At 36.6% G+C, this 57671-nt stretch carries 51 protein-coding genes and 1 pseudogene (1 of these 52 running past the window's edge); 39 read left to right on the top strand and 13 right to left on the bottom strand.

Going from position 1 to position 57671, the window contains the following annotated elements; translation table 11 throughout:
* Positions 1-126: 126 nt before the first annotated feature.
* Positions 127-1125 (top strand): Abi family protein, encoded by a 999-nt coding sequence (locus tag AC59HZ_RS27210; RefSeq protein WP_496548900.1) that lies wholly within the window; start codon positions 127-129, stop codon positions 1123-1125.
* A 406-nt stretch (positions 1126-1531) separates the two neighbouring features.
* Here the strand turns inward: AC59HZ_RS27210 and AC59HZ_RS27215 are convergent, their stop codons facing one another.
* Positions 1532-2305, bottom strand: coding sequence for a hypothetical protein (locus AC59HZ_RS27215; RefSeq protein ID WP_496548901.1), 774 nt, complete (start codon positions 2303-2305; stop codon positions 1532-1534).
* 254 nt (positions 2306-2559) lie between these two features.
* Here AC59HZ_RS27215 and AC59HZ_RS27220 point away from each other — a divergent pair, with 254 nt between their 5' ends.
* The 3 genes from AC59HZ_RS27220 to AC59HZ_RS27230 are packed head-to-tail and all read left to right on the top strand — an operon-like array spanning position 2560 to position 6514.
* Complete coding sequence (locus AC59HZ_RS27220) at positions 2560-3018, top strand: hypothetical protein (RefSeq protein ID WP_496548902.1); 459 nt, start codon at positions 2560-2562, stop codon at positions 3016-3018.
* A gap of 15 nt (positions 3019-3033) precedes the next feature.
* On the top strand, positions 3034-3945 hold the full coding sequence (locus AC59HZ_RS27225; RefSeq protein WP_496548903.1) for an exonuclease domain-containing protein: 912 nt from the start codon (positions 3034-3036) through the stop codon (positions 3943-3945).
* 19 nt (positions 3946-3964) lie between these two features.
* Positions 3965-6514, top strand: coding sequence for an ornithine cyclodeaminase (locus tag AC59HZ_RS27230; RefSeq protein ID WP_496548904.1), 2550 nt, complete (start codon positions 3965-3967; stop codon positions 6512-6514).
* Between the two features lie 385 nt (positions 6515-6899).
* Here the strand turns inward: AC59HZ_RS27230 and AC59HZ_RS27235 are convergent, their stop codons facing one another.
* Positions 6900-7235 (bottom strand): YolD-like family protein, encoded by a 336-nt coding sequence (locus AC59HZ_RS27235; protein ID WP_496548905.1) that lies wholly within the window; start codon positions 7233-7235, stop codon positions 6900-6902.
* A 267-nt stretch (positions 7236-7502) separates the two neighbouring features.
* Between AC59HZ_RS27235 and AC59HZ_RS27240 the strand changes: the two genes are divergently transcribed.
* From AC59HZ_RS27240 to AC59HZ_RS27255, 4 genes are all read left to right on the top strand, one after another.
* On the top strand, positions 7503-8156 hold the full coding sequence (locus AC59HZ_RS27240; protein WP_496548906.1) for a DNA-methyltransferase: 654 nt from the start codon (positions 7503-7505) through the stop codon (positions 8154-8156).
* A gap of 1206 nt (positions 8157-9362) precedes the next feature.
* Positions 9363-10667, top strand: coding sequence for a hypothetical protein (locus tag AC59HZ_RS27245; protein WP_496548907.1), 1305 nt, complete (start codon positions 9363-9365; stop codon positions 10665-10667).
* Positions 10651-12729: an McrB family protein gene (locus AC59HZ_RS27250; protein WP_496548908.1), complete on the top strand. Its 2079-nt coding sequence runs from the start codon at positions 10651-10653 to the stop codon at positions 12727-12729. The genes AC59HZ_RS27245 and AC59HZ_RS27250 overlap by 17 nt, the downstream gene beginning before the upstream one ends.
* The gene (locus AC59HZ_RS27255; RefSeq protein WP_496548909.1) at positions 12713-14590 is read left to right on the top strand and encodes a hypothetical protein; all 1878 of its coding nucleotides are present in this window, start codon (positions 12713-12715) and stop codon (positions 14588-14590) included. Before AC59HZ_RS27250 ends, AC59HZ_RS27255 begins: the two co-directional genes overlap by 17 nt.
* A gap of 287 nt (positions 14591-14877) precedes the next feature.
* Here AC59HZ_RS27255 and AC59HZ_RS27260 read toward each other — a convergent pair whose 3' ends face one another.
* Positions 14878-15177 carry a helix-turn-helix domain-containing protein gene (locus tag AC59HZ_RS27260; RefSeq protein ID WP_496548910.1) on the bottom strand — a complete coding sequence of 100 codons (300 nt, stop codon included), beginning with the start codon at positions 15175-15177 and terminating at the stop codon, positions 14878-14880.
* A gap of 176 nt (positions 15178-15353) precedes the next feature.
* On the opposite strand from AC59HZ_RS27260, the gene AC59HZ_RS27265 reads away from it, so the two are divergent.
* The 14 genes and pseudogenes from AC59HZ_RS27265 to AC59HZ_RS27330 all read left to right on the top strand — a co-directional run bounded on the left by AC59HZ_RS27265 (position 15354) and on the right by AC59HZ_RS27330 (position 31896).
* Positions 15354-17021 carry a DUF262 domain-containing protein gene (locus AC59HZ_RS27265; protein ID WP_496548911.1) on the top strand — a complete coding sequence of 556 codons (1668 nt, stop codon included), beginning with the start codon at positions 15354-15356 and terminating at the stop codon, positions 17019-17021.
* An 830-nt stretch (positions 17022-17851) separates the two neighbouring features.
* Positions 17852-18613 (top strand): annotated as a pseudogene (locus tag AC59HZ_RS27270) (cation:proton antiporter); the annotation flags it as partial.
* A gap of 251 nt (positions 18614-18864) precedes the next feature.
* Positions 18865-18993, top strand: coding sequence for a hypothetical protein (locus tag AC59HZ_RS27275; protein WP_496548912.1), 129 nt, complete (start codon positions 18865-18867; stop codon positions 18991-18993).
* A gap of 233 nt (positions 18994-19226) precedes the next feature.
* Positions 19227-20225, top strand: a complete 999-nt coding sequence (locus AC59HZ_RS27280) for an ABC transporter substrate-binding protein (RefSeq protein ID WP_496548913.1) — start codon at positions 19227-19229, stop codon at positions 20223-20225.
* An 81-nt stretch (positions 20226-20306) separates the two neighbouring features.
* The gene (locus tag AC59HZ_RS27285; RefSeq protein ID WP_496548914.1) at positions 20307-21338 is read left to right on the top strand and encodes an ABC transporter permease; all 1032 of its coding nucleotides are present in this window, start codon (positions 20307-20309) and stop codon (positions 21336-21338) included.
* The gene (locus AC59HZ_RS27290) at positions 21313-22107 is read left to right on the top strand and encodes an ABC transporter ATP-binding protein (RefSeq protein ID WP_496548915.1); all 795 of its coding nucleotides are present in this window, start codon (positions 21313-21315) and stop codon (positions 22105-22107) included. Before AC59HZ_RS27285 ends, AC59HZ_RS27290 begins: the two co-directional genes overlap by 26 nt.
* Before the next feature lie 235 nt (positions 22108-22342).
* Positions 22343-23473: a 4-hydroxyphenylpyruvate dioxygenase gene (gene hppD, locus AC59HZ_RS27295; protein WP_496548916.1), complete on the top strand. Its 1131-nt coding sequence runs from the start codon at positions 22343-22345 to the stop codon at positions 23471-23473.
* Positions 23474-23556: 83 nt separating this feature from the next.
* Positions 23557-24165, top strand: a complete 609-nt coding sequence (locus tag AC59HZ_RS27300) for a flavin reductase family protein (protein ID WP_496549000.1) — start codon at positions 23557-23559, stop codon at positions 24163-24165.
* A gap of 14 nt (positions 24166-24179) precedes the next feature.
* Positions 24180-25106: a fumarylacetoacetate hydrolase family protein gene (locus AC59HZ_RS27305; protein ID WP_496548917.1), complete on the top strand. Its 927-nt coding sequence runs from the start codon at positions 24180-24182 to the stop codon at positions 25104-25106.
* A 4-nt stretch (positions 25107-25110) separates the two neighbouring features.
* Positions 25111-26268: a homogentisate 1,2-dioxygenase gene (locus tag AC59HZ_RS27310; protein ID WP_496549001.1), complete on the top strand. Its 1158-nt coding sequence runs from the start codon at positions 25111-25113 to the stop codon at positions 26266-26268.
* Between the two features lie 136 nt (positions 26269-26404).
* Positions 26405-27019 carry an NUDIX hydrolase gene (locus AC59HZ_RS27315; protein ID WP_496548918.1) on the top strand — a complete coding sequence of 205 codons (615 nt, stop codon included), beginning with the start codon at positions 26405-26407 and terminating at the stop codon, positions 27017-27019.
* A gap of 130 nt (positions 27020-27149) precedes the next feature.
* Positions 27150-28511, top strand: a complete 1362-nt coding sequence (locus AC59HZ_RS27320; protein WP_496549002.1) for an aspartate kinase — start codon at positions 27150-27152, stop codon at positions 28509-28511.
* Between the two features lie 141 nt (positions 28512-28652).
* Positions 28653-29627, top strand: a complete 975-nt coding sequence (locus AC59HZ_RS27325) for a quinone oxidoreductase family protein (RefSeq protein ID WP_496548919.1) — start codon at positions 28653-28655, stop codon at positions 29625-29627.
* A 25-nt stretch (positions 29628-29652) separates the two neighbouring features.
* Positions 29653-31896 carry a molybdopterin oxidoreductase family protein gene (locus AC59HZ_RS27330; RefSeq protein ID WP_496548920.1) on the top strand — a complete coding sequence of 748 codons (2244 nt, stop codon included), beginning with the start codon at positions 29653-29655 and terminating at the stop codon, positions 31894-31896.
* Between the two features lie 43 nt (positions 31897-31939).
* Here AC59HZ_RS27330 and AC59HZ_RS27335 read toward each other — a convergent pair whose 3' ends face one another.
* Both AC59HZ_RS27335 and AC59HZ_RS27340 read right to left on the bottom strand, forming a co-directional pair.
* Positions 31940-32515, bottom strand: a complete 576-nt coding sequence (locus AC59HZ_RS27335; protein ID WP_496548921.1) for a DUF2238 domain-containing protein — start codon at positions 32513-32515, stop codon at positions 31940-31942.
* Between the two features lie 17 nt (positions 32516-32532).
* On the bottom strand, positions 32533-33096 hold the full coding sequence (locus tag AC59HZ_RS27340; protein ID WP_496548922.1) for a DUF2238 domain-containing protein: 564 nt from the start codon (positions 33094-33096) through the stop codon (positions 32533-32535).
* Positions 33097-33246: 150 nt separating this feature from the next.
* On the opposite strand from AC59HZ_RS27340, the gene AC59HZ_RS27345 reads away from it, so the two are divergent.
* Complete coding sequence (locus AC59HZ_RS27345; protein ID WP_496548923.1) at positions 33247-33864, top strand: GntR family transcriptional regulator; 618 nt, start codon at positions 33247-33249, stop codon at positions 33862-33864.
* Positions 33865-33903: 39 nt separating this feature from the next.
* Here the strand turns inward: AC59HZ_RS27345 and AC59HZ_RS27350 are convergent, their stop codons facing one another.
* Positions 33904-35460, bottom strand: coding sequence for an ABC transporter permease/substrate-binding protein (locus tag AC59HZ_RS27350; RefSeq protein WP_496548924.1), 1557 nt, complete (start codon positions 35458-35460; stop codon positions 33904-33906).
* Complete coding sequence (locus AC59HZ_RS27355; protein WP_496548925.1) at positions 35460-36584, bottom strand: ABC transporter ATP-binding protein; 1125 nt, start codon at positions 36582-36584, stop codon at positions 35460-35462. The genes AC59HZ_RS27350 and AC59HZ_RS27355 overlap by 1 nt, the downstream gene beginning before the upstream one ends.
* Positions 36585-36795: 211 nt before the next feature.
* Here AC59HZ_RS27355 and AC59HZ_RS27360 point away from each other — a divergent pair, with 211 nt between their 5' ends.
* Both AC59HZ_RS27360 and AC59HZ_RS27365 read left to right on the top strand, forming a co-directional pair.
* Positions 36796-37311 carry a M50 family metallopeptidase gene (locus AC59HZ_RS27360; RefSeq protein ID WP_496548926.1) on the top strand — a complete coding sequence of 172 codons (516 nt, stop codon included), beginning with the start codon at positions 36796-36798 and terminating at the stop codon, positions 37309-37311.
* Positions 37312-37497: 186 nt separating this feature from the next.
* Positions 37498-37983, top strand: coding sequence for a nitroreductase family protein (locus tag AC59HZ_RS27365; RefSeq protein WP_496548927.1), 486 nt, complete (start codon positions 37498-37500; stop codon positions 37981-37983).
* 56 nt (positions 37984-38039) lie between these two features.
* Here the strand turns inward: AC59HZ_RS27365 and AC59HZ_RS27370 are convergent, their stop codons facing one another.
* Positions 38040-38972, bottom strand: coding sequence for an NAD(P)H-dependent flavin oxidoreductase (locus tag AC59HZ_RS27370; RefSeq protein WP_496548928.1), 933 nt, complete (start codon positions 38970-38972; stop codon positions 38040-38042).
* 218 nt (positions 38973-39190) lie between these two features.
* Here AC59HZ_RS27370 and AC59HZ_RS27375 point away from each other — a divergent pair, with 218 nt between their 5' ends.
* Positions 39191-40441, top strand: a complete 1251-nt coding sequence (locus AC59HZ_RS27375) for a DHH family phosphoesterase (protein ID WP_496548929.1) — start codon at positions 39191-39193, stop codon at positions 40439-40441.
* A gap of 33 nt (positions 40442-40474) precedes the next feature.
* Here AC59HZ_RS27375 and AC59HZ_RS27380 read toward each other — a convergent pair whose 3' ends face one another.
* Positions 40475-41488, bottom strand: a complete 1014-nt coding sequence (locus AC59HZ_RS27380) for an LLM class flavin-dependent oxidoreductase (RefSeq protein WP_496548930.1) — start codon at positions 41486-41488, stop codon at positions 40475-40477.
* Between the two features lie 297 nt (positions 41489-41785).
* On the opposite strand from AC59HZ_RS27380, the gene AC59HZ_RS27385 reads away from it, so the two are divergent.
* Positions 41786-42772 carry an acyltransferase family protein gene (locus AC59HZ_RS27385; protein ID WP_496548931.1) on the top strand — a complete coding sequence of 329 codons (987 nt, stop codon included), beginning with the start codon at positions 41786-41788 and terminating at the stop codon, positions 42770-42772.
* Positions 42773-42814: 42 nt separating this feature from the next.
* Here AC59HZ_RS27385 and AC59HZ_RS27390 read toward each other — a convergent pair whose 3' ends face one another.
* Positions 42815-43336, bottom strand: coding sequence for a MerR family transcriptional regulator (locus tag AC59HZ_RS27390; RefSeq protein WP_496548932.1), 522 nt, complete (start codon positions 43334-43336; stop codon positions 42815-42817).
* Positions 43337-43398: 62 nt separating this feature from the next.
* Entirely contained in the window at positions 43399-44277 is an 879-nt protein-coding gene (locus tag AC59HZ_RS27395) for a MerR family transcriptional regulator (protein ID WP_496548933.1), read from the bottom strand.
* A 246-nt stretch (positions 44278-44523) separates the two neighbouring features.
* On the opposite strand from AC59HZ_RS27395, the gene AC59HZ_RS27400 reads away from it, so the two are divergent.
* The 9 genes from AC59HZ_RS27400 to AC59HZ_RS27440 all read left to right on the top strand — a co-directional run bounded on the left by AC59HZ_RS27400 (position 44524) and on the right by AC59HZ_RS27440 (position 51449).
* Positions 44524-45039: a CBO0543 family protein gene (locus AC59HZ_RS27400; RefSeq protein WP_496548934.1), complete on the top strand. Its 516-nt coding sequence runs from the start codon at positions 44524-44526 to the stop codon at positions 45037-45039.
* A gap of 180 nt (positions 45040-45219) precedes the next feature.
* Positions 45220-45879 carry a 7-cyano-7-deazaguanine synthase QueC gene (gene queC / locus AC59HZ_RS27405; protein WP_496548935.1) on the top strand — a complete coding sequence of 220 codons (660 nt, stop codon included), beginning with the start codon at positions 45220-45222 and terminating at the stop codon, positions 45877-45879.
* Between the two features lie 5 nt (positions 45880-45884).
* On the top strand, positions 45885-46367 hold the full coding sequence (gene queD, locus AC59HZ_RS27410; protein WP_496548936.1) for a 6-carboxytetrahydropterin synthase QueD: 483 nt from the start codon (positions 45885-45887) through the stop codon (positions 46365-46367).
* Positions 46360-47088, top strand: coding sequence for a 7-carboxy-7-deazaguanine synthase QueE (queE, locus tag AC59HZ_RS27415; RefSeq protein ID WP_496548937.1), 729 nt, complete (start codon positions 46360-46362; stop codon positions 47086-47088). The genes queD and queE overlap by 8 nt, the downstream gene beginning before the upstream one ends.
* 60 nt (positions 47089-47148) lie before the next feature.
* On the top strand, positions 47149-47874 hold the full coding sequence (locus AC59HZ_RS27420) for a polysaccharide deacetylase family protein (protein ID WP_496548938.1): 726 nt from the start codon (positions 47149-47151) through the stop codon (positions 47872-47874).
* Positions 47875-47960: 86 nt separating this feature from the next.
* The gene (locus AC59HZ_RS27425; protein ID WP_496548939.1) at positions 47961-48785 is read left to right on the top strand and encodes a DUF2935 domain-containing protein; all 825 of its coding nucleotides are present in this window, start codon (positions 47961-47963) and stop codon (positions 48783-48785) included.
* A 151-nt stretch (positions 48786-48936) separates the two neighbouring features.
* Positions 48937-49284 carry a hypothetical protein gene (locus AC59HZ_RS27430; protein ID WP_430069784.1) on the top strand — a complete coding sequence of 116 codons (348 nt, stop codon included), beginning with the start codon at positions 48937-48939 and terminating at the stop codon, positions 49282-49284.
* 115 nt (positions 49285-49399) lie between these two features.
* The gene (locus tag AC59HZ_RS27435; RefSeq protein WP_496548940.1) at positions 49400-50902 is read left to right on the top strand and encodes an aminotransferase class V-fold PLP-dependent enzyme; all 1503 of its coding nucleotides are present in this window, start codon (positions 49400-49402) and stop codon (positions 50900-50902) included.
* Between the two features lie 58 nt (positions 50903-50960).
* Positions 50961-51449: a L,D-transpeptidase family protein gene (locus AC59HZ_RS27440; RefSeq protein WP_496548941.1), complete on the top strand. Its 489-nt coding sequence runs from the start codon at positions 50961-50963 to the stop codon at positions 51447-51449.
* 53 nt (positions 51450-51502) lie between these two features.
* Here AC59HZ_RS27440 and AC59HZ_RS27445 read toward each other — a convergent pair whose 3' ends face one another.
* The gene (locus AC59HZ_RS27445; protein WP_496548942.1) at positions 51503-53905 is read right to left on the bottom strand and encodes an immune inhibitor A domain-containing protein; all 2403 of its coding nucleotides are present in this window, start codon (positions 53903-53905) and stop codon (positions 51503-51505) included.
* A gap of 234 nt (positions 53906-54139) precedes the next feature.
* Between AC59HZ_RS27445 and AC59HZ_RS27450 the strand changes: the two genes are divergently transcribed.
* Entirely contained in the window at positions 54140-55081 is a 942-nt protein-coding gene (locus tag AC59HZ_RS27450; protein ID WP_496548943.1) for an ATP-grasp domain-containing protein, read from the top strand.
* 52 nt (positions 55082-55133) lie between these two features.
* Here AC59HZ_RS27450 and AC59HZ_RS27455 read toward each other — a convergent pair whose 3' ends face one another.
* Positions 55134-55664, bottom strand: coding sequence for a YceI family protein (locus tag AC59HZ_RS27455; RefSeq protein ID WP_496548944.1), 531 nt, complete (start codon positions 55662-55664; stop codon positions 55134-55136).
* A 173-nt stretch (positions 55665-55837) separates the two neighbouring features.
* Between AC59HZ_RS27455 and AC59HZ_RS27460 the strand changes: the two genes are divergently transcribed.
* The gene (locus AC59HZ_RS27460; RefSeq protein WP_496548945.1) at positions 55838-56698 is read left to right on the top strand and encodes a hypothetical protein; all 861 of its coding nucleotides are present in this window, start codon (positions 55838-55840) and stop codon (positions 56696-56698) included.
* Between the two features lie 191 nt (positions 56699-56889).
* A protein-coding gene (gene helD / locus AC59HZ_RS27465) for an RNA polymerase recycling motor HelD (protein WP_496548946.1) crosses the window boundary here: on the top strand, positions 56890-57671 show its beginning. 1543 nt of this gene lie beyond the right edge of the window; only the first 782 of its 2325 coding nucleotides appear in the window; the start codon lies at positions 56890-56892; its stop codon lies beyond the right edge, outside the window.

Genomic DNA, 57671 nt, shown 5'->3' on the forward strand with positions numbered 1-57671 from the left:
TATGGTAAAATGGTAACATTAGCATTTAAACAAAAGAGTAATAGAATTTATGAAAGATAAAAATTTGAATCTAAAAACCAATGTATTAATCCCTATATAAAGTACTAGTCAAGAAGGTGAACATCTATGAGTTTAAGTTCTACTGCTTTCGATGAACTAAAAGATTTAAAATACACATTAGTGAAGCAGCAACCAATATTAGTTTTTTTATCAATAGAAGATCGTTTAAAAAAATTAGAAGATCGAAATATTAAATTTAATTTAGTTTCCAAAGAAGATGCTAATGATTTTATAACCAAGAATACATATCTCTATAAAATTTCCCATTACAAAGATAATTTTTATACTAATAATAAAAGGGAGTTTATTGATTTAGACTTTGGGTATTTAAAAGATTTGTCAACAATTGACATGCATATTAGATATACATTTCTAAAATTATGTCTAGATATAGAACATGGAATTAAAACTACAATATTAGCTTATTTTAATAAAAAGAATCCCACTAATGGGTATTCAATTGTTGACAGATACATACAGTCCAAACATGACAAAAAAAATAATACTTCTTCATTAAAAGATATAAAGTTACAAATTTTAGAGTATGCTAAATTAGCTACACATCACCTAAATCAAGTATATATAGTTATACAAGAGGATATAAGAAAAGAGTTAAACATTTGGGAACTAATCGAATGTGTTGCGGTAAATGAACTTATCGAATTTTATATATTTTTTAAAAAGGCCGAAATAGATAAAATAACAAATAAACCTTATGAAAGTATTCTCTATGCTTTTAGACATGTTCGTAATATCTGTGCTCATAATAGTCCTTTTTTAATTAAGTTAGATAAACATACAAGAGGTCAAAACACTATTCTTAAAGAGTTATTAAAAAATGAAAAACCGAAAATAGATATAACCAATCAAAAAATTCTTGACATTGCTTCAGTGTTTTATCTACATAAAGAATTTGTTACAAGCCATGGAATAAGAGAAAACAGGAAAGACGAATTAAAACAGCTTTTAGAAAGAGTAAATAAAAATTCAGAATTTTATCGTCAAAGTTATGCAAAAAATATATTAATTCAGTTTAATAATCTAGTTGACATTTTTTTTGATTAGTACTAAACTACAAGTAGGAAAATTGGTTATCCAGTTGCAGTTATTGGATTATAAAAATTCGATAGTTGTTTAAAGTAGAAGAGATAGTTGTTCATATGTAGAAGAAATACATAAAAAAGAGAGTCTTATTCTGATCAAATAAGACTCTCTTTTTTTATAAATTTGAAAACGTTTTCGTAACGGGTGCTGTTATTAACGTTCTTTTTCTTTTAGAGCCTTTTACAAAGTTTTGTTGCTATTTGCCCCGTATGCAAACTCTGTTTTAATTCAATTATTTGGCGAATATGATAACGCACATATATAGAAAAAGAACCTGCACATACCTATGCAGGACTCATTCCCATTTTTCTTCATTTGTTTACTTGTTTCAGAAAGTGCGAAAAGGGATACATTTCCCTAGAATGGTTTAGGGATGTTTGAAAAGAAGGCTTGGTTTTCCAACCCATACTTTATTCATCGATTTGACGAATCCTGATTTTATAAAAAAGGCAGAATCAAGAATAGGGTATTCATTAGAAGGTACGCCCCAATAAATCAGTTTAATACCGTCCTCTTCAATCCATCCGCCGAGACCTTCCCATTCTTTTCGTTCTTTCTCCTTGAACACATTAGGGGTATCCACTAACCAGAAATCCACTTTGAAGGCATCTTTTAAATATCCGTTTATTTCTTGCAAAATCATTTGAGGGATCCCATCTTGAATATAGGGTTCCATTAAGCAAAAGTTATTAATTTCGGCTACTCTACCATCCACCAGTACACTGGTTTCGCCTGACTCTTCTTGAACAAAACAATAATCTCTCTCTTGAGAAGGTCTAACAGCTGTACCTTGTACCTGTTCTTCGAAACTATTAAGGGCAACAAATGAAGGTTGTGAAAACCTATCATATATCCTCACTTTGGAACGCCAGTTATCCCAATCATCATCTTTTATAATGAAATCGATATGGCCGATTTGTTCCACCATCGGCTTATTCGTGTCGAAATGTTTTTCTTCTCTGATAATATCAAATTGCAAAGACATGGTAATCGAATAGTCGGTATCTTCCGAGAATGGGTCATCTTCTACGATTTCTGTTTTCATCTCGGAAACGATGAAACGGTAATCGACTCTTGGCTTGTCAGGGTCAAACGGAGGAATAAGAATATCAAAATCATTATTAAAAAACTCTTCAGACATGTACAACATCCTTTCGAATAATAGGGTTTAAATTATTGTTAATATCTTATAATCCCATTCTATCATAAAAAATACCTATCAAATGGAAAAAAGTAGCATGTTCCAATGCCTATTTGTCTCCACCCCGATATTTGCAAACATTAAGAAGCCGTTTATTCACGGTCATTTCTTAGGGATATTTTCATATTTTTATATAAAATGTATAATTAATGATAGGTAGGAAAAAAATCCTAATTTTAGAGGAGAAAACAATAATGACTGAAGGAAAATTATTTTTTCTAAACACTGCTGATCCCAATCGTCCAATTGAAGAGAAATATGTTGCAGATGTAAATGGTTTTACAAAATCATTTGTCAATAAGGAAGATGCAATGATTTACCTTTATGATAATGGAGTTAAAAACTTTAAGTATCTTACAAAGGCAGAATCGGAATATAAAGATTATAAGAAACTTCCAACATACGAGTTTTGGCATCTTGATAATCGTGTTGGGTATGTGCTTTATGACTATGAGCAATACGTTGATGAAAACGATAAAGTACAAAAGAGAAAAGCATATGTATGGAGATTTGTTGGTTATGGAAGAAGTTGTTTTGCTCCAACCCGTGAAGAGCTGGGAGATAAGGTATTGACCTTAATCAAACACTATAAAGTTGATCCTAACGAATGTGGCCATAACACCTATCCATTTTATACAAGATATTATCGATAAAGGAGACCATGGGATATGAAAAATTTTATTGTGTTTGATTTTGAAACTGCAAATAGAAATCGGCATAGTATTTGCTCCGTAGGTATGATCTTTGTTGAGGATGGAAGAATAGTAGATTCGGTGTATCAATTGATTAATCCTGAAGAAGAGTTTGATGTATGGAATATTGCAATCCATCATATCACTCCGAATGACGTAAAAACATCTCCGACTTTTGATCAATTTTATGATTCTATAAAAGATAAAATTGATGGCAAGTTACTCGTGGCACATTATTTACCCTTTGATGGATATGCTTTAAGGGATAATTTAAATCGGTATAAAATCGAGCCGAAACCTAATCAGTTGCTTTGTACTTACCAATTATCAAAAAGGCTGATTTTAGGTCAATCAAGTTATACCCTTGATTCATTATGTCAATACTTCGGGATTGAATTAAAAAACCATCACCATGCCTTGGATGATGCCAGGGCATGTGCTGAATTAATGATTAGACTTGCAGAGGAATATGAATTAATTGATCTTGAAACAATTTATAAAAAAACGAACATCAAAGCTGGGGAAATCACGTCGGAAAGGTATCGTTCTTCACTTGTAACCTCCTGGGATTCGAAAACCTTAAAATTATCCGATATAGAAGTCTCAACGGATGCCGTAGAAAATGCTTTTTACGGCAAAAATATAGTATTTACAGGAAAGTTAAATACCTTCTCTAGAAAAGAGGCTGCACAACTGGTAGCAGATAAAGGTGGTAAACCTCAAAGCGGAATAAATAAGGATACTAATTTTATTGTGGTTGGGGATTTCCAGGATGTAATGATAATAGGAAACAAGTCTTCAAAATTAGAAAAGGCCGAAAAAATGATTCATGAAGGTAAAGAACTTGAAATAATAAGTGAAGAAGATTTTCTGAAAATGCTTTCATGAAATTTAAGGAGGGTCAAGAATGAGCTTTTTAAAATCCTTAAAGAATATTTTAACAACTACAAACGGAACTCAACTACCTGAAGAAAACGGTACCCAAGTAATCAAGCAGCATAAATACTACAAAAAAGTGAATAAACATCTATTTAACTTTGTTCAGACTATCACGTTAAAAATTGAATTTGAAGAAAGTTGGGACAAATTTTTTTCCATCGAGAAGGAAAATCCAAAATTAATTGGTTTTGAGAAAAGGTCTAAAAAGAAGTTCCGTCTTCTTCATAAATCAGAAGAACAATTCAATATATATGCAGCCTACACGATTGAAATCGTAAATAAAGAACAAATAAAACGGGTAATTTTCAAGGATACTCCCATTGAAAAAATGTCTATAGTTGATGCCAATGAAAAAAATGTTATTTTGCGTGAAAAGGAAAACATTGCTTATATCAATCTAGAAAGTGGTAAAGCTTATGTTTACCGTTTTGAATGGCAGCCTTTTTCGAGTGCAGTAGGGGACAATTACTGGCTGGTCGGTACTAGGGAGACTTATGAGGGTCCTGGTGAGTTATACATGTTCGGTACTAACGGTGAACTGAAATGGGCAATAAGCTTCACTGAACCTGCTATGAATACAATGTTTGGCCCCGTTCATTTCACAGCGTACCATTTAAAAGTATCGGATGATTATAGTGACATTTTTGTTTCTAGTATGGATAAGCTTTATAGGCTTGGACCAGATGGAGAACTTAAGGCGAGGATTGCTATTTCCGAATTAAAGGAAGAAGAATTAAGAAGAAAACATGAGGAGACTCAAAGAGCATTATCGGTTCCGCCCCAAAATAGGGATGAAGCAATAAGCCGAATTGCCCAACAAATCGGCGAACAGTTTATTGCTGGTTTTAGCCGATTAACGTTCCATTCGCCTTTCACAGGTTTTGCCCACGACCCATCAACTGATATGCTATTTATTTTGGAAGATGAGGGAAGGGTAACAGGCTGGGATTTAAATGGAAGGCTTATTTGGACCAACACCTTTAAAGAAAAGGGAAGGTACATATCATGGATTGATGAAAAGCTTGTGCTTTCTTTTGTTACAGGCGAGACTCTTTGGTTAGACCGTAATGGATTTTTCGTCTATGGAGCAAAATTGCCAAAAGAGGCGTGGACAATTTCTCCGATTCCAAATCAAAACAAATACTTAATCGTTTGCCAAGATAATCGTTTATATGAACTTAACAAAGATGACGGCAAAATAATCCCTGGGACTGCAGGGCATCCTGGAATGGAGTTATTTAATCGTTCAGGTCATAATATTTTCTTTGACGGGGAAGGAAATAAATCGGGGTATTTTTGGCTTGCTCCTCTTGGGCATGAGTGGGGTATCTTAGAACGGACTGAAATTGATGAATCAACCAATATTAAAAGCACAACAACCAGTGTTGCACCAGAAATAAAAGAAACTAAACCATTTAAATTAGTATGGGAAATTAAAAGTCTGACTGAAGATGGTTTTTTTGGAAAAAGAATCGTCGATTTTAAAAACCGATGTATATATGTTAATGAACGACCAAAAGTAGATGCGAGAAAAATATATGACACGGTAAAGGACGAAGAAGAAAGACGTAAATATTTTGATGCACAAGATTTAGTGTGCTTTGACTTTAAACAAAATAAGTTGTGGTCAAAACGATTTTACAACTATTTGTTTTCAGTGTTCTTAAGCCCAGATAAAGAGCACATATTTATTGGGGTTCCATTAAAGGTGAATATTTCTTATGAACCTGGTTTTATTGTTGTCCTTAACAAAAATGGTGTGGAGGAAGGGAAAATTAAAGCACCTGCTCACGGATTCCATATTGATTTTGTTTCAAACGATGAAGGCATTATTCACTTTACCGTTGATCGTGGTGAAGAGCCAAAAATATATCAATTAATTAAAGATAAAACAGGAAAATGGAAACTAGGGGAGCGAATAAATAAAGACGATTTGCAGAATGAGTTTGGAGCAGGAATATCACAACTAAGCTTAAATAATTTTTCGCTCACGAGAACGGATAAAAAGAAATATAAAGGGTGTTTTGGGGGAAGAGAGCATGAATTAAAAGTAAGTGCTGCCATCTACGAAGCTTATGAAGTTGCCCAAAATAACCTATTAGTAAGAATCGGCAATAAAACAATCACTTATATTGATCAAAATTTTAACAAGATTTGGGAGGTCAAAACAGAAAATGCTGTAACAAGCGTTGTTTTAGGTATTAATACTTTTTTGATCGTTTCTAAAGAGGAAATAGACTCCTATAATTTAACTGATGGCCAGCAAAATTGGAAGATGGCAGCTCCTCCAAAATCAAATGTTAATGATGTGATTTGGTCTCAAAGAATGATCACTTTTATATGGCAATGCGGAAATCAACAAGAATTTTATGTTGCTACAGTTAATGAACACGGGAATATCCGTAACAGTCAACTCTTTAAAGATTTAACTTTCTACAATGATACAGTATTCAATAAAGAACAAAATACATTTATTATTCAAAAGTCCAAGTCAATTGAAAGTTATAAAATTTACTAAGATTGGCTAATTAAACTAATTAAATTAGAGGAGAAAGGGCATTTGGTTTAAAAATCAAATGCCCTTTTGGGCGTATAAAGAAATGGGTTGACATAAAACGCATGAAGAATTCAGGAAACAATTCGAAGCAATATCCAAAGGGGGATATAAACTCTTGTCCGATTACGTAAATGCCAAGACTAAAATCAATGTGATCCACAAGGTTTGTGGGAATCAATTTGAAGTGTCACCACAGCACTTCATAAATGGAACTCGATGCCCAAATTTACAGTCCATTAAATAACCGGATTCTACCATAATATAAGCTTTCTTATTACATTAACTTGCTTCTTCAGTAAAAAAACGTCAAGCCAAATAAGGCTTACACAATGTTTATGTCCTCTTATTATATTACCTTGACTCCGACAACACTATCGAATGCCACCCGCTCGAATTCTCCAGACTTCACCTCAATCCGTAGCTCATGTGAAATAGGATCTATGTAATGAACTAATCCATTAATGTCATGCGTAAATCCGTCATCCCAAACTTTCAACATTACCGGATGGTTATATTCCATCGAGTAAATTATACGCAGGTCGAATTCCTCTGCCTCATGCTCGTCAATAATAGGCTTCTTTATCCGTTCAGTATCGATCCAAAAATCACGCTGCATCTTTGCTTGTTCGGGCTGAAGATAAGCCGCAGCCCATTTGATTTTACCTCGGTCACGTATTGCCATAATTATCACCTCGGTATTATTATACACAAACAAATGTTCTGTATGTAAATAAAAAGAGAAAGAAGAAATAGCTGATAGGAAGTTGGTGGCAGACTGGTGGCAAAAGCAATCATACTGCCTCCAATTCATCTGTAATGTAACGATTATTGAGTAAAATAATTAATTCATTAAAAAGTCTAATTATCCCCTTTTTTTTTTTAGACAAAAAGAATTTAATTCAAACACCTTAGCCAACAAAGGGAATTAAATCGATTGGGGATAAATAAAATGACTTTTTGTAAATCAAAACAAGAATTAAAGTTAATAAATGGTGATGCTCTTAATGAAATAAAAAAGATTGCTAGTAATTCAGTGCATTTAATCTGCACAGATCCGCCTTACTTTATATCAAGAAAGACAAATTTTAAAAAAGGTGGCGGTGACCAAAAGAAATATGGTTCTATTTCAATGGAGTTTGGTGATTGGGATTTAAAAGAGAATAGTATAAATTGGTTCTCCTTATTAAAAGAATTTAAGAGAGTCCTAGTTCCGGGTGGAACAATGGTGATTTTTTATGATATTTTCAAATTGAGTGATATCGCAGGTACCGCGGAAAAATTGGATCTAAAGCAACCTAGAACAGGATTCTGGGAAAAAACTAACCCAGTCCCAATTAATGCGAAAGTAAATTACTTATCAAACCCAAGGGAGTGTTTTATTTCCTTTACTAAAGGGACAAAAAGAACATTTAATTCATATTACGATAGGGCTTTTTATGAAGCACCTATAGTTAGTGGTAAAATAAGATTCCACCCTTGTCAAAAGCCAGTCTCTGTACTTGAAAAAATTATTGCAACTCATACCAATGAAGGTGATACAGTATTGGATTGTTTTATGGGTTCTGGCTCAACAGGACATGCTTGCAATAAATTTAAATCGTAACTTTATAGGGGTTGAATTGGATGATACCTACTTTAAGAAGGCTTCTAAAGTATTACATAATGCTAACGCTAGCTGATATGGGGAAAAATCGTTCTTACTGCTAAGATAAGACTTTTTATGAAAAAAATAGTAGTTGAGAAGTAAAAACGGAACGGACCCATATCAAAAGAAGGCTGCTGTTCTCGAAAAAATCTTTGAAACTCCCAATAATGAAGAACAAACAATATTAGATTGATTAATGGGTTCTGGATTAACCAGGACTGGCTGCTATAAATAATTAGAACATGAATATCATACAACGGAAGAACTGAAAAGATACGTTCCTGCAAGATTAGAGGTAAGACCTGATCAGATAAAAAATGAAGAATAGTTTACTTAGGATTCCCGTAATATGGGAATTCTTTTTGTATTTGGCAATTAAAAACTGTTGTTTATAGCAGTCTGTTTTTGAAAACAAAAAAGCTAAAAATATGCAAGAAATGAATAAAAACTTGATATATTTTCGACTTTGCATCCAAATGAAATTCGATTAATCCCCGTGTTTGTACTAATCTTTACAAAAGTGTGTATCATTTAATATCTCTCTTTTAAATAGTGGTCCACTTTCTGCTTAAAAATTATTATATAAAATTTCAATTCTCCTCTTTCATTAATCTGCTCCGTTAGACAATAAGAAAAGCTGTCAAATTAACAGCCCTTTTAATAAAGTCAATCACCTATAAATAAATTTTACCTGTGCAAACCCGTTTGGAATTACGAACTAGGTGAACTAGCTCATACAGACGATTATATATAAGGATTTTGGCTTAGAAGCCAAATGCAGTTTTATTTTTTTTTATTTTGAAATCGCTGCAACCATTTCTAAAGTAATAAAATAAAATTTTAGATTCATATATTTAGAGTTTCAAAAATCCTATTTTTTCATAATTTTGGTATAATATACATATTCTTTAAAAAATCAAAATTAAAAGGTGGATTTTATATATGGAAAATAGTTCCTAAATAAAAGTTCTTTAAATCAGAATCCCTTTTTTTGCACTAGTTTAATTTTAATACCCTTTGAAATGGAGTGATAGATATGTCAATTACTTTATTAAGCTTCGAAACTTAGATTGAGGGAAAAAAATATTCAGTAAGTTCAAAGATACAAATCATAATAGTTTAGAAAAAATTTTATTATCACTTTATAAAGGAAGTGACTTAAGTGTGTTTGACATTGATTGGTTCCTATCCATATTAGATAAATCAGACATGGCTTATATATGTCAAAAATTCAGACTAACTGTAATCGGTTTTCAACGGAATATGAATAACGCACCCATTAAATCATTAGGAAATACCCTTAAAACAGCCCTTAATAATGGTTTTCAAAAGAAAAAAGGGAATAAAAACGACCATTTACCTTTTGAAGTCATGCTAACGGACATAGCAAAAGATCTGACCGGTAAATACCCGTATATATTAGGACTGTCATTTCACGAATTTGCTGTTCGTGCCGAACTGGAAACGGACTTGAATGCTTATGAAATTATTTCAATCACCTATCATCAATTCCCAAAAGATTATCAAGAACATTATAAATCTATCGTCGCCAACACCAAGGAAAACCGATATATCTTTTATGGATTGTCAGAGGAATTAAGCAAAACCCCCATTGAAAAGATTTATACAATCGTTGGTGCTGACAAACTTCAAGAAAGAAATATCAAATTATTAAAAAAGTTTGAAAACGAATGTTTGCAGTCCAAAGAAGGAGTATTTGGTGAAATTAGAGATTTGATGGATGATGAAGAATCTGCATTTCGAGTTTTAGCTAAAGCGGAAAAAGATTTGCATGTATATATTTTGGTCGCCTTTTTATTAAAAGAAGAGAGGTATAACGATGAAACCTACAAAGACCTTTTTCAAGCCACAGTTCTTGACGTTCAAGCCTATGAATTAGAGCGATTAAATCTAACAGCTAAAGAAAAAGAAGTGGAGATGAAGAACTTTGAAAACAAATTAAAAAAACTAGTAGACGAAAAAAATACATTAGAAAATGAAAATTCGAGTATTGTGACTCATTTGAATACGCTAATAGAAAATGAGAAAGTCCTTAAGGGCAATGTAAAAGAGCTTACAAACAAAATTTCAACATTAGAAAACGTTCTACATAAGAACGAACCACTTCAAATGGTTTATTATCGCATCATTACGGAAAATAACTTTATTGTTGTCACGAAAGATGTTGACCATTTTGTAGGGACCCCTTTTGAAAGCGTAACCATTTTACCATCGGAATTTAGAAAAGAAATTAAGACAAATGCCTTTCATCCATACAAGGAACAAACAGTTTTTGTAACTAGATCCTCTTTCTCCAATGGAACGGAATGGTATCAATTCAAACAGTTTTTAGAAAAACATCATTTGCGTTATGAAGAACTGGGTCAATATGAAATTACCTGTTATATCCAAGAAATTATCCAACACTTAAGTAGGAAGGAAGTTTTGATTTATGCAGACGAAATTTGAACAAAAAGAACTTTCACATACAGATAAGAGGAATATAGAAGAATGTTTTATTCTAGGAAAACTGGCGGATGATGATATTAATTTACCAGGATTGGGCAACGAATCAGGAAAAGCAGTAAGCTATTCGGCGTATGGGGCTCCGGGTAGTATTGTTTTTTATGTACAAGCTTACTCTGACGAACCCCCCCTCTTGAAACAGCTATTAGAAAAACGACCAGAGGATGTGTATATCACATTCGATAACCGCAACAAACTGTATTTAGGACGTGAAAACTATGAGACTTCTGAGAATAAAGTGGAATTTATTAGACAACATTTTGAAAATAAACTGATCCTCTTCAAACCTAAGTTGAGTTATGAAGCCCCAAAGAAAAGATATCACTACAATTTTGATATTGTGTTGGTAGATAATGAGGAAGAACAATCTTCTCATTATGTGGCAATCCCTCATTATAAAAAGGGGATTTCCCATAAACGTTTTGAAAAGTTGTTGATAGACCAAAAACCAATCGAACTTGAGCAGTATAATCATAGTTTTGATATCCCCGAATTCATTGTGTGTGATAATTTTATTTATCACATTCCGGATTCAGAAGTTTTTGAAAAATATAAGGCAAGGACGACCACTTATATTTGCCGGAAACCTGAAGAAATCAAACGAATTGCTTTGCCGCACAATTGGCATTTTTCGATGGCTAAGGCAGCTTATAAAGACCTATGTTTTATTTCGACAAAAAATAGAGGGGAATTAATTGATGAAATCGATCAATCTGGAGATATCATTACAGAGTCTTATAAACAATCGGAAAGAGCGGAAACACAAGAAAAAACGAATGAACCTATCCTTTTAAAAGTTGTAGAAAACGAGGAGGAGCAACATAAAGAGGATATCAATTTTTCATTTCCACAGAATCCCCATCAGGATTTTTCTCCGGAGTACAAATTTTTAGATAGATTAGAAGTATTAGCGGAAGAAAGAGATTTAATTTACGATCAAAATGACTTAAAAAACCTGCATATTTCTTTAAAAACAAGCAAATTCACTATATTGGGCGGTATGAGTGGGACTGGTAAATCTGAACTCGCACGTCTATATGCGGATGCCCTTGGGCTAAAACACGGGGACAACCTATTATTTATACCCGTAAGCCCATCTTTTACGGAACCATCTGATGTATTAGGTTTTTTGAATCAACAGACAGGTATATACATGGAAAGCGACACTGGATTAGTCAGCTTCCTCTTAAAAGCCAATAATGAAAAAGACAAAATGTTCATGGTTATCTTTGACGAAATGAATCTGGGCCAAGTGGAGCATTATTTCAGTGATTTTATTTCCATTTTAGAAGCTCCAATTGGTCAAAGAAAATTAAAGTTGTTTAGCGATAGAGCTATGTGTCGTCAAGAAGAATACCGCGATGGAATCGAAATCGGTGAAAATGTTTTATTTGTTGGGACTGCTAATTTTGATGAAACCGGTAAGGAATTTTCGAACCGCCTTTTAGACCGTTCCAATGTTTTGATTTTAGAGAAAAAAGGGTTTTTAGAAGCGAAGATTTACGAAGAAGTACAAAAAGAGCTGGAAGAAGATGAAAGAATTTCAGCAGACCTGCCATCCACCATTAGTTCTCAACTTTATAAATCATGGATTAAACAATCGACAGGTTTATTATCCTTGGAAGATGTGGAATTAAAGATTTTGGATGAACTACACGAACAAATTAGCAATTATGATTCACAAACAGGGGTATCATTCCGAATTGTAAAAGCCATTTCACAATACCTTGCCAATGTCCCATATGATGAGGATGGCAACGAACTTCTTTCTCGTGATGTTGCTTTTGATTACCAAATCAAGCAGAGGATTTTACCAAAAATTCGAGGATACCGTGACCAAATAGAAAGTCTTGTTTTCAAACTGGACAATGAAGGTAAACCGAATGAAAAAGACGGAAAAATCGGTATTATCTTGACAAAATACGAAGGACCGGAATTTGAAAAATCTTTAGTCTATCTAGAGCAAAAAGCGAAAGAGTTGATTCGAAATGGCTATACGTTGTAATGGTAAGGATTTGCCCATCACGATTGCAATTAATCATGATAATGGGAATGATAAGTTGTTTACACAGATTTCCCCCTATGATGCTTATATGAATCAAGATTCCTATATTCAGCTTTATGAGGGATTAAACACGGGTATCAAATTTTTTGCTGATTCTCCTGAACATTTTGATCAAGACGCCAGAATCGAAATTCAAACTTCCCTTTATGATTCTTCGGATACACAAAAATCTTTTGTGTATCCACTTTCTTTAGAACCGAATTTGAACTGGATGCATAAACAATCTAACGATAATACATTTCCATGGAGAATGGGAACGTATTTCATTCATGTTTATTACAAAGGTCAAACCTATACAACCGGCTTTTTAGTAAAACCTTTGTATCTTTCAACAGAACAAGTAAAATCGGTTCACCATTATTTAGAATCGAAAATTGAAGGGATTATCTATGACCTGATTTACAGCAATGAAAGTTTAACGGACCAAGAAGAAAAAATACTCTCCAATTGGTATTATGATTACGCAAGATATATCATCGACCAAAAGGAATCAATCTATTATTTTTTACTGTCATTAGAAAACCAGCCCCTATCCAATATAATAGGCAGTAATGAAGTAAGCTTAACTCAAGGAAGGCTAGATAGACGGTCCATTAAATGGAGCAATACAAATAAAGGTTTGGCAAAAAACAGTGGTAGTGGAGAAGTAACCTTTTATTACAATCGGATTAAGAAAGTAGATTACAACCACAGTGCGAATCGCTGGATAAAAAATGTACTATCGAATTGGACTTCAGACATACACCACGTCATCGAAGCCATTTCGAACAGTCATGCTGCTGTGCAAAAGAACCTTCATTCTTTAAGCCAGAAAATTATCTCCTTGCATGAAAGAAAAGAATATTTGAACACCAAAAGAGAGGTTTCGAAAACAACGAAAATTGATATTTGGTCTCAAATCTCGATTGTAGAAAAAGAAATCCAAAAACATGTAGAAGTTTCAACACAACAGCAGAACTGGATTACTCAGATGCGTTCAATTTTTAGCCGAATGATATATTTGTTGAACAATTCATTTTTAAAGGAAATTGAACGGGGTAAAATCAAACCTATTTTAAAAAATAACAATTATTATCAACTTAATTCTATTTATGAAAAGTCCAAATTGATTCAACAGGATGAAGGAAAAAATAAGCGATATGTAAAAATTCTAAAACCATTCTGGCAGATCTATGAATATTATTGTTTATTTACCGTTATTGATAGTCTTAATAAAATTGGATTTCGGATTAAAAAAGGGTTTGAGCCTAATTTTGTTGAGCTTTATCATCAAAGCCTTATTCCACCGGAAACTTTCTTCGAATTAGAGAACGAAAAAGCCATCATTCATTGTTGGTATGATAAATACCACGGGGATAAGTTTGCAGCTGAACAAAAGGGAGAATTATTTTTCGCTGGACAAGAGAAGAAAAGACCGGATATCAAACTGGATTTATACGAAAAGCAAGAAAATGGTGAATTGCTTTTTAGAAGCAGTTTAATTTTCGATGCTAAATTTAGGAAATTAGCAAACATGCATAATAACGACTATGCCACAACGACATATCAACAATTAACAAGTTACTACAGCTTTTTTTACTTGGGTAAAAACAAAAAGTCTAAATGGCATCCGGTGGTGCATCAAGTCATTTGTTTATACGGAAGTGAAAAAGAAGCAGAAGTTAGAAAAATAGTTGAACCTATCACGTATATAAAACTTTTTCCAGAAATAAAAGGGATTGGAGAAATTGAAACAAAAGGGGAAAAAGAAGTGTTAGAGGATCTTCATTATTGGTTAGAAGATTTAATTCTTTCTCCATGATCCTCGAAAAAAAGGGCCCCAGTCTCGGTTGAGATCGGGGCTTTCCTTTTGACCCTAGCATTCCATATTTTCGGTATCGGTAATACAGATTGGAAAAACAAAAAACCATTAAGTTTTTTAACTATCATTACACAAAAATAAAATAGTTTTTCTACTGCTTAAATTGTTGAATTATAGGACTGATAAATTTTTTTGTTTTTTCTGATATAGAAATCATTCCATATGATTTTATTGCTGCTTCAATTTTATCTAACATATAATTAAGCTTATTTTTAATATATGTAATATTAATTTTTTACTAAAAACGATTCAATCATTTCGGTAATTTTTTGTCTTTGATTTGGTGATAACTGTTTAGCTGTATCAATTAAGTTAATCATATCTGGCGGAAAATCCTTAAATAATAGACTGACTGGTATCTCTAGTGCATCACAAATCTTAATTAAGGTTTCGATTGATGGAGATTGTACATTATTTTCTATTTTACTAATAGTAGCTTGGCTTACTCCACAAATCCCTTCTAGTTCACTGCTGGAAATGCCTTTAGTTTGCCTTATAGATTTTATTTTTTCTCCAATATTAATCATTTACCAAAACCCCTCAATATAATTTAGTATATTTTGAATAATCATAGCAAAAATGTATTTAAAATAGGTCAAATATTCGTATTCGAATATTTTTTATTAAAAAACGTTTAAAAATATTCGTATTCGAATATAATTGGAATATTGCAATCTGTTCCATCCTAAAGAGGTGAAAAATTATGTCTATCGATACTAAGAGATTAAGTCTAGGAAAATTGCTGGGAAGTGTTAATGAGGTCTACCGGATTCCCCTTTATCAACGAACTTATAATTGGGGAAAAGACCAATGGAATGACCTTTGGGAGGATCTAATTAGGCTTGAGGGTGAAGAAACTCATTTTTTAGGTTCTGTTATAACAATTAGTTCAGAGCGTAAAAAAGGGTTTAGTTATTTTGAAATTGTTGACGGGCAGCAACGAATTACTACTATATTAATTGTACTCACTGCTATTCGTGATTTAGCAGAGGAATTAGACAAGGATAGAGCTGCCTACATTAACAACCATTTTTTAAAGAGCTCAACTATTGATGAGCAAGAAGCAAAACTAATTTTGGGGAGGAAAGACAATAAGGTATTCAAAAGATTAGTGGAGAAAAAAGTAACAAAGGAAGATGCAAAAACTGAAAAAATCATACAAGCATATTATTTCTTTCAAGAAAAGCTTCAAGACAGCAGTATCCAATGGCAGACCGTATATACAAAATTATTGGAGTCATTTGATCTCGCATTAATGGTAACAGATTCATACTATGATGCATTTAGATTGTTTGAAACATTAAACAATAGAGGGCTATCACTTTCTTCTGTGGACTTAATAAAAAACTATTTATTAAGTAAAATTGCAACGAATGAGTCAATGCTTGAGGAATGCATAGAAATATGGGATCAAATTATTGAGAATATCGAGGAGATTGAATCAGTCCGACACGATAAAGTAAGATTCTTTAGACACTATTTATTTTCAATTGAGTATGGGATAGTGCCGGTACCTAAATTGTATTCAAGATATCAAATGCTCATTGACAATACTACTAATATTTTATGCATTGTTGAGGATATCTGGCTAAAGTCAGAGCTATATGTCAAGTTGTATAACGGAATAGTTGGAATGAAAGAAGTGGATGACCGTTTAAATACGCTAGTACGTATTGAAGCAACCACTAGCTATCCTTTGCTTCTTAAGTGCTTATCAATGGATCTCCGTAAAGAACAACTAGTAAAGATTTTAGAAGCAATAGAGGTTTTTACACTTCGAAGGAGTATATGCAATATATCCACAAGAGACATCGACAGAATTTATAATCACTTGGCTTTGGAAGCATTTGAAAAAGAAAACCCTGTAAATTATATAATTGAATACTTAAAAAAGAGAACGCCAAGTGATACAGAATTCTATTTGAATTTTCAAAGGAGAGACTTTACAAGGTCACCACAGACTAAGTATATATTAGAAATGATTGAAAATGCTTTGACCAATAATACAAAGGAAAAAATAATTAGTTCTAGAACTGATGTTCATATAGAACATATTATGCCTAGGGAGTTGGTAAGAAAAAGCTCTAAAGCTAATGACCCTTCGTGGTATAAAGAGTTAGGTTCAAGAGCTTCTGAACATTTACTTTTTGTAAATAGAATCGGTAATCTGACTCTCCTTGGAAGTGAATTGAATATTGGTGCTTCAAATAATCCATTTGTGGAAAAGAAACAGAGATACGGGCAGTCAAATATTAATTTGACAAAAGAAATTAATAAGAAGAAAAAATGGAATTTCGACGAGATTGAAAATAGAAGTAGATACCTGGCTGGTATTGCTAAACAAATTTGGAGTTTTAATAACATTGAATAAAGGTTTGTGAATATTTTGACCACTGAATCAAAGTGGTCTTTTTGTATACAAAAAAGTTCTTAAATTATTGCTTTCTTCAATCTTAGGCTAAAATCGTAGAAAACCAGATACAGGCCATTTTTTGTTGTATTATTGCCTTTGTATAATTTATCAATAAATTCTAATGAGGTGGACAAGTGGGTGATTTACATTTAGGGTAACAACATGCCCTGTAGTTAAACAAGTAAGGGTGAATTGCTGCATTTACCCTTATTAATTACATAAAAAATAGTGACTTTTATAGTAACGGATTTACTTTAGAGGTGCAAACAAGTAATTCGCATCGAAAGACGCACTGGAATTCACATCGTAGTGCGTTTTTTATTGACTTATCAACCATTTTTAAATGAATTTATTGTGCAAGAAACATAGTCCACTTTATATAACCTTGGTTGATTGTCAACAATAAAAAACTTATTGCTTTAAGATCTTCATTTAATCTAATTGGAGGATAATTGTAGTTTAGATCAACCGCTACCCGCTGCGGGACTTTGCTCTCCAAAAACCTAATAAAAATTATTTCTTTACATAACAATATATGAATTTCAAATAATATTTAAAATCTATAAGAGACTTAATTCATGAGTATTTTGTTTTGTTTCGATGGTCTATCTGTATTATGTGATTATAAGGTAGCGTAATTGGCAGGATATATTTATTAAGTAGGATAGTGTATTCAATAAAGACCTACAAAGAGTTTATTCTGGGTCTTTTTTATAGGTCTATATGTTTTTCAATTTTTTTTGTTTTCTATGAAAGGAAAGTTGTAAGAGATACTCCTTTATTTACAAGGAAGATTAAAGCGAAGAGTAGCGATTAGTTCGAGTAAATTGAAGAGTGATGAGATAAACGATGTTCTTGTAATCCTTGCTTTAGCCTTTTTAATGAGTATGACTGGTGGTGAGGTAAATCTAAGCATGATCATTTTGAAAAAGGTACTCTTTTTCGGAGGTGCTATTTTAGTAGCTTGGAAGGTTGTACCTTGGGTTTTAAAAAAGTTTGCGCCACTTAAGGTTACGGAATCGCTTATTTCGGCAGGGTTAATTATCTGCTTTATTTATGCCTATGTGGCTGAATTAACGGGAATAGCGGCGATTATAGGAGCTTACATTGCTGGAGCTGCTATTAGCTTAACGAATTATAAAATGGAAATATTTGAAAAAGTTGAAACTATTGGTTATTCGATCTTTGTTCCTGTTTTCTTTACTTCTATTGGTGTGAAAGCAAGCTTCGAAGGGATTTCAGAAAATTGGGGTCTGATTTTTGGGCTTAGTACACTTGCAATCTTAACAAAATTAATTGGAGCGGCACTTGGAGCTAGAATGGCCCGCTTTTCTTGGAAAAGCTCGCTGGGAATCGGCGCAGCGATGGTTTCCCGTGGGGAGGTTGCCCTAATTATTGCTTCGATAGGATTAGAAACAAAGCTAATCAATGATGAGTTATTTGCTGTTTTAGTCATCGTCGTCCTCATCACAACGATTGTTACTCCGCCTTTGATGAAACTCTTTTTTAAACCGGGCAGCATTAAAAAGTCCATGAACAGTCCTGCATAATGAAGAAGACATCCTGTCTAATTATAGACTGGATGTCTTTTCTTTTAAGCAGCTTTATTTTTTGGAGTTGAATCTATTTGTTTTCCAACATTTTTTAAACCAATCATAAATCTTGTTGTAAAAATAATGGCTGATATCATACCTTTACTATGATTCTTTTTTTAGCTTTTTTAAATGCACCCCCAAAATCGGAAATAGAAACACGAATAGTTTGGTAACTTGAAAAAACTAATTTACTTAGGAGGTTAGATATGGGAAACGTATTAATTGATATCGACAAACTACTAGAAGCCACTGTTGATCTAACATCTGGGAAAAATAGTCATAAAGGAAAACCGGTTGAGATTGATAAATTACTTGACAGCACTCGTGATTGGTAAGAATCATATTTTTGCCCCTTAACTCATAACTTAAAAATATACTATCAGAATGCCTTCTAATTAATTAGGAGGCATTTTCTTTTGAATCACTTCTATTAATTGACACGCTTTAAAGCGCAAAAATATTTTAGTATTTTCTATTGCTTTTGGCCAAAAAAAATACTAGAATAATTTTTAATATAATAAATTTTTAGAAAATTATTTTTTAAAACAATGTTAGGGGGATTTTGAAAATGAAGAAGAAAGTAAGTGCGCTTTCCTTTGCGTTGGCAGGAATGCTGATGCTTGCAGGATGCGGTAGCAAAGAATCATCAGGTGATGCAGAGAAGGGCGGGAAAGATAAGGAATTCAAAGTTGGCATTAGCCAATTTGCTCCACACCCGTCATTAGATGCAGCTACAGAAGGTTTTAAAAAGGCGTTAGCGGACAAAGGTATTAAAGTAAAGTATGATGAACAAAATGCTCAGGCAGACATGAATAATGTCCAAACAATCGCTAAAAACTTTGTTGGTGACAAAGTCGATTTGATTTTTGCTAATGCTACTCCTAGTGCAACGAGCGCGTTAAATGCAACGAAGGAAATTCCTATTATTTTTACGTCTGTAACAGATCCAGTTGGAGCAGGCCTTGTTGAAGCTTTTGACAAGCCAGGAAAAAACATTACCGGAACTACTGATAATCATCCGGATGCAACGAAAAAAACCATCAGCTTTATTACTGATGAAGTGAAAGCAAAAAATATTGGTGTAATTTATAACTCAGGAGAACAAAATTCAGTAGTTCAGGTTAAGGATGTTAAAAAGATCGCTGAGGAAAAGGGTGCTAAACTTGTAGAAGTATCGGTTGCAACTACAGCAGAGGTTAAGCAGGCTGCTGAATCATTAGTGGGCCGTGTAGATGCCATCTACATTCCAACTGATAATACCGTAGTTACTGCCCTTGATACTGTCATTGCTGTCGCAAATAACAAAAAAATTCCGCTTTTCGTTGGAGAACTTGATTCAATGAAAAAAGGGGCTGTCGCAGCGAGTGGCTTTAGCTATTTTGACCTCGGCTATCAATCTGGTTTAATGGCTGCTGATATTTTATCTGGTAAAAAGAAAGCATCAGACATTCCAGTTGAACTGCCAAACAGCTTAAAGCTTGTGATTAATAAAAAAGCTGCTGAAGCACAAGGCTTGCAAGTAAAGGAAGAATGGAGCAAGCTTGGCGAGTTTTATGACGGAAAATAGCAAACTATAAATATATAAGGAGTCAGCCTGAAAGGGTTGACTTCTTGATTGATACATAGAAAAAAAGAAAGGATGATTTCAATGTTTACAGCCATATTTGGATCTTTTGAAGCAGGTATCATCTATGCGATTATGGCACTGGGCGTCTATCTTTCCTTTCGTATTCTGGATTTTCCAGACTTAACGGTAGATGGTAGTTTTGTGACAGGTGCCGCCATTTCGGCGGTTATGATTGCGGGGGGAACGAATCCGTTTTTGGCAACGATTGTTGCATTATTTGCAGGATTTGCTGCAGGCTGCTTAACGGGACTGCTTCACACCTTTGGAAAAATCAATAATTTACTATCCGGTATTCTCATGATGATTGCATTATATTCGATTAACTTACGAATCATGGGACGCTCAAATATTCCATTATTGAATACGGATACAGCTTTTACAAAAATCAGTGATATATTTGAAAACTCAGGAATTGATTCATTTTTTAACAGTATTCTTTCGGCAATTGGGCTAGGCGACAGCCTCCCGGAGACTTGGGGAATTTTAATCTTTATGGTTATCGTCACCTTTGTGATCAAAATCCTTACCGATTTGTTTTTACAAACCGAAATTGGTCTTGCAATCAGAGCAACAGGCGATAACAAGCGGATGATTCGCAGTCTTTCAGCTAATACCAATCTTCTTGTAGTTCTTGGACTGGGACTTTCCAATGCGCTTGTGGCATTTTCAGGAGCTTTAATTGCTCAACAAGGCGGATTTGCTGATGTTGGAATGGGAATTGGAATGATTGTCATTGGCTTAGCGTCTGTTATTATCGGTGAAGCCCTGTTTGGTACTAAGACAATTGCACGAGCAACTCTTGCGGTCATTGGCGGTTCCATTATTTATCGTATTGTTGTTACCTTAGCCCTCCGTGTTGAGTTCCTGGACCCTGGAGATATGAAATTAATAACGGCAGTAATTGTCATCATTGCCCTTACGGCACCGAAGATTATTGAAGGATCCAAAGAGAAAAAACGGAAGGCAAGAAGAAAATCTGAAAGAATGAACATCATCCAGACTTCTGTGAGAACGGAGGGGGACAACCATGCTGCAATTAAATCAGATTCATAAAATATTTAATGAGGGAACACCCGATGAAAAAATTGCGATTGACCATATAAACCTTACGCTGAAACCAGGGGATTTCGTAACGGTTATCGGCAGTAACGGTGCAGGAAAATCGACCTTAATGAATATCATTTCCGGTGTTTTATACCCTGATATCGGTGACGTTTGTATTGGTGGTGAAAATGTAACCAATATGTCCGAGTTTAACCGTTCTAAAATGATTGGCCGCGTTTTTCAGGATCCGATGGCTGGAACAGCTCCAAGTATGACGATCGAAGAAAATCTTGCGATGGCCTATTCACGAAATAAAACGAGAACGCTGCGAAAAGGCGTTACGAAAAAAAGGCGTGATTATTTTAGGGAAGTACTGGAATCATTGCATCTCGGTTTGGAAAACCGTCTCAGTGCAAAGGTTGGACTGCTGTCAGGCGGAGAACGTCAGGCGCTTTCCTTATTAATGGCCACTTTTACTGAGCCCTCGATCCTGTTGCTGGATGAGCACACAGCTGCACTTGATCCATCAAGAGCAGAGTTGATAACGAATCTGACAAAGGAAATTGTCGATAAGTATAAACTTACCACGTTGATGGTCACACATAATATGCAGCAGGCGATTGATTTAGGAAATCGGTTAATTATGATGGATAAAGGCCAAATCATTTTGGAAGTGGATGAGGAAAAGAAACAGCAGTTAACGATTGAAAGATTGTTAGAGGAATTCAAACGAATTCGCGGTGTTCAAATGGCAAGTGACCGGGCGGTACTTTCTTAGTAAAAAATATTTTTTTCATGTCATATTAGGTATATTTTTGTAAAAAACATTATCAATACACTTATGTAAGAAACATCCTAGGACTAGGTATGTTTCTTTTTTCATTTAGGAAAAAAATTACTATGTTTAAAGAATATTTCTTTACTGCAAAAAAGCGTTATTGCTTTACACCCTGCTCTTGAGGGGACAAGAATTTTTCCATTAAAATATATTCTGAATATTACTATTTTTAAAAATGGGGGTTCTTGAATTGAAAGAAAAACGAGTAAAAGCTGATGAGCTTGTAAATGACTTTTTTCCAGTACGAGATGTAGATTATATAGAGATTTATACAGGAAATGCCAAACAGGCATGCCACTATTTTTGCACAGCGTTCGGGTTTCAGCCAGTTGCGTATTCAGGTCTTGAAACGGGCAATCGTGAAACCGTTTCCTATGTGTTAAAACAGCGGAACATTCGCTTGGTGCTTACAGGCTCCTATAAGGAGGATAGCAGAGTAGCGCAGTTTGTTAAAAAGCATGGCGATGGCGTAAAAGATGTTGCCCTTTTAGTGGATGACGTCGATAAAGCATTTGATGAGGCAGTAAATCGCGGGGCAATTGCCCATGTGGCGCCGTTTGAAATGAAGGATGAAAAGGGTGTTGTTAAAAAAGCCGTTCTAGGTACATATGGTGATACCATCCATACGTTAATAGAACGGAAAAATTATCAGGGTGCATTCCTGCCGGGATTTGAATCCTATTCTTCCGATGTACCAATTGAAGATGCCGGCTTAATCGGAATAGATCATGTGGTAGGAAATGTTGAAAGCATGGAAGAATGGGTCGATTATTATTCGAAGGTAATGGGCTTTATCGAAATGAAGCATTTCACCGACAAGGACATCACGACTGAATATTCTGCTCTCATGTCAAAAGTTATGCATAACGGAGGGCGTATTAAATTCCCAATCAATGAACCGGCAGAGGGGAAGCGTAAATCGCAAATTCAGGAATACCTCGAATTTTATAATGGTCCCGGAGTGCAGCATCTTGCGATTTTAACGGAAGATATTGTCTCTACTGTTGCCACTTTAAAGAAAAATGGTGTTGAGTTCCTTAAAACTCCAAGTACGTATTATGAATCATTAGCAGAGCGGATCGGCCAAATCGATGAAGAAATTGAAAAACTGCGCGAGTTGAATATTTTAGTGGACCGTGACGATGAAGGCTATTTGCTTCAAATTTTTTCAAAGCCGGTTGTAGACCGCCCGACATTATTTATTGAAATCATCCAGCGTAAAGGTGCCCGTGGATTTGGGGAAGGAAACTTTAAAGCCTTATTTGAATCAATTGAACGGGAACAGGAAAGACGTGGTAATTTATAAATTAATAGCTAAATAGAGACAAAAGGGGGAACTTTTTCCCCTTTTTTTACAACCTTTTGTTATATGAAAGAGTGGTGAATCGAATGGAAATTACGCCGGAAATACTGGAATGGCGAGAGGCCTATAAATTATTAATCGGCTCCATTTTACCAAGGCCGATCGCTTTTGTGTCAACGATGGATGTTGACGGAAACGCTAATGCGGCGCCCTTCAGTTTTTTTACAGCCATCTGTGCAGATCCGATGCTCGTCTGTTTTTCGCCGATGAGAAGAGGGAAGGACGGCGCGAAAAAGGATACTCTCGTTAATATTGAAAATACCGGTCAATTTGTTATTAATATCGTCAGTGAGAGTATGGCTGAGCAAATGAATGATTGTGCGATAGAATTTTCCCCTGACATTGATGAAATTGTGGAAACGGGCTTAACAAAAGAACCGGGCCATAAGGTGAAGGTGCCGCGAATTGCGGAATCACTTGTCCATTTAGAATGTGAACTCCATCAGGTCCTTCATTTTGGCGACAAGCCGGGCAGCGGCAGTCTCGTCATTGGTAAAGTGGTCCATGTTCATGTTCAGGATGAATTAATGGATAAAGGGAGAATAGACATGGATCTATTAAAGCCTATTGGAAGAATGGCAGGCAATATCTTTACCGATCCTTTGGCCAAAACGTTTGAAATGATAAGAAAATAGAAAAAGGTGAGTCAATGAAATTTGTAACCTTCGAAAAGCCAAATGGGAGTATCCGGGCAGGCTGGCTCTTAAATGAAACATATGCTGTTGATATGCACGAAGCAACCAATGGCAGGCTGCCGTGTAATCTAATAGAATTTCTCGACAAAAGTGAAGAAAATTTAAAGATTGCGGCAGCATTGTCGTTAACTAATGACCATAAAGGAGTTTACCTAGTAAGTGACCTTTACTTAAAAGCGCCACTTCCTAATCCAAGAAGCTTGCGTGATTTTTACGCCTTTGAGCAGCATGTGAAAACAGCAAGGGAAAATCGTGGTTTGAAAATGATTCCTGAATGGTATGAAATTCCTGTATTTTATTTTTCTAACCACCTGGCGATAAAGGGGCCGGGCGAAGAAATCATTAAACCTAAAGATTGTGACTGGTTAGACTATGAACTTGAGGTCGCATGCATTATAGGTAAAACAGGCAGGAACATTTCTGCTGCTGAAGCTGATGATTATATTTTTGGCTATTGTGTTTTGAACGATTGGAGTGCGAGGGACCTGCAGCGGAAAGAAATGAAGGTTGGTTTAGGTCCAGCAAAAGGCAAGGATTTCTCCACCTCGATTGGCCCATGGATTATCACAAAAGATGAATTGGAACGTTTTAGGACAGGGAAGGGCTTTGATCTTGCCATGAATGCACGGGTAAATAGTGTCCAACTGTCTAAAGGGAATTTGAAGGAGCTTTATTTTTCCTTTGGAGAAATGATTGAACGGGCATCTGCTGGCGTAACCCTTTATCCTGGCGAGGTTATCGGTTCAGGTACAGTCGGAACAGGGTGTATTCTTGAACTTGGCGAAAAAGTGCATCCATGGCTTAAGCCGGGAGATAAAGTAGAGTTAGAAATTGAGAATTTAGGGATATTAGAGAATACAATAATTGAAGAATCGAGGTGAAATGATGTATTATCGTCAACTGGGGAAGATTCCACATAAAAGGCATACGATGTTTAAAAAAGAGGATGGGAGCCTATACAGGGAACAGGTAATGGGAACCCGTGGTTTTTCTGGAACCCAATCGATTCTTTATCATCAATACATGCCGACAGAAGTTGTAAAATCCGATTTAATTGGAAATTATTTGCCTATCTATGAAGAGCAGCAATCATTAAAACACCGCCACTTTTTTTCGACGAAAGTCACAAAAAATGGAGATGCTCTTAAGGCACGAGAATATATTCTTGGAAATCAGGATCTGTTAATCGGAACGGCATCTATTAACGAGCCCATGCAAAGCTATTATCGAAATGGTGATGGAGATGAAATGCTTTTTATTCACCATGGCTCAGGAAAGCTAGAGACGATGTTTGGGACAATCACATACCGGCCTGGAGATTATCTCGTCATACCGATTGGAACGATTTATCGAATAATACCAAATGCAGATGAAGAGACGAAAATGCTTTTTGTCGAAGCGTTTAGTCAAATCACAACGCCAAGAAGGTACCGAAATGAATATGGCCAGCTTTTAGAGCACAGTCCATTTTGCGAACGGGATATCCGCGGCCCGGAAGCCTTGGTGACATTTGATCAAAAAGGAGAGTATGAGGTTTTAACAAAATCAAGAGGAGCGATTCATTCTCATATTCTAGGTCATCATCCGCTTGATGTGGTTGGCTGGGATGGATATTTGTATCCTTGGGCTTTTAATATCGAAGATTTTGAACCGATTACTGGGAGAGTCCACCAGCCGCCGCCAGTACACCAAACCTTTGAAGGTAATAATTTTGTGGTTTGTTCCTTCGTTCCCCGCCTTTATGATTATCATCCGGAATCCATTCCGGCTCCATACTATCACAGTAATGTTAATAGTGATGAGGTCCTTTACTATGTTGAGGGTAATTTCATGAGCCGAAAAGGAATTCAACAGGGTTCCATCACCCTACATCCAAGCGGAATCCCGCATGGACCGCATCCGGGTAAAACAGAAGCAAGTATCGGAAAGAAAGAAACGCTGGAGCTTGCTGTTATGATCGATACTTTCCATCCTTTAAAGGTTGTAAAGGAAGCAATTGATTTAGAGGATACTGCTTATATGTATTCCTGGTTTCAAAAATAGGAATAGTAATGGAGAAACAATCCTGCCTTTTGCGCTTGGATTGTTTTTTTTTACATAGGCTAATTTTAACCGATAAAACTGTTAAAAATGTTATTGTAAATACATACACATTAATATCGAGATGAGGGGTGAAAACGTGGAACGCGAAACTATTTTGACGAAATTAAAAAATCATGTTCCTATTATACTTGGCAGTGAGAAATTTTCAAGGTACGCTGTCATGCTGCCACTCATTCAAAAAGAGGATGGAATCCATGTATTGTTCGAGGTCCGTTCACAGCAGTTACGGAGGCAGCCTGGGGAAATTTGTTTTCCTGGGGGCAGAATTGATTCCGGTGACTGTGATGAAAAAGCAGCTGCCATTCGTGAAACGAAAGAGGAATTGGGTATTGCTGGAGAAAATATCTGTGAAGTGTTCCCTTTAGATTTTATGGTATCTCCGTTTGGGATGATGGTATTTCCTTTTGCGGGCTTTATTACAAATCCAGGCAGCATTCAAGCGAATCCCTCTGAGGTCGGGGAACTATTCACAGTTCCTTTACCATTTTTTATCGAAAAAGCGCCTGAAATTTACCGAATTGAATTTAAAGCAGAGCCGGAAGAAAATTTTCCATTTGATTTAATCGTCGGCGGAGAAAATTATAATTGGCGGACAAGGGGGATGGAGGAATACTTTTATATTTATGAAGATAAAGTGATTTGGGGTCTGACAGCTAGAATTCTTGCTCATTTTATTGAATTGATTCGCTAATCTTTTTTTAGCCAAGCTTATGTACTCCCTATGTGAACAAATGTCCATATGAAAAGGAAAAAACACTTGATTATTTTCAGAATTGGAATAAAATTAAGATTATATTTTTACACAATAGGGAGTTGTCATGATGAAAGTAGTAAAGTTTGGCGGATCATCTTTAGCATCCGGGAAGCAGATTGAAAAAGTATTCCAAATAGTCATAACTGACGCTGAGCGGAAAGTGGTCGTTGTATCAGCTCCCGGGAAAAGGTTTTCTGAGGACCATAAGGTAACGGATTTATTAATTGAATGTGCAGAACTAAGCTTACTCAATAAGGATCCAAAAGAAAAGTTTGAAGCCGTTATCGAAAGATATTCATCTATTGCCGACGAATTAGCTCTCGGGGATGAGATCATTCGTGAAATTCAAAACGATTTGATAGAAAGGCTGAATGGGGATAAAAGTAAGCCTGACCGGTTTATGGATAGGCTTAAAGCCAGTGGTGAAGATAATAATGCCAAATTGGTGGCTGCCTACTTCCGTAAGCGGGGAGCTGATGCCTCATATATAGACCCGAAGGAAGCAGGACTTTTAGTGAGCGATGAGCCTGGAAATGCTCAAGTTTTAACAGAGTCATACAATCGCTTATTTTCACTACATGAACGTCCAGGCATTTTGATTTTTCCAGGCTTTTTTGGCTATAGCAGGGAAGGGGAAGTTTTCACATTTTCACGAAGCGGCTCAGATATTACAGGATCGATCCTTGCTAATGCGCTAAAAGCGGATTTGTATGAAAATTTCACTGATGTAGATGCGGTTTATTCTGTTAATCCCAATATTGTTACAAAACCAAAAGAAATTAAAGAACTAACCTATCGGGAAATGCGAGAGCTTTCGTATGCAGGCTTTACCGTTCTGCATGATGAAGCCCTTGTCCCAGCATTCCGTGCGGGAATTCCGGTTCATATTAAGAATACAAACAATCCTGCTGCCTCTGGTACCAGAATTGTATCTGATCGTAAAAATACAAATGGGCCGGTAATTGGTATTGCCAGTGATCAGGGATTTTGCAGCATTTATGTAAGTAAATACTTAATGAATAGGGAAGTTGGATTTGGTCGTAAGCTTTTAGGTATATTAGAAGATTTCGGGTTATCTTATGAGCATACACCTTCAGGAATTGATGACGTATCAGTCATTTTGAGAGAAAGCCAGATAGATTCTAATATGGAAAAAGAAATAAAAGACCGCATTATGACAGAACTTCATGCTGATGAAGTGAAAATTGAGCATAGTCTCGCTCTTATAATGGTCGTTGGCGAAGGTATGAGACAAAATGTGGGTACAATGGCTAGGGCCTCAAAAGCTTTAGCAAAGGCACGTGTTAATATTGAAATGATTAATCAAGGATCTTCTGAAGTCAGCATGATGTTTGGTGTAAAACAAATAGATGAAAAAAGAGCCGTTCAAGCGATATATGAAGAATTTTTTGCTGCGGTGACGGTATAATAGTAAAAGTAGTTCTTAATTCCTTTTTAATTAAGAACTACTTTTTTTGTATAGAGGAATAAAATAAATAGTTTAAAATTTAATTGTGTGCTATCATTATACTAACCGGTTAGTATCTCTCGGATAAAGGAGACCTTTAACATGAAAGCGATTCAATTTAAAGAATATGGAAAACCTGACGTTTTAAAGTTTGTCGAAGTACCGTTACCAGAATTAAGGCCCAGAAATGTTTTAGTAAAGGTAAAAGCAGCGGGTGTGAACTTTGCGGATACAGCCCGCAGATATGGCCAATATTTAGCGAAAACTCCTCTACCTTATGTTCCAGGAGCGGAAGTAGCAGGTGTCATCACAGAGGTTGCAGCGGATGTCACGGACTTTAAGATTGGTGATCGGGTAGTCGCATTAACAGATGATGGGGGATATGCAGAGTACATCGCACTACATGAATCCCAGTTAGTAAAGATACCAGAATCAGTAGATTTTAATCAGGGTGCTTCTATTTTAGGTCAAGGAATTTCGGCTTATTTCATCTTAAAATCTTCTGGCCAAATCCAAAAAGGTGACACCGTACTAGTGCATGCTGCAGCTGGTGGTGTTGGTACATTTGCTGTGCAATTAGCAAAGATTATGGGCGCAGGAAAGGTCATTGCCACAGCCAGCAGCAAGGAAAAGCTTGATCTTGCTTTTTCTCTTGGGGCTGATGCTGGAATTAATTACACCGAAGAAAATTGGCATAAGCAAGTTTTAGAAGCTACCGATGGTAAAGGGGTCGATGTTGCCCTTGAGATGGTTGGCGGAGACATTTTTAAAAATACGTTGAAATGCATGGCGGTCAATAGCAGACTTGTCATTTATGGCCGTGCAGGCGGCCAGGAAACGAAATTCGATCCGGCTATTCTCATGCAACGAAATGTTAGTGTTATCGGTTTCTGGCTTGTTCATTTTCTAAAAGATGCAAAAGCATATAAAGATAGTGTAAGAGATTTACTAAATTATATTGGCGATGGAAAATTAAAATTAATTATAGGAAAAACCTTTGCTTTGGAAGATGCGAAAATGGCACACGAGCTGTTAGAAGGCCGTCAAACAATCGGGAAACTAATTTTAAATCCTTAATAAGGCCTCGAGGGAGGAATTACGGTTGATTTTGAATGAACTTGAAACAAAAATAAATTTTCGTACATGCCCATTGTGCGAAGCGACTTGCGGCCTCGAAATTCATACGAGGGGACATGAGGTTGTCCATATTAAGGGGGATAAACAGGATCCGTTTAGCAAGGGTTATTTATGCCCAAAGGGATTCAGTATCAAGGAACTTCACGGTGACCCTGACCGAATCCGAAAACCCATGATTCGCCGTGGTTCTGATTGGCAGGAAGTTACTTGGGAAGAAGCCTTTTTAGAAGTTAGAAAAGGACTGCAATCCATTATTAAAGAGCATGGAAGGAACTCAGTTGCCGTATATTTAGGAAACCCTTCAGTTCATAATTTGGGGAGTATGTTATACGCACCAACTTTTTTACGGTCATTAGGAAGCCGAAGTATTTATTCTGCCAGTACGCTTGATCAAATTCCGAAGCAGCTATCCTCTGAAATGATGTTTGGAAGTGATGCCAATCTTCCAATCCCTGACATCGATCATACAAATTATTTTTTGATGATTGGCGCTAATCCGCTAGCTTCAAATGGGAGTTTATTGACCGCGCCTAATATGAGGGGACGGTTGAAGGCACTTCGGGACCGCGGCGGTAAGTTAGTAGTCATCGATCCAGTTCGTACCGTGACGGCCAAACAGGCGGATGAACATCATTTTATCCGGCCTGGAACGGATGCTTTTTTCTTGTTTGCTTTGATTAATACACTTTTTGAGGAAGATTTAGTATCACCAGGGAAACTGGTTAATCTTATTAACGGTTTAGATGAAATTAAATCCCTTTCCCTGGATTTTACACCAGAAATAGCAGCAGCTAAATGCGGAATTCCGGCAACTGAAATTCGGCGGATTGCCCGCGAACTGGCCGTCTCGTCAAAAGCCATTGTTTACGGAAGAATGGGCACCTGTACACAGCCCTTCGGAACGATAAACAGTTGGCTTGTAGATGTATTGAACGTTTTGACTGGGAATTTGGACCGTCAAGGTGGTGTGATGTTCCCTACTCCGGCAACGAGACGTACTTCCTCGAAAAAAGCCCGCTCACTCCGGTACAATCGTTATCAAAGCAGAATTAGCAATATGCCAGAGGTCTTGGGGGAGCTTCCAGTGGCGTGTCTGGCGGAAGAAATGGAAACGGAAGGGACTGGACAAATAAAAGGATTCATTTGTATGGCCGGAAATCCAGCACTATCGGCACCAAATAGTTCGCGTCTCCAAGCGGCACTTGAGAAAGTAGATTTTATGGTCAGTATCGACTGTTACATGAATGAAACGTCAAAACTTGCAAATGTGCTGCTGCCAGTTCCTTCACCATTAGAACATTCTCATTATGATATTACCTTTTATAATCTTGCAACAAGAAATATAGCACATTATTCGAAGCCTGTTTTTGACCTGCCTTCAGAACAATTAGATGACTGGCAGATCCTTTTGCATTTAGCAGCAGCGGTCAGTGATCAAAATTTAGCTGGCGATCCTCTCAAGTTATTGGATGATTATACCATTGGTGAACTGATCAGCCATGAATTAAAAAATGAAAATTCGCCTATTTATGGCCGTGATCCACAGGAGATTTTTTCATTCATAAAAGATAGAGAAGGTCCAGAGCGGTTACTTGATTTTTACCTCCGTGTTGGGCCGTACGGAGATCATTTTGGGGAAAATCAGGATGGCCTAAGCTTGTCAGTACTAGAGGTAAATCCGCATGGAATGGACTTTGGCGCAATGAAGCCGAGAATACCCGATATTCTGCAAACTCCATCTGGGAAAATTGAATTGGCACCGTCTATTTTAGTGGGAGATGTTAAGCGCTTAAAAAATTCGCTTAAGTCTGAATCGAATCATCTCGTTTTAGTCGGCAGGCGGGATTTGCGAAGCAATAACTCCTGGCTGCACAATTTGCCAGTATTGGTTAAAGGAGAAGACCGTTGTACGCTTTGGATTCATTCTAGTGATGCAAATCGTTTTGGCATAGGTAAGGGAGAAAGGGCATTACTCAAATCTCGAACTGGTAAAATTGAAGTGCCTGTCGAAGTCACCGACGATATCATGCCAGGTACGGTAAGTCTGCCACATGGCTGGGGGCACAGTCTTACCGGTACACGGCTTGGGGTCGCAAGAGAACATCCAGGTGTGAATGTCAATTTATTGACGGATGAACAAGTTGTCGATCCTATATCAGGAAATGCGGTCCTTAATGGTGTACCAGTATCCATTGAAAAGATTGGATAATAATACCGATTCAAATAAAAGAGGCTCTGAGCAAGAGCCTCTTTTATTCCTTATTTAACTTAATTTTCGTCCGAATCCCCGACCAGATTGCGATAGCAAGACCACCTGCCGTATCGGCAATTAAATCAGTCATCGTATCTTTGTTTCCTCCGCCCTGCAAGGTCATGTCAAAAAGTTGATCAGAGCTAAATTCATATACCTCCCATAAAACACCACCTAAGGCAGCAAACGATAAAGTGAATAAAAAGACAAACCATGGCGATATTTCATCCCCTGCATCACGATGGATCAATCTTTCATATAAGGCAATCCCTGAAAAAGCAAGAATCGCTCCGCTGACAAAGTGCATAAAAGTGTCCCACCAGCCAAGCCCATACCAGCCTCGAATCGAACCTAAATATTGTGAGCCGATTAAAAAAATTAAATAGGAGATGACGATTGGCAAATTAAATTGCAGCTTTGTAAAAAGTGCCAGCAGAAGGGGGACGGCCCCGCAAACAATCCCGCCTATGGCCACGGTTGATTTGAAGGATGCGCCATTTTTATAATAATAAAATGCTAAAATGGCCATGAAAACTACATACAATCCACTTAAAAGAATTACGAGTTTCCGATTCATTCAGGAGACCCCCAGTTTTAAACTTTTTGTTTTCTAACACCCGAGTAAATAGCGATTAGGAGACCACCGGCAGAGCCACTCAATAAATCATACATTGTGTCCGTATTGCCGCCCCGCTGCATCGTATGGGTAAAAGTTAAGTCCCCAAGGAATTCATAAATCTCCCATAGCAAACTTGAAAAAACTGCAAGTGAGAGAACGAAAAGAAAAAGGAGGGCAGCCGAAACGCCGCTGCGGACATTCTCCGGTATTAACCGTTTATAAAGGGCGATCCCAACAACCCCAATAAAAATCGCTTTAAAAAAATGAAGAGTAGAATCCCACCATTTGTAGTGCAAATAAAAGCTTGAGATCGACCCCAGAAATAAGGAACAAAATAAAAAAATAAAATAGCTGATAATAATAGGGATATTAAAGGGGGTGTTTTTCATACGTAATAGAACTAATGGTAAGGCACTGGTCAAAATTCCGCCCAGTGCAACCTGCCATCGGGAGGAATCACCCTTCAAAAGGTAATAGATGAATAAGGAAGTCATAAAAATGATAAATGCTGAACTTAAAATGATAATTAATTTTCTCACATGATTTCATCCTATTCTAATGAATTCCTTAAAATTATGTCCAAACATAAGAAAATAAGTCTTAAATTGTGATTTTAGACTTTTGTTGGAAAGAGTAAATGTATAAAATAAAAAAGGAACCTCTTTTAGACGAAACGTGGCGGTGTTTTTATGCAAAGGGCACAAATCCCAACATATGAGCGGATTGCAATTGATTTAGCAAATAGAATTTATGATGGTGAATTTAAAGTCGGAGAAAAAATTCACGGAAGGTCGACACTGGCTAGTGAATATAAAGTTTCTCCGGAAACTGTCAGGCGTGCAATTAAGATATTAGAGGATGTCGATATTGTTCAGTCGGCTATGGGCAGCGGAATTGTTATCTCATCTAAAGAGAATGCCATCAAATATATTCATCGATTTTCCAATTTAGCAAGCATTAAAGATTTAGAAAAAGAAATGAATAGTATAATCTCAGAAAGAGATAAACTTGATGAGTTGATGCTGGATACTCTTAGAAAAATAATGGATTACTCAGGAAAGCTTCGGCATACAAATCCCTTGGCCCCAATAGAGGTAGAGGTTTTTCCAGACTGCAGCCATATAGGTAAAACGATTTCCGAAGTGAAGTTTTGGCAAAATACCGGCGGTACCGTTATCGGAATGAAAAGAAACGGTGAAATGATCATCTCTCCAGGGCCATATGCGCTAATTTTAGAAGGAGATGTGCTCCTAGTAATAGGTGATGATAAAACCTATGACAGGGTTTTGCATTTTTTAAAGGAATAAAACAAGCCAGTTTCCTCGGAAACTGGCTTGTTTGCTGTTTTATTGAATTAATCCTTCATTTTCCAAAAAATCTTTTGCTACTTTTGCAGGAGACTGTTTTAGACTATCAACCTTATAGTTAAGTTGACGCATTTTGTCATCCGTTATTTTACCCGCAAGTGAATTGATAGCTTTTTTCAATTCAGGATGTTCTTTTAATGTTTCTTGCTTTATAATTGGCACCGCATAGTATGGCGGGAAGAATTTTTTATCATCCTTTAATACTTTCAAGTGAAAGGCCTCAAGTAAACCATCAGTGGAAAATGCATCAATAACATCACTTTTATGATTATCTAAGGCAGTATAGCGCAGGCCCCCGTCAACAGCTTTAACATCTTTAAAATTCATATTGTATTTTTGAGAAAGTCCAATCAATCCATCATCACGATTTGGAAATTCAAGTGTGGGTCCTAATATTAAGCCATTGCTTACCTTCGCTAATTCAGAAATCGTATTTAAGCCGTACTTTTTAGCGGTGTCTTGGCGAACGGCCAATGCGTATGTGTTATTAAATCCGAGCGGCTTTAATTGTTCAATCCCATATTTTTTAATAAATTCTTTTTGGACAATATTATAGACCTGCTCAGGATCATTTTTGGGCGGCTGCTTTAAAATATTTACCAACCCGGTTCCAGTATATTCGACATATACATCGATGTCCCCTTTATTTAGGGCGCTGAAGGATACCTGTGACCCTCCTAAATTAAGTTTTCTTTCTACCTTAAGGTCCGTCTTGTCTTCAATTAAATCAGCCAGCATATTACCTAAAATTAATTGTTCACTAAAATTTTTCGAACCGATGACAATTTTATCCTTAGCATTGGCTTTTGCATAGATCGTAAAAGCTCCGGCAGTAACAAGGAGAACGGAAGCAATACCAATCACCCATCTTTTTATCTGCTTACCTGAAGTCCTTGAAGACCGTTTCTTGCTTGTATACGAAAATGTAGATTCCATTTTCCCAACAAGAAAGTCAATTAGAAGGGCCAAAATACATGCAGGGATAGCTCCTGCTAATATCATGTTGTTATCAACGGTTTGCACCCCTGAAAAAACGAGGTATCCAAGACCGCCAGCGCCGACGAAAGCAGCGATGGTCATTAATCCAACAGCGGTTACCGCTGAAATTCTGATACCCGCCATAATCATCGGGAAGGCAAGTGGCAATTGCACTTTTCTCATTGTTTGACCTTTGGTCAGACCGATGCCTTTGGCGGCTTCCAGAATATCACCATCAATATTTGTTAAGCCTGTATAGGTGTTTTTTACAATTGGAAGCAGTGAATAAAGAACGACCATGACGATTGCGGGCGTGCTTCCGATACCAATAAAAGGAATCAAGAATCCTAGTAAAGCCAAGCTTGGTACAGCTTGAATAACATTTGTCGTCCCGATAACCGGCTTAGAAAGCTTTGGTTCTCTGGAAATAAGAATTCCGAGCGGTATACCTACTACAATCGCGATTAATACGGAAACAATACTTAAATATAGATGCTGTCCTAGTAAACTGAAAAGCTGCTGATAGTTAGACGTTAAATAATTCCAAAAATTACTCATTAAAACGCCACCTCCAAATCAATTAATTGGCTGCTTAATGCTGATAAAATGCTGCTTCTTGTGATTAATCCAGTTAATTGTTTAGCGCTATTCACGACAGGCAAATAGCCAATTTTATGCTCATTCATGGTTGCTAATACGGATATTAAATTTGCATCATGGGAAACGGAAAGAACATTTTGTTCCATAATCATTTCAATTGAGGTGTTTCGGTTAAGGAGTTGAATGCCTTTTAAAGTCACGAGTCCTTTTAGAACATTATTTTTGTCGGTAACCATTAAACTGTCTACCTTATTGTCCTTCATAATCTCAATCGCCTGTAAGACGTTCCTCATCGCTGTAATTTTTACAGGATTCTGAATCATAATATCCTCGGCCAATAATAATTCCGGATTATTCCATACACGTCTTTTCCCAATAAATCCCTCAACAAATTCATTTGCAGGATTTTTTAAGATATTTTCAGGTGTATCGTATTGAAGAATATCCCCATCTTTTAAAATACAAATCTTATCTGCTATTTTAATAGCTTCATCCATGTCATGTGTAACAAAAATGATTGTCTTATTCAATTCCTTTTGCATTTGGAATAATTCTTCCTGAAGGGAGCTCCTTGTAACGGGATCTAATGCACTGAAGGGTTCATCCATTAAGATGATATCGGAGTTTGTGGAGAAAGCCCTGGCTACGCCAATCCTTTGCTGCTGGCCGCCGCTTAATTCTTTAGGATAGCGGTGCAAATATTCCTTGGGATTTAAACCTACCATTTCTAGCAATTCTAAAGTCTTTTTTTCAATCGCTGCCGGATCTTCGCCCTTCAGTTTAGGAATTAATTCCAGGTTTTCTTTAATTGACATGTGAGGAAATAATCCCGTGTTTTGAATGACATATCCAATATTTCTCCTTAATTCAATCGGATTCATCTTTGAGATATCTGTCCCGTTGACAAAAATTTGTCCCGATGTGGGCTGAATCAGCTTATTAATCATTTTAAGCAAAGTTGTTTTACCGCATCCGCTTGGTCCAATAAAAACCACCAACTGTCCTGCTTCAATGTCTAATGAAAAAGTGTTAATAATGGTCTTTGTTCGATATTTCTTAACAATATCTTTAAACTGTATCAATTTCATTCCCCCTTTTTATTTGAAACGATAATGGTAATGTGACAACTCAATGATAACACATAAGTTGTCACTTTGTCGAATTCGACCCAAAATGGGAGGGTCAGAACAATCTTTCCAATGATAGATATTGCCAGCTATTTTTATGTTAAATTAGAAAAAAGTGTTAAAATAAAGATAATAAAAAATTTTCAAAAAAAGAGGGGAATGTGGAGTGAGCTTTGTTCGAGATAAATTTAGTTCGAAGTTTTTCTTTTTCCTCGTTTTCGCTTTTCTGTTGATTCATGTGCCGATTATCGGTAATTATGTAAAAATTATTAATACCCTTATCCATGAATCCGGTCATGCATTGTTTGCCCTTTTTGGAGGCCATGTCGAAAGAATATCGTTGTTTATGAATTCAGAAGGTGCAACCTATAGTAATCAGTCTACCTGGATTGGCAGTTTTTTTACCAGTCTCGCCGGCTATACATTTGCTTCTTTTATGGCGTTCCTTTGGTTTTTGCTAATCGGAAAGAAACAGCAAATACTTTTGATTGATATTTTGTTAGCTTTTATTTTTTTAAATCTGATATTCTGGGTTCGTAATCCCTATGGGATATTTTGGCTTTGCTCGTTTGCAGCAGCATTTCTGTTCTTACTTATTAAGGGTGGCCATAGCTCCAGAGATCATTTATTACTTTTGATTGCTTCTGTTTTGTTTGGTCGACTCTGTACAAAGCTCATATGAAATCTTAATTATTATTTTTGTACAGCCTCATGCAGCAGGGGACGCTGAGAATCTTGCACAATTGACGCATATAATACCAGCACCAATCTGGGGGAGTTTCTTCTTCCTGCAAGCAATTTGGTTCTGTTATTATGGGTTGAAAAGAGGGTATTATAAAATACAAAATTAGTAGAGGTGGATAGTCAAATGAATGTATTCGACGCAATTCAAACGCGACGTAACATAAAGAAATTCAAACCTGATGCAGTAAAGGAAGAATTGATTTTCTCATGGCTGCAGGCAGCGACAATGGCGCCAAATCATCGGATGACGGAACCATGGAAGATTCATATTATTGGTGTGGAAACAAGAGCACAATTAAATCATAAAACGAATTTTGGAAATGCTCCCTTTCTTATGGCAGTATTATCGAAACAAGGAGCAACAAAAATAGAAACGGATGAAAATGCATTGGCTACCGCTTGTTTTATCCAAAATTTTAACTTGGCAGCCTGGGCAGAGGGAGTAGGAACATTTTGGTCCTCGATTGGCGCGAAAGGGAAAAATCGAGAAACGTTAGGTATTCCTGAAAATTATGATTTAATTGGCGTTCTCGCTGTTGGCTATCCAGAAGAAATACCCGACCCAAAGCCAAGGACACCAATTCAGAGTAAAATAAAGATCCTGCCATAGAAAAAAGCCAACTATTTTTTTCGGTTGGCTTTTTTCTAATTACATTAATTGAAGTTTTATTGACAAGTTTTAATTGACTCCGCATATTCTAAGGTAAGATTATCTATAATCTTTTGGACAGGGAGAATTTCTTTAATTTCATCTACTCGTGCACCCGCAAAAACTAGTCCGTTTTCAACGTCTCCATTTACTGAAGTAAGTAGTGAATCAAGTGTACAAAAGCGGTAGGAGCAATTTTTTAAGCAATCAAGACATTTAGCGATTTTTAATTTATCTGGACCGCTAATAAGGGTAGTGAAGTTATTTTTAATCGCTCTTCCTTGCAAGCCGACAGTGGTTTTAACCAAAACCAGATCATCTTTTTTAGCATTAACGTATTTTTGTTTAAAGGCTAAAGGGGCATCACATTCTTCACTGGCGACAAATCGAGTCCCCATTTGAACACCTGAGGCACCCATTGAAAGTGCTTTTGCAATATCGCCGCCATTCATAATTCCTCCTGCTGCTATCACTGGTATCGAGACCGCTTCGATTACCTCTGGAAGAATATCAAACATAGGACGATCGGTTCCAAGATGTCCTCCAGCTTCAAACCCCTCAACCACAACAGCTGCTGCACCCAGACGCTCTGAAATCCTTGCCAATTTTGCAGAAGAAACAATTGAAATAACTGGAATTCCAGCTTGCTTGCCCCATGTGTACATATCTCTAGATATGCCTGCTCCAGAAATAATAAAATCAACTTTCTCTTCAAGGGCTGCTTTCATTTTTTCAGCAAAATCATTCATTGCAAATAAAACATTTACACCAATATATCCGGTATTCTTAATAAGATTCCTCGCTTGTTTTATATGCGAACGTAATTCCTCAACTGAAATTCCTGTCCCAGAAATAATACCAACACCGCCAGCATTTGCGACTGCTGAAGCCAGTTTGCTTAAAGAGATACCAACACCCATCCCGCCTTGGAAGACCGGTACCTGTGGCATTATATCACCTATTTTAAGTTGTGGAAAATTCAATTCATAACCTCATTTCAAATGGAATTGTGTGAAACTTCTCAAGTATCGTATCATTTTAAATTAGAAAAGGATGTGATTTTTTTTACTTGGTCATATAATCAGGTTATATCCTTTGCTCACCGTATAAGAACATAGATCCAATACCAAACTATAGGTTATGGAAAAAATATTTGGTGGTGGAAGAATTGGTAAAACTTTTTACTGATATTGATTTAGATGGTCTTGGCTGCGGGGTGATTGCAAAAATAGCATTTGGGGAACAGGCTGATGTATCCTATTGTTCCTATCGAATTTTAAATCAGAGAGTGGATGGATTTATCTCAAATCCTGAGAATGATAAAGAGGAAATGTATATAACCGATCTAGCGGTAAATATCGAGGTAGAAAAAAAATTGGCAGACCGCTTTAAGTTTGGAAGGCATATTCAAATGATTGACCACCATGTAACCGCAATGCATTTTAATGAGTATTCATGGGCATGTGTTAAGGCGGAATATGATACGGGGAAAAAGACCTGTGCAACCTCATTATTTTATGATTTCCTCGTGGAACGTGGAAAGCTTGAAAGAAATAAGGCATTAGAGGAATTTATCGACTTGGTACGCCAGTATGATACGTGGGAATGGGATGAAAATAATAATATCAAAGCAAAACGTTTAAATGATTTATTCTACATCAGGAACCGTGAGCAGTTTGAAGAAGAGATGTTAAAAAGGTTGACGGAAAACAAAGATACATTTGACTTAACTGAAACAGAAAATATGCTTCTTGATATCGAAGAGCAGAAGATCAACCGATACATTCAATCCAAAAGCAGACAAATAGTCCACACCTTTGTTGATGATTATTGTGTCGGAATTGTCCATGCGGAGCAATATTTATCTGAGTTGGGAAATGCGTTAAATAATCAATATCCGTATTTTGATATGATTGCTTTATTGAATGTTGGCGGAAAGAAAATGGGATTTCGAACTATTCACGATGGAGTGAATGTGGCTGAATTTGCACAAAAATATGGCGGTGGTGGCCATCCGAAAGCTTCTGGTGCGGATTTGACAGGCGAAGCATTTGAAACGTTTATTATGAAGGTGTTTGAAATTTCTCCCCCTAAACCAGATGCTGATCGAAATGAATTTAATGTGAAAGAAGCCTCCTATGGCAGCAGTTATCAGAACCATAAAGGAGAAATCAGTTTTATTCTGCCGAAGGGAAATAGCAGCTATATAATATACCATAATGGAGAGAAACTAAATCAATCATTCTTGTCTTATGAAGAGGCTGAACGATTTTTAAAAAGAAACTACGCCTCTTGGCTCCGCTATGACAAAGAATATCTTCCGATACTGGCAAAAAATCTTCAAATTCCAATCGATGAATTAAAAGTTAAATATCCTGAAATTGTCAGTAACAGGATTGTGGACATTGTAAACATATAAAAAGAGCTTGGGCAGCCAAGCTCTTTTTTATGTTCATTTGACAATTTCAGATAAAATTTCATAGGACCGCAGGCGGGATTGGTGATCAAATATTTGCGAATTGATAATCATTTCATCTGCCTGGGTTTCATCCAAAAAGGCTTGTAGTTTCTCTCTAACCGTTTTCGGTGAGCCGACAATAGAGGTACTTAATCGACCAGCTAATAATGACTTTTCATAATCACTGCAAAGCGCATTGACATTTTCGACAGGCGGCTGAAGCTTTCCAGGGTTATTTCGGATGAGAGCTAGGAATTGCTGCTGCATAGACGTTGAAAGCCAGTTAGCTTCCTCATCTGTTTCCGCAGCAATCACATTCACTCCCACCATTGCATAAGGCTGCTTGAGTACATCAGATGGTTTAAATTTGCTGCGGTAAAGGGCAAGAGCAGGCTTCGTGTATTCAGGAGAAAAATGACTAGCAAAGGAAAAAGGCAATCCTAATTGTCCCGCTAATTGAGCACTAAAACCACTGGAACCCAATAACCAAATTGGAACATCCAATCCTTCTCCAGGAATGGCCTTGACATAATTTTTCCCAGATGGATTAAAGTAGGCCCGGAGTTCTCCCAGCTGCTCTGGGAAGTCATGGCCATCGCTTCGCCGCTCTCGCCTTAATGCATGGGCAGTCAGCTGGTCTGTTCCAGGTGCACGGCCAAGACCAAGGTCAATTCGGCCTGGAAAGAGAGATTCAAGCGTTCCAAATTGCTCGGCAATGATAAGTGGTGAATGATTGGGAAGCATGATCCCGCCAGAACCAACGCGGATAGTGGTAGTGCCGCCTGCGACATGACCAATAACCACCGATGTGGCAGAACTCGCAATCCCTGGCATATTATGATGCTCTGCAAGCCAATACCGGTTATAGCCCCATTTTTCAACATGACGGGCTAGGTCTAAAGTGTTCCTTAATGAATCAGAAGGAGTTCCCCCTTCAATGATGGGAGAAAGGTCAAGGACTGAATACGGGATATCACTTAGACGTTTTCTGCTTTTTTCTTGATTCATATTGTCAGCTTCTTTCATTAAAACTTTAATCGGTTTTCTAAAGAAATTTTAACAGGTCCTGAATGCCCTTCAAAATGAAATGCTTTGCCCCCCCGTCATTTAAGGCTTAATTAAGAATGGAGTGGTAATTTAATCGTGGGTATATTTGATTATTATTTCAAAATTGTTATTTCCATGAAACATTATGTAAATCCACTAACATATTCCCGTAATGGTTTTGATGTATCATGGATGAACAGAGCATTTTGGAAAATTTTAATATACCTTTTTGAGTGAATTATATTATGGGGTGATAAAATGGGTTCAACTTCAAAAAGGAGTAAATATTTCGATAATGCAAAATTTATATTAATTTTTCTCGTTGTTTTTGGGCATCTCATCAGTCCTTTAAAGGAACACGATGGGCTCCTTTTTACCTTATATTCCGTGATTTTTTTATTTCATATGCCAGCATTTATCTTAATCTCCGGATACTTCGCAAAAGGTTATAAAAAACCGGGATACTTGAAAAAGTCTGTTAAAAAAATATTAATTCCTTATTTAATTTTTCAATCCATTTACTCTGTTTATTATTACCTAAATGGACAGGAAGCCAAATTGGATTTTGATTTACTCCATCCGCATTGGTCGCTGTGGTTTTTAATGAGTTTGTTTTGCTGGAATTTGATGTTATATATCTTTGCAGAACTTAAATGGAAGGGTCTTGTGATTGCTATCGCTATTGGGATTGGGATAGGTTACGTTGACCATATTGGCAGTTTCTTAAGCTTATCTAGGACATTTGTATTTTTTCCATATTTTTTATTGGGGTATTTATTAAACGGGAACCAGTTAAGAAAGGTTATCAGAGCAAAGTACTCACTTCCATTTGGGATATTAATCTTATCTGTAACACTTTTATTGGTTGGATTTGGATTCCCAAAGGATGCAGTTCCATGGCTTTTAGGTGATACATCTTATGCAAACATGGGAGGAAAAGAGGTATCAGATGGGTTATTGCGTGGTCTCCAATATGGCGTAACATTCATAGTAATGTTTGGATTTTTAGCTCTCATACCTTCCACCCAGTTTAAATTAACGAAAATCGGAGAAAGAACCTTATATATCTATTTATTTCACGGTTTTATTATTAAATCCCTTCAAACGTTCATACCGGATGAGCGTTTAAATTCCATATCAGGAAATTATCTATTACTTTTCATCATTTCTTTCTTGATATGTAAAGTTCTTGGTAGTTATTTTATGAAAAAGTATACTCAACCGCTAGTTGAATTAAAGGTCTGATAGCCGAATGTGTTGGTCACATTCGGCAGTTTTTTTGTCCATTCATAACCCAAATAATGAACTAACGAAGTTTTTCTTTTTTCTTTTGACTTTTCCGTTGTCCAGGACGAGTGGTTTTTCCATTTGAGGAGATCTTTTCATTTCTTTTATTTCTGTTTGAAGGACTTCTACCTGTTGTGTTAAATCTTTTATTTGTTGCTGCAGTTCTTCAATTTCACGGCGATGCTGAAGAAGCTGGTAGGAAGCAACCGAATCTGCTTTTGCATGGAGACCCATTTCAAGTTTATTTACTTTTTCAATCAGCTTTTCAATTGATTCGTTCTTCTCCACAGGCTTCACTATACCTATTCGAGTTATCTTTTTCTCTTTTACAGGAGCAATTTCTTGAATTAAAGTCCCATTTTGAAGCTTTTCATGAATTTCTTTTAATACCTCAATGTCCTGGTCGTTAAAATGATAATGGCCTCGTTCATTTCGTTCCATCGGCAGGTCGAGCTGTTTTACCCAGCGCTGAATCGTACTAGTAGACACTCCTAATAATTTAGCTGCCTCGCTTGTATTCATACCGAATCCCTCCAAAGTTAAAATTCCCGTAAACTCCGAACGACGAAATGATTAACAATCTATTAACCCCAGAATTTCCACCATTTCTTTTCCTTTGCTGCTGCTACATCTCTAAAGCTTGTCAACATTTGTTGAAATGCTAATTCTCTTTGAGTAATTTCTTGACGGTATTGATTTCGTTCTTCGATAAAAAATTCACGGTCTACTGAAATGGCTTCAGTAAGATTTGAGATTTCGTTATTGGTTTCATCAACATAGTGAGCCAATTCTTCTGTGGTTTCGGAGAGTTGCTTTGAAAGGGTGAAAATTTCTTCTGTTGTTTCCATTGAAACGTTTGCAATGTTATTAGAAAGGTATTGTAATGATTCAAGCGTTTGTTCAGAAGCTTTTTCGATTGATTCTGAAAGCTGTTGTATATCAGCTTGTGTATTGGCTGATGATTTATAGATGGAATCGGAGATTGATTTGACGGTAGTTAACGTTCCATTTTTAATTTCTTTTTTTACTTCTTCTAAAACCTCTTTACGGACTACACTACGGATTTCTTCTTTTACTTCATTTAAAAAATTTTGAGTATAGGTATCCATGGCTTCGAAAAAAAGATTGGCATTATTTAATGGATACTCCTCCACAACCGTTGGTGTTATCGGTTCTGAAATGACCTCTACAGAGACGACAGAGGGTTCAAAATCAGCATCAGCAACATTTTCGGACTCTGGTTTTGGTTGGAGCGATTTGCGTATAAGATCTTTACTTGCCTTTTTTTCTTGCATACTCTTAATATCGAGAAGCAGGTTTATCTCCCGTTCTCCATAAATTCTTGCCCCTTGTTTTGTCCGGGGAATATCGAGTAACTCATTAAATTCTTTTTCCCACTGACGTAAGGCTCCAGGCGTGATATTTATTTTTTTTGCTGCTTCTTTTAAGGTATAGGTTTTCATTTACCAATCATTCCTCTCTAAAAAAAATCTAGGAAATAATCATCGTTATGATAGTAATTCACCATTAAGTATCCTATTTTCCTGCTATATGACAAAAGCTATCAAAACAAGACTTAATGCAAGAAATAACAACATATTACTGCAAATTGAGCGAAGTTCTTTTTTGAAATGAGTAAGTTAAAATAGATGAGTGTAAACTAATTGGAAAATGTCGCATGAACAATTTAAGAGGGGGAATACGCCTTCATGGTTGCGGTTATCTATTCAATTCTTTGGATTATAGCTGCCATTAAGTTGGGGGATTGGAGAAATTGGAAACAGTACTACCCAACAATGCTTTTCGCTTCTGTTGGCAATATGTTGTATGAAATTGTTTGCTCAGAGTACCCCATGTGGGCAATGGAAAAAAACGGTATGCCAAATCATACAATTCCTATTTTACTTTTATGTATTATTGGAATGCCGCTTTCAACCTTTGTTTATTTGTCCAATTTTCCCAATACTTTATCAAACGGCAGGAAATTTTTTTATCTTACATTATTTGTATTTATTTTTGTTGTGCTTGAATATATATCTGTTCAACTAGGCTCTATAACTTATCATAATGGCTGGAATTTATTATGGTCTATTGTGTTTAATTTCGTTATGTTTACAATCCTTGTCATTCACTACAGGAAACCTATTAAAGCACTTTTTCTGTCATCTATCTTTATTGTGATGTTGGCGATTATTTTTGATGTGGATTTCGGCAATATGAAATAGAATTAGCAAAAATTTTATCTTTGAAAATATTTATTTTGTGGTATAGTTAGAAACGGAAATATATAATAATCCGCAGGCAGATGCGGTAGAGGTTCTAGCACCCCTCTCAAAAAAAACTAAGAGGAACAGTACTGCTTCTTAGTGGTGCTGTTTTTCTATTTTAAGGAGAATGAGAAAAAAATGAAAAACAGTAAAGCATTAGTAGTCTTTAGCGGCGGTCAGGATAGTACAACATGTCTATTCTGGGCATTGGAACAATTTAAAGAAGTGGAAGTCGTCACTTTTAACTATAATCAGCGTCACAGCCTTGAAATTGAATGTGCCAAAAATATTGCAAATGAACTTGGTATCAGGCACCATATTTTAGACATGGCACTGCTAAATCAGTTAGCGCCAAGTGCGTTAACAAGGGATGATATAGAAGTGAAGGATGGCGAAGAGGGCGGGCTGCCATCATCCTTCGTACCTGGAAGAAATTTAGTCTTTTTAACGTTTGCAGGAATCTTAGCGAGTCAGATCGGTGCCAAGCATATTGTAACAGGTGTTTGTGAGACAGACTTTAGCGGCTATCCCGACTGCCGTGATATTTTTGTGAAATCCTTGAACGTTACCCTTAACTTATCGATGGATTCTCAATTTGTTATCCACACACCACTTATGTGGATTAACAAAGCCGAAACTTGGGAATTAGCCGATAAATTAGGAGCTTTAGATTTTGTCAGGGAAAAAACGTTAACTTGTTACAATGGCATTATTGCCGGTGGATGCGGAGAATGTCCTGCCTGTAAGTTACGACAAAACGGATTAGATGAATATTTGAAAATTCGAAAGGAGTTTTAACAGCCATGTATGGTTTTCGAATTGTTGATAAACTCCAAAAGATGGATGTAGATATCCAAAAAGAACAGCTAAGGTATCATAAAAAGCGTGTAATGGTTAGTAAAGAATTCACCTTCGATGCTGCCCATCACCTGCACAACTATGAAGGAAAATGTAAGAACTTACATGGACATACCTATAAAGTGATTTTTGGATTGAGCGGTTTTGTCGATGAACGCGGATTGATGATGGACTTTGGCGATATTAAAGATATTTGGAAAAATGAAATTGAAATCTTCCTCGATCATCGGTATTTAAATGAAACCCTTCCGCCGATGAATACGACAGCAGAAAATATGGTAGTTTGGATTTATGAAAAAATGGCTGAAGCCCTTAGCCAGGATGAAAGACAGAAACAATACCACGGTGTTAGAGTGGAATTTGTCCGTTTATTTGAAACACCGACTAGTTATGCGGAAGCCAGAAGGGAGTGGATGGAAGTTGAGTAAATTGCCTGTAATGGAAATTTTCGGCCCAACCATCCAAGGCGAGGGCATGGTTATCGGTCAGAAAACGATGTTTGTGAGAACGGCGGGCTGTGATTATGCCTGCAGCTGGTGTGATTCAGCTTTTACATGGGATGGAACAGGAAAAAATGACATCAATATGATGACAGCAAATGAAATTTGGGAAGAGCTAAAAAGACTTGGGGGAAATGGTTTTTCGTTTGTAACAATCTCTGGCGGAAACCCTGCTCTATTAAAAAATTTAGATACTTTAATAGAACTATTTAAAGAAAATAATATAAAAATAGGACTAGAAACGCAGGGCAGCAGATGGCAGGATTGGTTCGTAGATATTGATGAATTAACAATTTCACCAAAGCCGCCTAGTTCAAAAATGGAAACGGACTTCTCTTTACTTGATACAATCATACATCGTCTTGAAGGGACCGATCCCTCGAAACATGTTAGTGTAAAGGTTGTTATTTTTGATAACGAGGATTATGAATATGCAAAAAAAGTATATCAGCGTTATCCTAATGTGCCTTTCTTTTTACAGGTTGGAAATGATGATTTAACGACAATGGATAATCTGTCGTTAGTAAGTCAATTATTGAGTAAGTATGAGTGGCTTATAAATAAGGTGATGGATGATAATGATTTTACAAATGTAAAAGTCCTTCCGCAATTGCATACTTATATTTGGGGCAATAAAAGAGGGGTTTAGATCGAAATATTGGGGAAAACTATGCGGGAGTCGTTTACAGGTTATAAAGTGAGGGAATTTATGAAAAAGCTGCTATTTTTCCTGTGTCTTTTCGTAATTGGACTTCCTAGTGTAGTTTTCGCCCAGCAAAAGGTACCCATTCTTATCTATCACTCAATTGATGAATTTTCAGGCCATGGTTCGAAAGAGCTATATGTTACTCCGGAAAATTTTGAAAAACAAATGATCTATTTGAGAGATCATGGCTATACCTTGTTGACCTTTGAGCGCTGGCAAGATATTCAAAAAGTGAAAAAGCCAATTTTTATTACCTTTGATGATGGATATAAAAATAATTTGAACGTCTTTGCCATTTTTCAAAAAGTGAAAACGGATCATTTCAAGCCTGCTGGAACTATTTTTGTGATATCAGATTTTATTGGCCGTTCCAATCGATTATCGCAGTCAGACTTAAAGATGATGGCGAATTCTGGCATGATTTCTATTCAATCTCATACGGCAACCCATCCGGATTTAACCAAAGTGGAGAATTTGACCTATGAACTTAAGGAATCGAAAGAAAAAATACAGAGGATAACGGGAAAACCAGTCAAAGCTTTGGCCTACCCCTATGGAAATGCTGATGAACATGTTGTAAACGAAACGAAAAAGTACTATTCCTACGGACTTACTACTACCCCTGGTCCATATACAAAAACCGGGATTAAAAATGAGCTCTATCTCTTGCCAAGAAGTTACGTGAAATATTCAACATCACTTGAAGATTTTGCACAAATGGTAAAATGACATATAAGGATAGGCGATTACTTTTTAGAAGGTAATCGTCTTTTTTTGTGGTTTAAATAATATGCTCATTTTAGGGGGGAATGGGGATGATTTCTGCGATTAGTATATGGGAAGAGCATTTATTTTGGCTGGAAATTCTCCAGGATCATGCAATATTTGTTCGGGATCACTTGTCAAAAGAAGAAGAGGAGGCAATTTCCATCGCTGAAAGGTTTAAAGAATCATTCGGTGCCTTACTTAAAAGCCTGCACCAATTGAATCCAGACCTAAGTGTTTCCGCAAGTGAACAAATTGCCTTTGCTAAACAAGCTTATTCTGTTTCATTTGAGTATTATCGATTTGAGGGTCATTTACAAAATCTAAGGATAAAAAATGAAATAAATTTGAACTTATCACCAACCTATTTAAATGGAACACTGAATGAAAATCAGGAGTACTTAAGGATTCTTTCTTATTATGTAAATGGACAACAACCTGTACCATTAAGACTTGATCAATTGCTAGATTTATGGCTGGAGGATCAGCTCGGTCATATCATTTTATTAAGGAATATCATAGATCCAATTGAATTGGCCGTAGATAAGCAGACTGATGGGTATGCCCAAAGGTTCCAGATGTATATCCTGCAAAATCATCATGTAAAAGGGTTCCTTCGATTTATGGAGCAGGGTTTCCCGCGTCAGAAAGAGCTTGCCTTAGATGTGGGAAGAACCGTTATTGAAATGAATTTGTTCATCAGGTCGATTATGGAAAAATATAAAGGTAATCGGATATTAAATAAAACAACTTTAAGGTTTATAGAGCATCACTTTCCCGAAACCTGTTATTTTATAAAAAAATTAGCGGAATTTGCTCCGGAACTTCATTCAGAAAGTACGCGTTGTTCCTTACAAAAACCATCTTTTGGCTAAGGAGAGGAACTGGGCATCAAAAGCTGCTCAGTTCTTTCTATATTAATATGAAAAATTTCGATAATGACAAAGCATTGTAATCTGTCCGAAACTTCCGTGTAAACTATCACAGCTATAATAGAACAAAGACTCTAATGGGGCTGGTGTTTATATGGAAGAAACAATGGTAAAATCTTATTTGCAGAAATCACTAGAAGAGTGGAGGGATGATATTTCACTCGTTCTTGATGAAATTGCGTCGGAATATGATGAAGTGGCACAGGAATTAAAGGTTTATTCCTATAAATATGGGATTACCAAACAGGTAATTCAATCGACAGTAAATGAAGAAATAATTGAAAAAATTCGCCAAATGTATCACAAGCCGTTTGAAGAAAGCTATAATCAGCTGAAGGAATACATAAAGGATCTTGAGGAAAAGCGAAGAGTGTTTCAAATGTTTATTCAAAAAATTGAAGAAGTGACCAAGAAAGAATCAGCGAAAATTACTACTTATTAACTATCTTAGGAGGCACCGTTTAACGGATGCTTCCTTTTTGTTTGGCGTGAACCACTCCAAAAGGGATTTGCATATATTAAATAAATAGCATGATGGAATAGCGAGGTGTCAATACATGATAACGGCAAAAATTGGAAGTAATACCTATCAAATCCCGGATAACCTCGAGGAGTATTTTCAATCGTTTCGCAAGCAAGTGATTGGGATGAATCAAGAGTTTGAATCGCCCTACGGCAAAAAGAAAATTATTTATGCCGACTGGACTGCCAGTGGCCGTTTGTATAGACCGATTGAGCAAAAAATTTCTGATGTATTTGGACCATATATGGCCAATACCCACACAGAATCCAATATTACCAGTCTTATGATGACGGGAATATATAAGCAATCCAGAAAAATTATAAAGGAACATGTTAATGCCGATAAGAATGACGCTGTTATCTTGGATGGTTTTGGGATGACATCAGTCATCAACAAATTTCAAAGGCTCATAGGAATCAGAGTGCCAGAACAGTGGAAAAACAGCCTGCAGCTCCCTGACGAAGATAGACCGATTATTTTTCTGACTCACATGGAGCACCATTCAAATCATACCTCTTGGCTCGAGACTTTGGGAGAGGTAGTGATCATTCCACCCGATCAGGAAGGAAGAGTGGATGTTCAACAATTGGAACAACAACTAACTCGTTATAAAAACCGCCGGATTAAAATCGGTTCATTTACTGCCTGTTCCAATGTATCTGGAATCCAAACTCCCTATCATCAGTTAGCAAAAATGATGCATAAACATGGCGGGATTTGTTGTGTGGACTTTGCCGCATCGGCTCCATATATCAAGATTGATATGCATCCAGAAGATCCGCTGGAAAAACTAGATGCTATTTTTTTCTCACCCCATAAATTTTTAGGGGGACCTGGAACTAGCGGGGTATTAGTGTTTGATTCTCGATTATATAAAAATAAGGTACCCGATCATCCCGGAGGAGGAACGGTGACATGGACAAATCCTTGGGGCAATCATAAATATTATGATGACATTGAACTGCGTGAAGACGGAGGTACTCCGGGCATACTTCAAGCCATTCGAATCGCACTTTGCTTGAATTTGAAAAAACAAATGGGGGTTCCAAACATCTTAAAAAGAGAAAAAGAACAGCTTTCTCTTTTGCTATCACAATTAGAGGAAATTCCAACTCTACACATATTAGACGGTCACATCAGGGAGCGCTTAGGCATTGTATCTTTTTATGTGGAACACATACACTACAACTTAATTGTCCGCTTACTTAATGATCGATTTGGCATTCAGGTAAGGGGAGGCTGTTCGTGTGCGGGAACTTATGGACATTACCTATATAACATAGATGAAAATTCATCAAAGCTAATAACCGATCAAATAGACCACGGGGATATGTCCACAAAACCTGGATGGGTTCGCTTTTCTTTACATCCAATAATGACAAATGAAGAAATTTCATTGTTTGCTCATGCAATGGGGGAAATTGTCAGCAACATTTCAGATTTGAAAAAGGACTATGTATATGATGCCGCGAGCAATGATTATTTTTATATCCACCATATTAGAGAGGATATGTCTTCCTTATTCCGCTTTGAATAGGGAGGTATCATAGTCCAACGATTTTTCATATGCTAATCTAAAAAGGGGGTGGTATGGGATGATTCATACAGTTAAAGCTGGTGAAACATTACCTATCATATCCGCTAATTATCGGGTTAGCCTCAGGCGGCTTTATGCTGCAAATCCCGGAATAGGGCATTTGCATGCAGGACAAAAAATACAAATTCCCGGTCTGCCGGAGCCGAGTACGATCCCTTTTTCTATTCAGATTTCAGTAGGGAAGAGAAGACTAACTTTATTTAATAATGGGAGACTAGTTAGAATCTTTCCAATTGCAGTTGGGAAGATGCTGACCAATACTCCAACTGGAGAATATGTCATTGTAAATCGCCAGTACAATCCTGGAGGGCCGTTTGGTGTTTTATGGATGTCCCTTTCAAAACAGGGTTATGGGATACATGGTACCAATGATCCTAGTTCAATCGGAAAAGCCGTTTCCCATGGATGTGTAAGGATGTACAATCGGGATGTTTTGCAGCTTGCGGATATGGTTCCGAATGGAACTAGAGTTGTTATTAGTCCTTAGATTGAAGAAAAAAGGCCCACCTTCGAAAAAGAGGAAGGTGGGCTTAAAATTTATTATTTATAGATTACGATTGAGCCTACAGATTTATCTGTTGATTGTCCGTTTACTCGAACCTTTAGTCCAAAGTGAGGAACGTTTCGTCCTTCATCTGGTAAAAATGGATTTAAGAAAGATTTGCTATCGTCGAATAGTGAAACAGCATCTTGACTTGGTGCAGTCATATTTCTAAATCCATAATCAATAAATAGGTTTGAGGTTGGATTTAAGCCAAATGCAGCATCTCGTGTATAGAATCGAGAAAGTACTGGGTCATTATTGCTCCATGATAAACTTTGAGCTAAATGGGCATCAACTACTCCAAGGAACCCATCACCAGGATGCCCTCCATTTTCAACTGGACCAGTCCAGTTTTCAGTAAAGCTATCATCCACATACCAGACCACTAATCCACCATCAAAGCTCATTAAGGAATTACCGCGCTTAATATGGGCAAGACCTGCATCGACACCTTTATGATTTCTCCATTCAAGTAGATAGTAATGGTTAGTTAATTTGTTCCCATCCATTTTAGTGAAACCGTTTAAAGAAAATTGAGAAGTTGAATTTTCAGCACCATCATTTACTAAAGTTTGACCATCTGCAACTACTTTTAGGTTATCAACAAAGAATCCAAGTTTTGAGGTTCCCCAGTCTGTTGCATAGCGAACGCGAAGTTGAATTTTTTGACCTGCATATGCTGATAAATCAAAAGTCTGTGCTTGCCATCCATTGGAATTTCCAGTGAAACCAGGCATTGAATTTAAGATAGTTGGATATCCTTCAGCAACCACATCTGAACGAGTATGATCATTTCCTAAAGACTTCCAAGTTGAGCCATTATCAGTGGATACTTGTACGAAACCAAAATCCCATTGCTCTTCAGTATCATACCAAGCATCGAAGGTTAAGGTACCAGATGTTTTTCCTGTTAAATCCACATTAGTTACCATATTGGAATCCATTTCATCAGCTTGTCCGCCCCAGAACTCATAATTACCAGCAGCTGGAGTATTGATAGGTGTTTTCTTCTTAGGAAGATTCACCCGAATAGCTTGATTATTTTGTCCAAGTGGTGAATTTGCTTGGTCAAGTAAGAATTGTGTTCCTTTTGTGGAGACTTGGTCCCATTCTACAACCTTCGGACTTGTCCATTTTCCACCAAGTGTGGTTTGGAAATACTGTTTAGCCCAAGGAGAGAAGCCTGTTGGTTCTGCACCCGGGATTTTACCAGCCCATGAACCGCTTGACATGATGGACCAATAATCGATTGGCTCACCTTGACCAGAATAAATCGTGTCATATTCATCTGGTAGACCTAAATCATGTCCATATTCGTGTGCGAAAACACCAGTTGCACCGTCTTCAGGCATCATTGTGTAATCATAGAATCCAGGTAAACCTTTGCCTAAACCATCTGGATCAACGAGTGTAGCTGAACGGTGAGACCAAATGGCTTCACTGCCTTGCTTACCACCGCCTGCTTCTTGGCCGATCCCGGAATGGATAATCTGTAAGTGGTCTACTAATCCATCCGGCTCCCAGAAGTTTCCGTCTCCATCTAGATCATGCGGATCTTCTAAATCATAGTCTTGAAGAGGAATTCCAGCAGCTTTTGCAGCAGCGTAGGTGTCAGCAACCAATTTTTTTGCTCCACCTGGTGTGACGTTATCGTGGCCTCCAGTTGTTCTATCCGCACCATAGTATTTTGCAGTACCAGGTACCTTTAACCATCCATATGCTTTTCCATTAACAGTATATGTTCCACCTGATTGTTCTTCATAATATTGCTTTTGTGATACTAGATTTTCACCGTTTGGACCTTCTACCCCATGCTCACCAAAAATCATATCTTCATAGTGTTCAAGATTATAATCTTTATAGTAATTATCTGTTTCCCCAGGCTGAATACTATTATGTGGTAAATCAGAGAATTCTACTGTTAATGTTAATAGTTTTCCTTGTTTCTGAATGCCAGGCGATTTTCCTTCTTTTACAGGGTCAGGATTGCCCTTCAATTGGCCATTTTTGTTACCGCTTCCATTTAACAATCCATAATTGAAATCTTTAAATTTCCTTTGTTTTTGTGCATCTGCTGCTTTTACTTTTGCGGCTAAAGGATCAACAGTGGTTTCTTTATCTTGCTTCCCCTTTAACTCTAGGTAATTATGTAGTGCTTTTTGCTGCTCTGCAGAAGATGCTTCTTTGGAGATGATACCCTGTTTAATAAGGGAATCTAGTAATTTGTCCTCATTTACTACAGATAAGTCTAGCGAACCATAAGAATGAGAGACTGAAGCTTGACTTTGACCCTGGTTTTGGACGGCAGCCGAAGTTTTCGCATAGTTTCCAGGAAAGCCGGAAAATAGTGTACCTGCGATAACAGCTGTAGTAAGTCCTGTTTTTAATAGCTTTTTCAATAATCTTCCCCCTTAGGAAAAAATAGAGTGCCTTTTAATAATATTTCGAATATTGAAATAACACAACAGGAAAATTTGCTCAATTTTCTGTAAATTCGAGCAAAAAATAGGGAATTTGACATATTTTGTATGAGGGATTTTTGTCACATCTTTCCGTTTCTACCTTCACAAAACGACAAGCGAAATTTACAATTAAAATATAATAGTATAATCAGCAAAAGAGGAGACTTTTCGATGAAAAAAGTTTATATCATCCATGAAAATAACGAATGGACCATTCATCTAACGAAGCGCTTAGATGAATTAAAAGTCCCATATGAAGAATGGCATCTAGATCGAGGAAGGCTGGATCTATCTAAAGAACCACCAGAAGGGGTTTTTTATAATCGGATGAGTGCCTCTTCTCATACGAGAGGACACCGCTTTGCACCGGAATTTACAGCACAGGTCCTTGCCTGGCTTGAATCCCATGGGAGAAAAGTTTTTAATGGGACCCGCGCCCTCCAGCTAGAGGTAAGCAAGGTTTTGCAATACCTTGAGCTAACTAAACATGGCATCCAAACTCCGCGGACCCTTGCAGCTGTTGGTAAAGAACAAATATTAGAGGCAGCAGCTGAATTTGATGGAATACCTTTTATAACCAAACACAACCGTGCAGGAAAAGGACTTGGTGTCCAATTATTTCAGTCAATAGATGCTTTACGGAGTTATGTTGAAGGTCCTTCATTTGAGGAACCGGTTGATGGGATTACATTAATTCAAGAATATATCCAAGCACCGGAAAGTTTTATTACCCGCTGTGAATTCGTTGGCGGAAAATTTATTTATGCAGTAAAGGTGGATACTTCAGAAGGTTTTCAATTATGTCCAGCAGATGCCTGTCAAATTGGGGATTTATTTTGTCCTGTAGGTGAAACTGCGGAAAAAACTAAATTTCAAATCATTGAAGGATTTAATGACCCAATTTTAAAAAAATACGAGCAGATTCTCTCTGCTAACCACATTAATGTCGCTGGAATTGAATTAATTCGTAATTCAACAGGTGAAATATTCACCTATGATATCAACACAAATACAAACTATAATTCAGATGCAGAAGAAATGGCTGGTAAATTTGGCATGTTAGAACTGGCCAAGTTTTTAAAAAATGAGTTAAATCTACTTCCTGAGGACTAAAACAAAGGAAAGAGGCAGTTCCAAACGGAACTGCCTCTATTTTTATTGAAGATTAAGCTTTAGCAGCCTGAATTTGAAGGTTGATTTTTACTTTATCGCCAACAAGTACGCCGCCTGTTTCAAGTGCAGCATTCCAAACTAGGCCATATTCAGAACGGTTGATGCTGCCTGTTGCACTGAAGCCAGCCTTTTCATTACCCCATGGATCTTTTCCTGTACCTTCAAATGAAACAGCAAATGTTTCTTTCTTTGTTACACCACGAAGAGTTAAATCACCAGTCACATTGTATTCTCCGTCATCTATTTTTTCAATATTAGTAGCCTTGAAAGTCATGTTAGGATGATTTGTAGCGTCAAAAAAATCAGCTGAAGCTAAGTGTCCGTCACGATCTTGGTTGCGAGTGTCAACACTAGCCGTTTCAATCGCAAATTCGATTGATGCAGTTGTTAAATCAGTTGGATCTGCTTCAATTGTTGCATTAAAGCTGTTGAAAGAACCTTTTACATTTGCAATCATCATGTGTCGAACCGAAAAATCTACACTGCTGTGCGCAGCATCTAATATCCATTTTGATTTAGACATGGGTTAATCTCTCCCTTTTTTGTTTTGAATTTATTTATCTCGAAATTAAAATAACTTAATTCAAGATAAATTATATTGTGTTGGACATCTTGTTGTCAATTGATTTTTTATAATTTTTTTTCAATCATGGCAAATACTAAAAATTAATTGTTAATAAGGGAGGTGTTGTATGGATGAGAAGCTTGAAACGAAATCGTAGCTCTTTTTTCATCCTTTTTCTAATACATACATTCCTTCTAATTGCTGCGGTACAAAAAAGCAGGAATCGAAAAAAAGTATTTGTTTTGTTGTTAGCGAATATGGGTTTTTCCTATTTATTCGAGTACTTTGTCTTTAATTTATTGAAGTCATATTCCTATAAACCAAAAATTCTTCAAAAAAAACTATTTGATAATGTTTTGGGTGCTTTTTTATCGCAAGCTATTTATGTGCCATTTACGGCTGTTTTTTTAACTGGAATTAAATCAGGCTGGGGAACAAAAGTAGCTGCAGGCATTTATTTTTATTTAGTAGAAAAACTATTTTTATGGCTGGGGGTTTTTAGGCTATCGGGCTGGAAATCAATATACACGTTAATCCTTCTGCCGCTTTATTTTAAATTAAGTGATTTCTGGTTTGCTTCATTAAATAAAAAAGCATCAATAGTACGATTTATCACACTCTTTTTCATGATCATGGTTACCGAAACCAATTTATTTTTAATGTTTGCTTTTTCAAGGCTGTACCGTTTTGGTATAGGAAAGTACCATTCATGGAGAGAACATTTTATCTTATCACCTTTATACACAATTCTATTGTCTTTATTTACAGCATTTTCGTTAAAAAAGAAAAACACTGTTGCAGTGAAGCTGGGAGTTGTTTTATTTGCCGCTTGTTTAAATAAATTTTTCGTAAGGATCAAGCTTTTAAAAAATAATCTTCAACCATTTTCTTACCTTGGAATAAGATTGATCATGATCTTTATTTATGGAGAATATAGGAATTGGGTTTATGAGGATGGAGCGAACGAATTATTGAAAAACAAAAAAGACTAATAAAAAATGCCTCGTGCATTTTTTATTAGTCTTAAAAATTCACTTGTGAAAGTTTAAGAAGCGTGATAAAATGAATTTTGGTTTAATATGTAAAATGTCATATTTCGGTTAAAATACCCTATAATAACATTAACATATTAGTTTGTGAAAGTCAAACAAAAGGACCAAAATTTTTTCTGGGGAGTGGTTTCATGAACGAAAAACAGAATAAAGTTTGGCAATTGGAACAAGAACGGGTACATGAGGTTGTCGTAGAAATTGAGAAAAAAGAAAATAAATTAATGCGAAATACCGGCAAAGTCAGTTCAGACGTTCTGGAGCTACGAAAAACCTTTTGGGAAGATGTTACCGTTAATTTGGATGATCCTGATGATGTTATCGAAACGGCAGCGAGTATTAAGCAGCAGTCAGAATTACTTTCAGAGCGGGAACGGACCCATAAACAACTGGATAAACACCTTAAAACGCTTGATCGGCTTAAATATTCCCCATACTTTGGAAGAATTGATTTTTTGGAGGATGGAGAAAAAGAAACAGAAAGTGTTTATTTGGGAATCGCTTCGTTTATGGATCAGGATGACGAGAATTTTTTAATTTATGATTGGCGTGCACCAATTTCGAGCCTTTATTATGATTATTCTCCAGGTCCAGCCCATTATAAAACCATGGATGGAAACATTGAAGGAGAAATGGAACTAAAGCGTCAATTTATTATTCGTGCTTCAGAAATTAAAGGAATGTTTGATACCGGGGTAACAATTGGCGATGAAATGCTCCAGGAAGTGCTTGGGAACAACGCAAGCACACAAATGAAAAGTATTGTTGCGACGATTCAACGTGAACAAAATCTGATTATCCGAAATGAAAAAAGTAAGTTACTTATTGTCCAAGGGGTAGCGGGAAGCGGGAAAACCTCAGCGGCATTGCAGAGGGTAGCCTATTTGTTATATCGCTATCGAGATACGCTAAAGTC

The organism is Neobacillus sp. DZ-9 (assembly GCF_059587065.1).

Excerpts from the sequence above, each read along its gene's own strand:
- AC59HZ_RS27260 (WP_496548910.1), bottom strand. The coding sequence starts at position 15,177 with ATGATTAATATTGGAGAAAAAATAAAATCTATAAGGCAAACTAAAGGC.
- AC59HZ_RS27250 (WP_496548908.1), top strand. The coding sequence starts at position 10,651 with ATGCAGACGAAATTTGAACAAAAAGAACTTTCACATACAGATAAGAGG.
- AC59HZ_RS27280 (WP_496548913.1), top strand. The coding sequence starts at position 19,227 with ATGAAGAAGAAAGTAAGTGCGCTTTCCTTTGCGTTGGCAGGAATGCTG.
- AC59HZ_RS27450 (WP_496548943.1), top strand. The coding sequence starts at position 54,140 with ATGAAAAAAGTTTATATCATCCATGAAAATAACGAATGGACCATTCAT.
- AC59HZ_RS27220 (WP_496548902.1), top strand. The coding sequence starts at position 2,560 with ATGACTGAAGGAAAATTATTTTTTCTAAACACTGCTGATCCCAATCGT.
- AC59HZ_RS27395 (WP_496548933.1), bottom strand. The coding sequence starts at position 44,277 with ATGAAAACCTATACCTTAAAAGAAGCAGCAAAAAAAATAAATATCACG.
- AC59HZ_RS27235 (WP_496548905.1), bottom strand. The coding sequence starts at position 7,235 with ATGGCAATACGTGACCGAGGTAAAATCAAATGGGCTGCGGCTTATCTT.
- AC59HZ_RS27255 (WP_496548909.1), top strand. The coding sequence starts at position 12,713 with ATGGCTATACGTTGTAATGGTAAGGATTTGCCCATCACGATTGCAATT.
- queD (WP_496548936.1), top strand. The coding sequence starts at position 45,885 with ATGTATGGTTTTCGAATTGTTGATAAACTCCAAAAGATGGATGTAGAT.
- AC59HZ_RS27460 (WP_496548945.1), top strand. The coding sequence starts at position 55,838 with ATGAGAAGCTTGAAACGAAATCGTAGCTCTTTTTTCATCCTTTTTCTA.
- queC (WP_496548935.1), top strand. The coding sequence starts at position 45,220 with ATGAAAAACAGTAAAGCATTAGTAGTCTTTAGCGGCGGTCAGGATAGT.
- AC59HZ_RS27225 (WP_496548903.1), top strand. The coding sequence starts at position 3,034 with ATGAAAAATTTTATTGTGTTTGATTTTGAAACTGCAAATAGAAATCGG.
- AC59HZ_RS27455 (WP_496548944.1), bottom strand. The coding sequence starts at position 55,664 with ATGTCTAAATCAAAATGGATATTAGATGCTGCGCACAGCAGTGTAGAT.
- AC59HZ_RS27290 (WP_496548915.1), top strand. The coding sequence starts at position 21,313 with ATGCTGCAATTAAATCAGATTCATAAAATATTTAATGAGGGAACACCC.
- AC59HZ_RS27350 (WP_496548924.1), bottom strand. The coding sequence starts at position 35,460 with ATGAGTAATTTTTGGAATTATTTAACGTCTAACTATCAGCAGCTTTTC.
- AC59HZ_RS27275 (WP_496548912.1), top strand. The coding sequence starts at position 18,865 with ATGGGAAACGTATTAATTGATATCGACAAACTACTAGAAGCCACTGTT.
- AC59HZ_RS27305 (WP_496548917.1), top strand. The coding sequence starts at position 24,180 with ATGAAATTTGTAACCTTCGAAAAGCCAAATGGGAGTATCCGGGCAGGC.
- AC59HZ_RS27440 (WP_496548941.1), top strand. The coding sequence starts at position 50,961 with ATGATTCATACAGTTAAAGCTGGTGAAACATTACCTATCATATCCGCT.
- AC59HZ_RS27285 (WP_496548914.1), top strand. The coding sequence starts at position 20,307 with ATGTTTACAGCCATATTTGGATCTTTTGAAGCAGGTATCATCTATGCG.
- AC59HZ_RS27370 (WP_496548928.1), bottom strand. The coding sequence starts at position 38,972 with ATGCCACAGGTACCGGTCTTCCAAGGCGGGATGGGTGTTGGTATCTCT.
- AC59HZ_RS27300 (WP_496549000.1), top strand. The coding sequence starts at position 23,557 with ATGGAAATTACGCCGGAAATACTGGAATGGCGAGAGGCCTATAAATTA.
- AC59HZ_RS27345 (WP_496548923.1), top strand. The coding sequence starts at position 33,247 with ATGCAAAGGGCACAAATCCCAACATATGAGCGGATTGCAATTGATTTA.
- AC59HZ_RS27320 (WP_496549002.1), top strand. The coding sequence starts at position 27,150 with ATGAAAGTAGTAAAGTTTGGCGGATCATCTTTAGCATCCGGGAAGCAG.
- AC59HZ_RS27435 (WP_496548940.1), top strand. The coding sequence starts at position 49,400 with ATGATAACGGCAAAAATTGGAAGTAATACCTATCAAATCCCGGATAAC.
- AC59HZ_RS27335 (WP_496548921.1), bottom strand. The coding sequence starts at position 32,515 with ATGAATCGGAAACTCGTAATTCTTTTAAGTGGATTGTATGTAGTTTTC.
- AC59HZ_RS27420 (WP_496548938.1), top strand. The coding sequence starts at position 47,149 with ATGAAAAAGCTGCTATTTTTCCTGTGTCTTTTCGTAATTGGACTTCCT.
- AC59HZ_RS27400 (WP_496548934.1), top strand. The coding sequence starts at position 44,524 with ATGGTTGCGGTTATCTATTCAATTCTTTGGATTATAGCTGCCATTAAG.
- AC59HZ_RS27390 (WP_496548932.1), bottom strand. The coding sequence starts at position 43,336 with ATGAATACAAGCGAGGCAGCTAAATTATTAGGAGTGTCTACTAGTACG.
- AC59HZ_RS27425 (WP_496548939.1), top strand. The coding sequence starts at position 47,961 with ATGATTTCTGCGATTAGTATATGGGAAGAGCATTTATTTTGGCTGGAA.
- AC59HZ_RS27215 (WP_496548901.1), bottom strand. The coding sequence starts at position 2,305 with ATGTCTGAAGAGTTTTTTAATAATGATTTTGATATTCTTATTCCTCCG.
- AC59HZ_RS27365 (WP_496548927.1), top strand. The coding sequence starts at position 37,498 with ATGAATGTATTCGACGCAATTCAAACGCGACGTAACATAAAGAAATTC.
- AC59HZ_RS27430 (WP_430069784.1), top strand. The coding sequence starts at position 48,937 with ATGGAAGAAACAATGGTAAAATCTTATTTGCAGAAATCACTAGAAGAG.
- AC59HZ_RS27210 (WP_496548900.1), top strand. The coding sequence starts at position 127 with ATGAGTTTAAGTTCTACTGCTTTCGATGAACTAAAAGATTTAAAATAC.
- AC59HZ_RS27380 (WP_496548930.1), bottom strand. The coding sequence starts at position 41,488 with ATGAATCAAGAAAAAAGCAGAAAACGTCTAAGTGATATCCCGTATTCA.
- AC59HZ_RS27265 (WP_496548911.1), top strand. The coding sequence starts at position 15,354 with ATGTCTATCGATACTAAGAGATTAAGTCTAGGAAAATTGCTGGGAAGT.
- hppD (WP_496548916.1), top strand. The coding sequence starts at position 22,343 with ATGGGGGTTCTTGAATTGAAAGAAAAACGAGTAAAAGCTGATGAGCTT.
- AC59HZ_RS27310 (WP_496549001.1), top strand. The coding sequence starts at position 25,111 with ATGTATTATCGTCAACTGGGGAAGATTCCACATAAAAGGCATACGATG.
- AC59HZ_RS27240 (WP_496548906.1), top strand. The coding sequence starts at position 7,503 with ATGACTTTTTGTAAATCAAAACAAGAATTAAAGTTAATAAATGGTGAT.
- AC59HZ_RS27325 (WP_496548919.1), top strand. The coding sequence starts at position 28,653 with ATGAAAGCGATTCAATTTAAAGAATATGGAAAACCTGACGTTTTAAAG.
- AC59HZ_RS27385 (WP_496548931.1), top strand. The coding sequence starts at position 41,786 with ATGGGTTCAACTTCAAAAAGGAGTAAATATTTCGATAATGCAAAATTT.
- AC59HZ_RS27230 (WP_496548904.1), top strand. The coding sequence starts at position 3,965 with ATGAGCTTTTTAAAATCCTTAAAGAATATTTTAACAACTACAAACGGA.